General features: G+C 67.8%; 55 protein-coding genes and 1 other annotated feature (1 of these 56 cut by a window edge). Of the genes, 16 read left to right on the forward strand and 39 right to left on the reverse strand.

The genetic code is table 11. The annotated features are described in order from the left end of the window. Positions 1-286, forward strand: the 3' portion of a protein-coding gene (locus GVY41_RS16420; protein ID WP_161348175.1) for an Hsp20 family protein. The gene continues 203 nt to the left of window position 1, outside the view; 286 of the gene's 489 nt are visible here — the last part of the coding sequence; its start codon lies beyond the left edge, outside the window; it ends in the stop codon at positions 284-286. A gap of 58 nt (positions 287-344) precedes the next feature. Here the strand turns inward: GVY41_RS16420 and GVY41_RS16425 are convergent, their stop codons facing one another. Together GVY41_RS16425 and GVY41_RS16430 are read right to left on the reverse strand one after the other, a co-directional pair. Then, positions 345-1823 (reverse strand): NAD-dependent succinate-semialdehyde dehydrogenase, encoded by a 1479-nt coding sequence (locus tag GVY41_RS16425; protein ID WP_161348174.1) that lies wholly within the window; start codon positions 1821-1823, stop codon positions 345-347. A 368-nt stretch (positions 1824-2191) separates the two neighbouring features. Next, a complete protein-coding gene (locus tag GVY41_RS16430; RefSeq protein ID WP_161348173.1) occupies positions 2192-3184 on the reverse strand; it encodes a P1 family peptidase in 993 nt (330 codons plus the stop codon). 383 nt (positions 3185-3567) lie between these two features. Here GVY41_RS16430 and GVY41_RS16435 point away from each other — a divergent pair, with 383 nt between their 5' ends. From GVY41_RS16435 to GVY41_RS16455, 5 genes are all read left to right on the forward strand, one after another. Next, the gene (locus GVY41_RS16435; protein WP_161348172.1) at positions 3568-4515 is read left to right on the forward strand and encodes an ABC transporter permease; all 948 of its coding nucleotides are present in this window, start codon (positions 3568-3570) and stop codon (positions 4513-4515) included. Next, complete coding sequence (locus GVY41_RS16440; protein WP_161348171.1) at positions 4512-5327, forward strand: ABC transporter permease; 816 nt, start codon at positions 4512-4514, stop codon at positions 5325-5327. The genes GVY41_RS16435 and GVY41_RS16440 overlap by 4 nt, the downstream gene beginning before the upstream one ends. Next, positions 5324-6892 carry an ABC transporter ATP-binding protein gene (locus GVY41_RS16445; protein ID WP_161348170.1) on the forward strand — a complete coding sequence of 523 codons (1569 nt, stop codon included), beginning with the start codon at positions 5324-5326 and terminating at the stop codon, positions 6890-6892. The genes GVY41_RS16440 and GVY41_RS16445 overlap by 4 nt, the downstream gene beginning before the upstream one ends. 190 nt (positions 6893-7082) lie before the next feature. Beyond that, the gene (locus GVY41_RS16450) at positions 7083-8288 is read left to right on the forward strand and encodes an aminopeptidase P family protein (RefSeq protein WP_161656919.1); all 1206 of its coding nucleotides are present in this window, start codon (positions 7083-7085) and stop codon (positions 8286-8288) included. A gap of 265 nt (positions 8289-8553) precedes the next feature. Continuing rightward, on the forward strand, positions 8554-9417 hold the full coding sequence (locus GVY41_RS16455; protein WP_308421093.1) for a L,D-transpeptidase: 864 nt from the start codon (positions 8554-8556) through the stop codon (positions 9415-9417). Between the two features lie 71 nt (positions 9418-9488). Here GVY41_RS16455 and GVY41_RS16460 read toward each other — a convergent pair whose 3' ends face one another. The 3 genes from GVY41_RS16460 to GVY41_RS16470 form a co-directional block, all read right to left on the reverse strand. Further along, a complete protein-coding gene (locus tag GVY41_RS16460; protein ID WP_161348168.1) occupies positions 9489-9830 on the reverse strand; it encodes a cupin domain-containing protein in 342 nt (113 codons plus the stop codon). A gap of 116 nt (positions 9831-9946) precedes the next feature. Continuing rightward, positions 9947-11419, reverse strand: coding sequence for an ABC transporter substrate-binding protein (locus GVY41_RS16465; RefSeq protein ID WP_161348167.1), 1473 nt, complete (start codon positions 11417-11419; stop codon positions 9947-9949). A gap of 297 nt (positions 11420-11716) precedes the next feature. Continuing rightward, positions 11717-12997 (reverse strand): acetylornithine deacetylase/succinyl-diaminopimelate desuccinylase family protein, encoded by a 1281-nt coding sequence (locus tag GVY41_RS16470; protein WP_161348166.1) that lies wholly within the window; start codon positions 12995-12997, stop codon positions 11717-11719. A gap of 111 nt (positions 12998-13108) precedes the next feature. Between GVY41_RS16470 and GVY41_RS16475 the strand changes: the two genes are divergently transcribed. Then, on the forward strand, positions 13109-13387 hold the full coding sequence (locus GVY41_RS16475; protein ID WP_161348165.1) for a hypothetical protein: 279 nt from the start codon (positions 13109-13111) through the stop codon (positions 13385-13387). A gap of 11 nt (positions 13388-13398) precedes the next feature. After that, a complete protein-coding gene (locus tag GVY41_RS16480) occupies positions 13399-14061 on the forward strand; it encodes a DUF1523 family protein (protein ID WP_161348164.1) in 663 nt (220 codons plus the stop codon). A gap of 3 nt (positions 14062-14064) precedes the next feature. Here the strand turns inward: GVY41_RS16480 and GVY41_RS16485 are convergent, their stop codons facing one another. From GVY41_RS16485 to arsH, 6 genes are all read right to left on the reverse strand, one after another. Continuing rightward, on the reverse strand, positions 14065-14523 hold the full coding sequence (locus tag GVY41_RS16485) for a hypothetical protein (protein ID WP_161348163.1): 459 nt from the start codon (positions 14521-14523) through the stop codon (positions 14065-14067). A 113-nt stretch (positions 14524-14636) separates the two neighbouring features. Then, positions 14637-14972 carry a hypothetical protein gene (locus GVY41_RS16490; RefSeq protein WP_161348162.1) on the reverse strand — a complete coding sequence of 112 codons (336 nt, stop codon included), beginning with the start codon at positions 14970-14972 and terminating at the stop codon, positions 14637-14639. Between the two features lie 159 nt (positions 14973-15131). Further along, positions 15132-16547 carry a UdgX family uracil-DNA binding protein gene (locus GVY41_RS16495; RefSeq protein WP_161348161.1) on the reverse strand — a complete coding sequence of 472 codons (1416 nt, stop codon included), beginning with the start codon at positions 16545-16547 and terminating at the stop codon, positions 15132-15134. Further along, positions 16547-17782 carry a putative DNA modification/repair radical SAM protein gene (locus GVY41_RS16500; RefSeq protein ID WP_161348160.1) on the reverse strand — a complete coding sequence of 412 codons (1236 nt, stop codon included), beginning with the start codon at positions 17780-17782 and terminating at the stop codon, positions 16547-16549. Before GVY41_RS16500 ends, GVY41_RS16495 begins: the two co-directional genes overlap by 1 nt. A gap of 67 nt (positions 17783-17849) precedes the next feature. After that, on the reverse strand, positions 17850-18665 hold the full coding sequence (locus GVY41_RS16505) for a cyclase family protein (protein ID WP_161348159.1): 816 nt from the start codon (positions 18663-18665) through the stop codon (positions 17850-17852). A gap of 100 nt (positions 18666-18765) precedes the next feature. Continuing rightward, complete coding sequence (gene arsH, locus GVY41_RS16510; RefSeq protein WP_161348158.1) at positions 18766-19479, reverse strand: arsenical resistance protein ArsH; 714 nt, start codon at positions 19477-19479, stop codon at positions 18766-18768. Positions 19480-19885: 406 nt separating this feature from the next. On the opposite strand from arsH, the gene GVY41_RS16515 reads away from it, so the two are divergent. Continuing rightward, positions 19886-20995: a GTPase domain-containing protein gene (locus GVY41_RS16515; RefSeq protein ID WP_229726104.1), complete on the forward strand. Its 1110-nt coding sequence runs from the start codon at positions 19886-19888 to the stop codon at positions 20993-20995. Then, positions 20982-22541 (forward strand): GTPase, encoded by a 1560-nt coding sequence (locus tag GVY41_RS16520; protein WP_161348157.1) that lies wholly within the window; start codon positions 20982-20984, stop codon positions 22539-22541. Before GVY41_RS16515 ends, GVY41_RS16520 begins: the two co-directional genes overlap by 14 nt. 1 nt (position 22542) lies before the next feature. Here GVY41_RS16520 and GVY41_RS16525 read toward each other — a convergent pair whose 3' ends face one another. The 11 genes from GVY41_RS16525 to ehuR form a co-directional block, all read right to left on the reverse strand. Continuing rightward, the gene (locus GVY41_RS16525; RefSeq protein ID WP_161348156.1) at positions 22543-23421 is read right to left on the reverse strand and encodes a DMT family transporter; all 879 of its coding nucleotides are present in this window, start codon (positions 23419-23421) and stop codon (positions 22543-22545) included. Then, positions 23418-24431: a N(2)-acetyl-L-2,4-diaminobutanoate deacetylase DoeB gene (gene doeB / locus GVY41_RS16530; protein WP_161348155.1), complete on the reverse strand. Its 1014-nt coding sequence runs from the start codon at positions 24429-24431 to the stop codon at positions 23418-23420. Before doeB ends, GVY41_RS16525 begins: the two co-directional genes overlap by 4 nt. Before the next feature lie 4 nt (positions 24432-24435). Beyond that, the gene (gene doeA, locus GVY41_RS16535; protein ID WP_161348154.1) at positions 24436-25617 is read right to left on the reverse strand and encodes an ectoine hydrolase DoeA; all 1182 of its coding nucleotides are present in this window, start codon (positions 25615-25617) and stop codon (positions 24436-24438) included. Positions 25618-25647: 30 nt separating this feature from the next. Then, entirely contained in the window at positions 25648-26634 is a 987-nt protein-coding gene (eutC, locus tag GVY41_RS16540; protein ID WP_161348153.1) for an ectoine utilization protein EutC, read from the reverse strand. After that, a complete protein-coding gene (gene eutB, locus GVY41_RS16545; protein ID WP_161656918.1) occupies positions 26631-27638 on the reverse strand; it encodes a hydroxyectoine utilization dehydratase EutB in 1008 nt (335 codons plus the stop codon). The genes eutC and eutB overlap by 4 nt, the downstream gene beginning before the upstream one ends. Further along, entirely contained in the window at positions 27635-28399 is a 765-nt protein-coding gene (eutA, locus tag GVY41_RS16550; protein ID WP_161348152.1) for an ectoine utilization protein EutA, read from the reverse strand. Before eutA ends, eutB begins: the two co-directional genes overlap by 4 nt. Beyond that, positions 28396-29058 (reverse strand): ectoine/hydroxyectoine ABC transporter permease subunit EhuD, encoded by a 663-nt coding sequence (gene ehuD / locus GVY41_RS16555; RefSeq protein ID WP_161348151.1) that lies wholly within the window; start codon positions 29056-29058, stop codon positions 28396-28398. Before ehuD ends, eutA begins: the two co-directional genes overlap by 4 nt. After that, a complete protein-coding gene (gene ehuC / locus GVY41_RS16560) occupies positions 29055-29714 on the reverse strand; it encodes an ectoine/hydroxyectoine ABC transporter permease subunit EhuC (RefSeq protein WP_161348150.1) in 660 nt (219 codons plus the stop codon). Before ehuC ends, ehuD begins: the two co-directional genes overlap by 4 nt. Before the next feature lie 55 nt (positions 29715-29769). Then, entirely contained in the window at positions 29770-30603 is an 834-nt protein-coding gene (gene ehuB, locus GVY41_RS16565) for an ectoine/hydroxyectoine ABC transporter substrate-binding protein EhuB (protein WP_161348149.1), read from the reverse strand. Positions 30604-30671: 68 nt separating this feature from the next. Next, the gene (gene ehuA, locus GVY41_RS16570) at positions 30672-31457 is read right to left on the reverse strand and encodes an ectoine/hydroxyectoine ABC transporter ATP-binding protein EhuA (RefSeq protein ID WP_161348148.1); all 786 of its coding nucleotides are present in this window, start codon (positions 31455-31457) and stop codon (positions 30672-30674) included. Positions 31458-31610: 153 nt separating this feature from the next. Then, positions 31611-32996 (reverse strand): MocR-like ectoine utilization transcription factor EhuR, encoded by a 1386-nt coding sequence (ehuR, locus tag GVY41_RS16575; RefSeq protein WP_161348147.1) that lies wholly within the window; start codon positions 32994-32996, stop codon positions 31611-31613. Between the two features lie 77 nt (positions 32997-33073). Here ehuR and GVY41_RS16580 point away from each other — a divergent pair, with 77 nt between their 5' ends. From GVY41_RS16580 to GVY41_RS16600, 5 genes are all read left to right on the forward strand, one after another. Then, positions 33074-33559, forward strand: a complete 486-nt coding sequence (locus GVY41_RS16580) for an Lrp/AsnC family transcriptional regulator (protein WP_170301221.1) — start codon at positions 33074-33076, stop codon at positions 33557-33559. 122 nt (positions 33560-33681) lie between these two features. Next, positions 33682-35178, forward strand: coding sequence for an NAD-dependent succinate-semialdehyde dehydrogenase (locus tag GVY41_RS16585; RefSeq protein ID WP_161348146.1), 1497 nt, complete (start codon positions 33682-33684; stop codon positions 35176-35178). Positions 35179-35196: 18 nt separating this feature from the next. Beyond that, entirely contained in the window at positions 35197-36570 is a 1374-nt protein-coding gene (locus GVY41_RS16590; RefSeq protein ID WP_161348145.1) for an aspartate aminotransferase family protein, read from the forward strand. Between the two features lie 151 nt (positions 36571-36721). Further along, positions 36722-36777, forward strand: a sequence feature (sul1 is cis-regulatory element that is thought to sense ions involved in sulfur or methionine metabolism; They are found in Alphaproteobacteria). A 63-nt stretch (positions 36778-36840) separates the two neighbouring features. Further along, the gene (locus GVY41_RS16595) at positions 36841-38331 is read left to right on the forward strand and encodes a SulP family inorganic anion transporter (protein WP_161348144.1); all 1491 of its coding nucleotides are present in this window, start codon (positions 36841-36843) and stop codon (positions 38329-38331) included. Positions 38332-38343: 12 nt separating this feature from the next. After that, positions 38344-39198 carry a universal stress protein gene (locus GVY41_RS16600; RefSeq protein ID WP_161348143.1) on the forward strand — a complete coding sequence of 285 codons (855 nt, stop codon included), beginning with the start codon at positions 38344-38346 and terminating at the stop codon, positions 39196-39198. Between the two features lie 68 nt (positions 39199-39266). Here GVY41_RS16600 and GVY41_RS16605 read toward each other — a convergent pair whose 3' ends face one another. Continuing rightward, complete coding sequence (locus GVY41_RS16605) at positions 39267-39494, reverse strand: thioredoxin family protein (protein WP_229726102.1); 228 nt, start codon at positions 39492-39494, stop codon at positions 39267-39269. A gap of 5 nt (positions 39495-39499) precedes the next feature. Then, the gene (locus tag GVY41_RS16610) at positions 39500-40066 is read right to left on the reverse strand and encodes a permease (RefSeq protein ID WP_229726100.1); all 567 of its coding nucleotides are present in this window, start codon (positions 40064-40066) and stop codon (positions 39500-39502) included. 295 nt (positions 40067-40361) lie between these two features. Between GVY41_RS16610 and GVY41_RS16615 the strand changes: the two genes are divergently transcribed. Then, the gene (locus tag GVY41_RS16615) at positions 40362-41342 is read left to right on the forward strand and encodes an aldo/keto reductase (RefSeq protein WP_161348142.1); all 981 of its coding nucleotides are present in this window, start codon (positions 40362-40364) and stop codon (positions 41340-41342) included. Between the two features lie 4 nt (positions 41343-41346). Here GVY41_RS16615 and GVY41_RS16620 read toward each other — a convergent pair whose 3' ends face one another. From GVY41_RS16620 to GVY41_RS16685, 15 genes are all read right to left on the reverse strand, one after another. Then, positions 41347-42213 carry an urea carboxylase-associated family protein gene (locus GVY41_RS16620; RefSeq protein ID WP_161348141.1) on the reverse strand — a complete coding sequence of 289 codons (867 nt, stop codon included), beginning with the start codon at positions 42211-42213 and terminating at the stop codon, positions 41347-41349. A 79-nt stretch (positions 42214-42292) separates the two neighbouring features. After that, entirely contained in the window at positions 42293-42523 is a 231-nt protein-coding gene (locus tag GVY41_RS16625) for a hypothetical protein (protein WP_161348140.1), read from the reverse strand. Between the two features lie 12 nt (positions 42524-42535). Then, the gene (locus tag GVY41_RS20130; protein WP_163535506.1) at positions 42536-42694 is read right to left on the reverse strand and encodes a hypothetical protein; all 159 of its coding nucleotides are present in this window, start codon (positions 42692-42694) and stop codon (positions 42536-42538) included. 135 nt (positions 42695-42829) lie between these two features. Then, on the reverse strand, positions 42830-44959 hold the full coding sequence (locus tag GVY41_RS16630; protein ID WP_229726099.1) for a catalase: 2130 nt from the start codon (positions 44957-44959) through the stop codon (positions 42830-42832). A gap of 175 nt (positions 44960-45134) precedes the next feature. Beyond that, a complete protein-coding gene (gph, locus tag GVY41_RS16635; RefSeq protein WP_161348139.1) occupies positions 45135-45800 on the reverse strand; it encodes a phosphoglycolate phosphatase in 666 nt (221 codons plus the stop codon). Between the two features lie 9 nt (positions 45801-45809). After that, entirely contained in the window at positions 45810-46505 is a 696-nt protein-coding gene (locus GVY41_RS16640) for an HAD-IA family hydrolase (RefSeq protein WP_161348138.1), read from the reverse strand. After that, positions 46502-47191 carry a ribulose-phosphate 3-epimerase gene (rpe, locus tag GVY41_RS16645; protein WP_161348137.1) on the reverse strand — a complete coding sequence of 230 codons (690 nt, stop codon included), beginning with the start codon at positions 47189-47191 and terminating at the stop codon, positions 46502-46504. Before rpe ends, GVY41_RS16640 begins: the two co-directional genes overlap by 4 nt. Further along, positions 47188-48114, reverse strand: coding sequence for a CbbX protein (gene cbbX, locus GVY41_RS16650; protein WP_161348136.1), 927 nt, complete (start codon positions 48112-48114; stop codon positions 47188-47190). Before cbbX ends, rpe begins: the two co-directional genes overlap by 4 nt. A 53-nt stretch (positions 48115-48167) precedes the next feature. Next, positions 48168-48557 carry a ribulose bisphosphate carboxylase small subunit gene (locus GVY41_RS16655; RefSeq protein WP_161348135.1) on the reverse strand — a complete coding sequence of 130 codons (390 nt, stop codon included), beginning with the start codon at positions 48555-48557 and terminating at the stop codon, positions 48168-48170. A gap of 57 nt (positions 48558-48614) precedes the next feature. After that, positions 48615-50072: a form I ribulose bisphosphate carboxylase large subunit gene (locus GVY41_RS16660; RefSeq protein ID WP_161348134.1), complete on the reverse strand. Its 1458-nt coding sequence runs from the start codon at positions 50070-50072 to the stop codon at positions 48615-48617. A gap of 14 nt (positions 50073-50086) precedes the next feature. Further along, positions 50087-51166, reverse strand: coding sequence for a class II fructose-bisphosphate aldolase (gene fba / locus GVY41_RS16665; protein WP_161348133.1), 1080 nt, complete (start codon positions 51164-51166; stop codon positions 50087-50089). Between the two features lie 28 nt (positions 51167-51194). Then, complete coding sequence (gap, locus tag GVY41_RS16670) at positions 51195-52199, reverse strand: type I glyceraldehyde-3-phosphate dehydrogenase (protein WP_161348132.1); 1005 nt, start codon at positions 52197-52199, stop codon at positions 51195-51197. A 9-nt stretch (positions 52200-52208) separates the two neighbouring features. Beyond that, positions 52209-54188 carry a transketolase gene (gene tkt, locus GVY41_RS16675; RefSeq protein WP_161348131.1) on the reverse strand — a complete coding sequence of 660 codons (1980 nt, stop codon included), beginning with the start codon at positions 54186-54188 and terminating at the stop codon, positions 52209-52211. A gap of 23 nt (positions 54189-54211) precedes the next feature. Then, positions 54212-55084, reverse strand: coding sequence for a phosphoribulokinase (locus GVY41_RS16680; RefSeq protein ID WP_161348130.1), 873 nt, complete (start codon positions 55082-55084; stop codon positions 54212-54214). 4 nt (positions 55085-55088) lie between these two features. Continuing rightward, a complete protein-coding gene (locus GVY41_RS16685) occupies positions 55089-56129 on the reverse strand; it encodes a class 1 fructose-bisphosphatase (RefSeq protein ID WP_161348129.1) in 1041 nt (346 codons plus the stop codon). Positions 56130-56204: the final 75 nt, after the last annotated feature.

The following is a 56204-nucleotide window of genomic DNA, read 5'->3' on the forward strand; positions in this document are numbered from 1 at the left end:
GGACGGCGCGCTGATCGTTGCCGCCAAGAGGGCCGCCGAGGAAACCGGGCGCACCTACCTGCACCGCGGCATCGCCACCCGTGCCTTCGAACGCCGCTTCGCGCTGGCCGATCATGTCCGCGTCACCGGTGCCGCGCATGGCGACGGGATGCTGCACATCGACCTGGTGCGCGAGATCCCCGAGGCGCTGAAGCCCCGCCGGATCGAGATCGCCCGCACCAGCCCGGCCCAGACCTCGCTTGAAACGACGGTCGAGGCGAAGGCGCTGGAAACCCCGCAGCACTGACCCGCTGAAACGACAAGGGGCGCGCCACAAGGCGCGCCCCTTTTGCTGTGCGGCCCGGTCAGACCGACAGGCAGATATACTTCATCTCGAGGTAATCCTCGATCCCGTGGCGGCTGCCCTCGCGCCCCAGCCCCGATTGCTTGACCCCGCCGAACGGCGCCACCTCGGTCGAGATGATGCCGGTGTTGACCCCGACGATCCCGTATTCCAGCGCCTCCTGCACGCGGGTGATGCGGCCGATGTCGCGGGCGTAGAAATAGCTGGCGAGGCCAAAGATCGTGGCATTGGCCTTGGCGATCACCTCATCCTCGGTGTCGAAGTGGAACAGCGGTGCCAGTGGCCCGAAGGTTTCCTCGGTCGACACCTTCATGTCATCGGTTACCCCCGTCACCACGGTCGGCTGGAAGAACGTGCCCCCAAGCGCATGCCGCTTGCCGCCCGTCACCACCTGCCCGCCGCCCTTCAGCACATCGGCGATATGCTCCTCGACCTTTGCCACCGCATCCGCGTTGATCAGCGGGCCGGCCTCGGTGCCCACTTCCAGCCCGTCGCCGACCTTCAGCTTTTCCACCGCCGCCGACAGCTTGGCGGCAAAGGCGTCATAGACCCCGGCCTGCACATAGATGCGGTTGGCGCAGACGCAGGTCTGGCCGTTGTTGCGGAACTTCGACGCCATCGCGCCCTGCACCGCGGCATCGAGATCGGCATCGTCGAACACGATGAAGGGCGCGTTGCCCCCCAGCTCCATCGAGCATTTCATCACCTGATCGGCCGCCTGCCGCAGCAAGATGCGCCCGACCTCGGTGCTGCCGGTGAAGGTCAGCTTGCGGACCGCATGGTTCTCGCAGAACTCCTTGCCGATATCGGAGGATTTCTTCGAGGTGATCACCGAGAAGATCCCGGCGGGCAGACCCGCCCGTTCCCCCAGCACCGCCAGCGCCAGCGCCGAGAGCGGGGTTTCCGCCGCGGGCCGTGCGACGAAGCCGCAGCCCGCCGCCAGCGCCGGGCCGCATTTGCGGGTGATCATCGCATTGGGGAAGTTCCAGGGCGTGATCGAGCCCACCACGCCGATGGGCTGCTTGATCACCGTGATCCGCTTGTCGCGCATATGGCCGGGAATGGTCTCGCCATAGATGCGCTTGGCCTCTTCGCCGAACCATTCGATGAAGGCCGCGCCATAGGCGATCTCGCCCTTGGCCTCGGCCAGCGGCTTGCCCATCTCGGCGGTCAGGATGCGGCCGAGGTCGTCCTGATTCGCCATCATCAGGTCGAACCACTTGCGCATCACCTGCGCCCGCTCCTTGCCGGTGCGGGCGGCCCACTCCTTCTGCGCCACCTCGGCGGCGGCAATGGCGCGGGCAGTCTCGGCGCGGCCAAGGTCGGGGACGGAGCAGATCACATCGCCGCGGGCCGGGTTGGTCACGTCGAAGGTGCTGCCATCATCGGCATCGATCCACGCGCCGGCGACATAGGCCTTGGTGGCCAGCAGCGAGGGATCCTTGAGCAGGGCGCGCAGATCGGTAACGGAATCGAGCATGGAAACCTCCAGTCATCTTGGGTTACCCCGATCATGAGCATTTCGGGTGGGGAGTGTCCAGCGGTGGGCCGGGGTAGGTGAGCCCCGGCGGCCAAGACCTGCCCGGACTCCGCTACGAACCTCGCACGGCTCAACTCGGGCGGGGGCGAGGCACTGCCTCGCCCCCGCCCGGTGCGGGACATGTCCCCCGGAGCCGCTGGCCGCACAAGACCGACTGAGGCCAGCGCCCGCCCGGTTGGGCGCTGGCCGGGCCTTTGAGGCCCGTCCGGTGCAAATGGACATGGTACCGCGTGGCGAAGGCGATGGCCTTCGCCAATGAGAGCGGGGAAGGCGGCCTGGCTGCATGAGGTGGAGGTTGCGGCAACGCCCTACCGCCGATGCAAGCTCCCCCAAGCCGGCAGCGTATCCCCCGGCTCCGGCACCGCCAGATACACCGCCCGCGCAATCGCCCGCGCGAGGCAGCAGGCCGCGGCATGGCCCAGCTGGAACGGGTCGGCAATCGGGTCCGTCAGCTCGCGCGCCCCGGTGGCCGCGGCAAAGACCAGATCGCCGTCGAACGGCGTGTGGCTCGGCACGATGGCCCGCGCCATTCCGTCATGGGCCGCCACCGCCAGCCGCTGCGCCTGCGCCTGCGTCAGCGCGGCATCGGTGGCGATGATGGCGATGGTCGTCGCCTCGCCGGGCCGCTTGGCCAACCGGGGCTCCTCCAGCGCCGGGAACTGCGCCGGCAGGCCAAGCCCGCCGAACTCCCCCTCCAGCTCCCACGGCGACGCCCAGAATTGCGGCCCCTCGCCGACCGTGACCGACCCGAGCGCATTCACCGCCACAAGCGCGCCGACGGTCAGGCCGCTCCCCAGCACCACCGAGGCTGACCCGAGGCCGCCCTTCAGCCCGTGGCAGGTCGCGCCCGTGCCCGCCCCCGCCGTGCCAAGCGCGAACTCTTCCGCCGCTGCCGCCAGCGCCGCCCGCCCCAGCGGCTTGTAGGGGTTCTCGGTCCAGCCCTTGTCGCCGCCATTCAGCAGGTCGAACAGGATCGCGCCCGGCACGATCGGCACCCGCTGGTTGCCGACCACGAAGCCGCGCCCCATCGCCCGCAAACCGTCCGCCACGCCGGAGGCGGCATCGAGGCCGAAGGCCGACCCGCCCGACAGCACCAGCGCATCCACCTGCTGCACCAGCTTGTCGGGGGCCAGCAGATCCGTCTCGCGCGTGCCGGGCGCGCCGCCCATCACATGCACCGCGGCCGTGAAGGGCAGGTCGCCCACCAGCACCGTCGCCCCGCTGCGCAGGCGGTCGTCACTGGCATTGCCGACCCGCAGCCCCGCCACATCGGTAATCAGGTTCCGTGGTCCCGCGCGCATCGCATCCCCTCCCGCTGGCTTTGGGGTTATCCTAGCGGGTTCGGGGGGAAGCGCCACCGGGGGTGTGCTGTCCGGCCAACACCTCTCTCTCCCTTGCCCGGAACAAGGCGCTTCAGCGCCGCCGGGCAGCGCCCGTCCGCCCCCTCGGGCGGGCGCTCCGCAACCGTCGTGCCTAGAAATTCGGGGGAGGCAGGTTGCACCATAAAGTGCCTAGAACCGATGTTGCTCGCCCACCCGGCGGACGGGCGCTGCCCTCCGTTGGTGCAAGCCGCCCCCGCATCACAACCACTGGACCCTCCCGCCCGCAGCCACTAGCCTCACCCACATACATATGAAAACCATACGGTTTCCATATGCCGTCCAGACGCGGTCGAAAGGTCCCGATGCTGCGCTTCCTCGCCCGCCGCCTGCTTGCCCTCGTGCTCAGCCTGATCGTGGCCAGCCTCGTGGTCTTTGCGGTGATCGAGGTGATCCCGGGCGATCCGGCCGCCTTCATGCTCGGCCTGAACGCCAGTCCCGAGACCGTGGAGGCCCTGCGCGAAACGCTGGGGCTGACGGGCTCGCTGCCCGCCCGATACCTTTCCTGGCTTGGCGGAATGCTGACCGGAGATTTAGGGATTTCATACACTTACAAGGTGCCCGTCGCCGATCTCGTCGCCGACCGGATGGCGGTATCGCTGCCGCTGGCGCTGCTGGCGCTGGCGCTGTCCACCGCCATCGCGCTGCCCGTCGGCCTCCACGCCGCCGCCCGCCGCGGCCGTGCCAGCGACAGCGCGGTGATGGGGCTCACGCAGCTTGGCATCGCAGTGCCGAACTTCTGGTTCGCCATGCTCCTGGTGCTGATCTTCGCCGTCAACCTCCGCTGGCTTCCCGCCGGCGGCTTCCCCGGCTGGGATGCGGGAATTGTGCCTGCTTTCAAGGCCCTGGCTCTGCCGTCCATCGCCCTCGCCCTGCCGCAGGCGGCCATCCTCGCCCGCGTCCTGCGCTCGGCCCTGATCGAGACGCTGGAGCAGGACTATATCCGCACCGCCCGCGCCAAGGGCCTAACCCGAAGCCGCGCGCTGACCCACCACGCCCTGCGCAACGCGCTGGTGCCGGTGCTGACCATCCTCGGGATGCAGTTCTCGTTCCTGCTGGCCGGGGCAATCATCATCGAGAATGTGTTTTATCTTCCGGGGCTTGGCCGGCTGATCTTTCAGGCAATCACACAGCGCGACCTGATCGTGGTGGAATCGGTGGTGATGATCCTCGTCTTCGCGGTGATCCTTGTGACCTTCGCCACCGATATCGCATACGCGCTGGTCGACCCGCGCCTGAGGCGCCGCGGATGAGGCCGCAATTGCTTCTAGGTGCCGTCCTGACCCTCGCCGCGCTGCTGGCGGCGGGGCTGTCGCTGGTCTGGACACCCTACGACATCGGCGCGCTGGATATCGCGGCCAAGCTGCAAGGCCCCTCGGCCGCGCATTGGCTGGGCACCGACCATTTCGGGCGTGACATCGGGTCCATGCTGATGGCCGGAGCGCGCACCTCCATCGCCGTGGCGTTGGTCGCGGTCGGCATCGGCATCACCATCGGTGTGCCGCTTGGCCTGATCGCCGCCGCCCGCTCTGGCGGCTGGCTCGATGAGGTCATCATGCGCGGCAATGACCTGATCTTCGCCTTCCCCTCGCTGGTCATCGCCATCCTGATCACCGCCGTCTTCGGCCCCTCGGCGCTGAACGCGATCCTTGCCATCGGCATCTTCAACATCCCGGTCTTTGCCCGGGTCGCGCGCGGCGGCGCGCTTGGTCTCTGGACGCTGGACTACATCCGCGCGGCGCGGGTGGCGGGCAAGGGCACGGCCCGGATCTCGGCCGAGCATATCCTGCCCAACATCGCCAACCTCTTGATCGTGCAGGGGACCATCCAGTTCAGCCTTGGCATCCTGGCCGAGGCGGGCCTGTCCTATGTCGGCCTTGGCGCGCAGCCGCCCACCGCCAGCTGGGGCCGGATGCTGGCAGAGGCGCAGACGATGGTGACGCTGGCGCCGCATGTGGCGCTGTTCCCGGGGCTGGCGATCGTCTTCACCGTGCTGGGGCTGAACCTGCTGGGCGACGGGCTGCGCGATGCGCTGGACCCGCGCAGCCGGGGGCGGGGCGCATGACGTTGCTGCGGCTCGACAACCTCTCGGTCCGCATCGGCACCGTGCCGGTGCTGTCGGACGTGTCGCTGGCGCTGGAGCCGGGCGAGACGCTGGGGCTGGTCGGCGAGAGCGGGTCGGGCAAGTCGATGACAGCGCTGGCGTTGATGGGGCTGCTGCCGGCGGGGGCGAGGGCCACGGGGCGGGCGGAGTTCGAGGGGCAAGACCTGCTGGCCCTGCGCGAGCGCGATCTGTGCCGCATTCGCGGCGCGCGGATCGGGATGATCTTTCAGGAACCGATGACGGCGCTGAACCCGATGAAGACCATCGGCGATCAGGTGGCCGAGACACTGACCACCCATGGCGCGGCCACAAGGTCCGAGGCGCTGGCGATTGCCCGCAAGCGGCTGGACCGGGTTGGCCTGCCGGAGGCTCGGTTTGGCCTCGGGCTCTACCCGCATGAGCTGTCGGGCGGGCAGCGCCAGCGGGTCTGCATCGCTTTGGCCATCGCGCTGCGCCCGGCGCTGCTGATCGCGGATGAGCCGACGACGGCGCTGGACGTGACGACGCAGGCGCAGATCCTCGACCTGCTGCAGGATCTGGTGGAAGACGAGCGGATGGCACTGCTGCTGATCACCCATGATCTGGCGGTGGTGGCGGGCCGCACGGCCCGCGTTGCGGTGATGCAGGCGGGGCAGGTGGTGGAGACGGGGCCGACCGGGCAGCTGTTCCGCGCCCCCGCCGCGGACTACACCCGCGCGCTCTTCGCCGCCTCTGCCCATGTGCCGCAGCGGGTACCCTCCGTCAGCACCGAACCGCTGCTGGAGCTGCGCGATGTGCGGCGCGAGTATCTGCTGCCACGGCCCTCGCCCTTTGCCCCGCACAAGGTGCTGCGGGCGGTGGACGGGGTCAGCTTCACCCTGACCCGGGGCGAGAGTCTGGGGCTGGTCGGCGAATCCGGCTGCGGGAAGTCCACGCTGACGCGGGCGATCCTGGGGCTTGATCCAGTGCAGGGCGGCAGCATCACCCTTGCCGGGCAGGCGGTCTCGCCCACCATGCCCCGGGCGATGCGGGCCGGATTGCAAGCCGTATTCCAGGATCCCTATGGCAGCTTCGATCCGCGCTGGCGGGTGGAGCGGCTGGTGGCCGAGCCCTTCCACCTGCTGCCCGCGCGCCCGGCCGATTGGCGGGACCGGGTGGCGGCGGCGCTGGTGGAGGTGGGGCTGCGCCCCGAGGATGCCCGCCGCCATATCCACGAATTCTCCGGCGGCCAGCGTCAGCGCATCGCCATCGCCCGCGCGCTGATCACCCGGCCGGCGCTGATCGTGCTGGATGAGGCGGTGAGCGCGCTGGACGTGCGGGTGCGCGCGCAGGTCCTGGACCTGCTGGCGGCGCTGCAGGAAAGCCACGGGCTGTCTTACCTGTTCGTCAGCCACGACCTTGCCGTGGTGCGGGCGATCACCGACCGGGTGATGGTGATGCAGGCGGGGCGGATTGTCGAGGCGGGGCCGACCGAACAGGTGCTGTCCGCCCCCGCCCATGCCTATACGCGCAGCCTGCTGGCCGCGGCGCCGCGCCTGCCGGGATAGCGCTTTTCCGGCTTGCGCGGCGCGGCCATTGCGCCAATATTGCACCCGAGCCGCGGCGATGGCGTCGCCGCAGGGCTTGGTCCTTTTGGGCCAGCCCGTTGCTTGCGGCAGAGCTGCAACCGTCCTGAACGCCGGGATCTTTCGGGGTCCGGAACTGCTGCGGACCCATCCCAGAGGTCTGACCATGACGCTGAACCGTCCCGACAGCTACCGCTTCCACAATGGCGAGAAAGCCGCGCTGCCCTTCGCGCCCGAGGAATACGAGGCCCGCCTTGCCGGGCTGCATGACATCATGGAGCTGCACGGGCTGGATGCCGTGGTGCTGACCTCGATGCACAACGTCGCCTATTACTCGGGCTTCCTCTATTGCTCGTTCGGGCGGCCCTATGCCTGCGTGGTGACGGCCACCGAGTGCATCACCATCTCTGCCGGCATCGACGCCGGCCAGCCCTGGCGGCGCAGCCACGGCGACAACATCACCTATACTGACTGGCAGCGCGACAACTTCTGGCGGGTGGTCGCCTCGGTGGCCGGCACCGGCAAGGCGGTGGGCTGCGAGGCCGATCACCTGACGATGGTGCAGGCCGAGAAACTGAACCACTTCTTGCAGCCGAAACGCGGTATGGACATCGCCCCCGCGACGATGGCGCAGCGGATGACCAAGTCCGAGGCGGAAATCGCGCTGATCCGGCAGGGCACGGCGGTTGCCGACCACGGCGGCCACGCGATCCGCGCCGCGGTGAAGGTGGGCGCGACCGAGCTGGAGGTGGCGATGGCAGGGCGCGATGCGATGGAGGCCGAGATTGCCCGCCGCTTTCCGGATGCCGAATACCGCGACACCTGGGTCTGGTTCCAGTCGGGGCAGAACACCGACGGCGCCCATAACCCGGTGACGAACCGCAAGCTGCGGCGGGGCGATATCCTCAGCCTCAACTGCTTCCCGATGATCTCGGGCTATTACACCGCGTTGGAGCGCACGATGTTCGTGGGCGAGGTGGATGCGGCCAGCCTGAAGATCTGGGAGGCGAATGTGGCCGCGCATGAATACGGCATGGGCCTGCTGCTGCCCGGCGCCAGCTGCGCCGAGGTGACGGCCAAGATCAACAGCTTCCTGGCCGAGCGCGACCTGCTGCAATACCGCACCTTCGGCTATGGCCATTCCTTCGGCATCCTGTCGCACTACTACGGCCGCGAGGCGGGGCTGGAGCTGCGCGAGGATATCGACACGGTGCTGGAACCGGGGATGGTGATCTCTATGGAGCCGATGCTGACGCTGCCCGAGGGCCAGCCGGGGGCGGGCGGCTACCGCGAACATGACATCCTGGTCATCACCGAAGACGGCAACGAGAACATCACCGGCTATCCTTACGGTCCCGGGTTCAACGTGGTTGGCTGAAGGCGCGTGCTGGGCAGGCGGCGGGGGGCCTTCTGCCCCCCGTGCCCCCCGAGGATATTTGGAAAAGGCAAAAGGGGGGGCGGGCGATCACGGATTGGTGGAGGCCTTCATGCATCGCGCGGAGGCCTTTTTCGGGGGCTGCGCGCCGTAAGGGGTTGACGGGGCGAGGGGGGATGCGCTGATAGGGCGGTTGCCGGGATGGGTTCGGGGGAGCCTGCTGCATGCCGGGAACGCTTGACGATCTGAAAGGAAACCGCGCGTGATCCTGCTGCCCGCTGCCCGCCTTCGTTCCGCCCTTGCCGTAATGTCCCTGCTTGCGCTGGCTGCCTGTGGCGGCGGCTCCGGCCCTGCCGCCATTGCACCGTCGGGTCCGCCGCCCGAAGTGGTGGCGATGTATCAGTCGGTGCAGGATGGCGAATACCTGATCCCTGCCGTTGATCCCGGCTATCTGACCGGGGGCAATGCCCGCCAGACCGTGTCTTACGCGGGCCCGGAACGGCCCGGGACCATCGTCGTCGATCCGCATGCGCGGGTGCTGTACTATGTGGAAGAGGGCGGGCTTGCCACCCGCTATGGTATCGCCGTCGGCCGCGAAGGCCGGGGCTTCACCGGCTCGGCCGTGGTCAGCCGCAAGGCCGACTGGCCGGGATGGACGCCGACCGCGAACATGATCCGCCGCGACCCCGACGTCTATGGCCCCTATGCGGGCGGGCTGCCGGGCGGGCTCGACAACCCCTTGGGGGCGCGGGCGCTGTACCTTTATCGCGGGGGCAAGGATACCTATTACCGGATCCATGGCACCAACAACTCCTCCACCATCGGGCGGGCGACGTCTGCAGGGTGTATCCGCCTGTTCAATCAGGACATTCTGGACCTTTATGAGCGGGTCGAGATGGGATCGCCGGTGAAGGTGCGCACGCTGGCGGAATCCATCGCGCAGGAAGGCGAGATGGTCGAGGGGCCGAGCGGGCTGATGGTCCGCATGGACTCGCTGCCGGTCGAGGTGCAGGACCAGATCCGCGCCGGGATCACCCCGTGGGAGCCCTTCGTGGCGCAATCCGGCATCAGCGGCGAGAACAGCATCGGCAGCACCGATGCGCTGGCCGCACAAGGGATCGTCTCGAACTGAGCGACGCAGCTGACAGATAGAAAGGCCGCCCGGTTGGGCGGCCTTTTTCGTTGCGCGTCAGGGGGTTGCCGTCATTCCAGGATGACGAAATCCTTCAGCGTGGTGTCCACGCATTCCCAGGTGCCCTTGAACCCGGGGCGGATCAGGAAGCTGTCGCCGGCGGTCAGGGTCTGTGCCGCGCCGCCCTCTTCCGTCAGGATCGAGGTGCCGGAGAGGATGTGGACATACTCCCATTCCGAGTAGTCCACCTTCCAGATGCCGGGGGTGGTCTGCCACATGCCGGCATAGAGCGTGCCGCGTTCCTCATGCAGCCAAGTGGTGTGGACGGGGTCGCCGGCGAGGACCAGCGAGGGGTCTGGGCGGTCGACCTCGGGCGGGACGGTGGCACGGTCGAGGCGCAGGAAGTGGGTCATTCGGGGCTCCGGAAGGGCATGTGGAAAGCATATGGAAAGCATGCAGAAACCATATGGTTTGCATGCATACGATTTCGGGGGCGATTTGGGGGCGGGCCGGCAGCCCGCCCGCCCTGTCACTCAGTCCAGCGCACCCTGGTAAGGTCGTTGGCGGGGGTCGGCGAGTTCTCCCAGAGCCCTTCCAGCCGGGCATCGGCGACGCCGGTCTTGGCGAGCTGGAAGAGATAGGCGTTGACGTGATCCTCGGCGATCATCGTCTGTGCCTGCTTCAGCAGGTCCGACCGCGCAGCAGCGTCGGTGGTCAGCGCCAGCTGGTCCATGATCGCCACGAATTCGGGCTTGGCATAGCTGAAGTAGTAGTCCGGCCGGGCGTAGATGTTGATGTCCATCGGCTCGACATGGCTGATGATGGTCAGGTCGAAGTCGCGGCCCTTGAACACCTGTTCCAGCCACTGCGCCCATTCGAGGTTGCTGACCTCGGTCTCGATCCCGACCTCGCGCAGCTGCGCCGCGATGATCTCGCCGCCGCGGCGGGCATAGGTGGGTGGCGGCAGGGCGAGGCGCAGGGTCAGGCCCTCGGCGCCTGCCTCGGCCAGAAGCTGGCGGGCCTTTTCGGGGTCATATTCCGACTGCGCGATCAGGTCGACATAGTCGGGATTGTGCGGCGCGAAATGGGTGCCAATGGGGGTGCCATAGCCGAACATCGCGCCGTCGATCACGTCCTGCCGGTTCACGGCATGGGCGATGGCCTCGCGGACCAAGGGGTTGTCCAGCGGCGCCAGCGCGTTGTTCATCGCCAGGATCGTCTCGCCTTCGGTGCTGCCGACGATCACCTTGAAGCGCGGATCGGCCCCAAGCTGGGCCAGCGTCTCGGGCGCGGGGAAGTTCGGGAAGGCGTCGATATCGCCGGCCATCATCGCGGCGAAGGCGGCGGTCGGGTCCGGGATGAAGCGGAAGGTGGCGCTGGTCAGCGCCGGTTTCTCGCCCCAGTAGCCGTCGTAGGCCTCAAGCCGGACATGGTCGCCCTGCACCCATTCGGCCAGCCTGAACGGGCCGGTGCCGACGGGCGCGGTCGCCGCACTGTCGGCGGTTTCGGGCGCCAGGATCACCGCATCGCCCCAGGCGAGGTTGAAGTCGAAGGCGGCATTGGGGGCCGACAGGGTCACGCGCACCGTGGCCGGGTCCAGCACTTCCACCGTCTCGATGGAGGCGAAGAGCGCCTTCTGCGCATTGGCGCTGTCCTCGGCGCGGGCACGCTCGAGGCTGAAGGCAACGTCTTCGGCATCGAAGGTGGTGCCGTCATGGAAGGTCACCCCCTCCGCCAGATGGAAGGTCCAGACCTTGCCGTCGCCCTCCACATCCCAGCTCGTCGCCAGGCCGGGCAGGATCGTGCCATCGGGGCCGAAGCGGGTGAGGCCCTCGAAGAGGTTGGCATAGACCACCTCGTCAATCGCCGCCGCCGCGCCGGCGGTGGGGTCGAGGTTCGGCGGCTCCAGCACCATGCCGAGGGTAAGGCTGTCCGGGGGCGCAGCAAGCGCCGCACCGGCGCTGAGCGCGAGGGCGAGGAGGGAGGGCAGGGTGCGGGACATGAAGGGCAGTTCCTTTCGTTCGGGCATCGAGGCGGCCCGGGTCGGGCTTGGCGGGGATGTTCTACTGCGGGGCGCTGCGGGTCAAGGGTGTTGGTGGGGGCGTTTGCCCGGGACGTGGTTTGCGCCGTCAGAGGGCAGTGCCCGTCCGCCGGGTGGGCGAGCAACAGTGGTTCCAGGCGCTTTATGGTGCGGTTTACCTCCACCGAATTTCTAGGCACGACGGTTGGGAGCGCCCGCCCGAGGGGGCGGACGGGCGCTGCCCGGCGGCGCTGAAGCGCCTTGTTCCGGGCAAAAGGCTCAGGCTTCCAGCAACTCCGCCAGCACCAGCCCCATCACCGCGGCGCTGTCCATCATGTCCTGCACGCCGATCCACTCGTCGGGCTGGTGGGCGAGGTCGAGCACGCCCGGTCCGTAGGCGATGCAGTTCTTCAGCCTCCCGATGCGGTCGATATGCTTCTGGTCATAGGTGCCGGGCGAGACGACATAGGCGGCCTCGGCCCCCAGAACCGAGGCGATGGCGCGGGCGGTGGCCTGCACCACGGGGGCTTCGCGGTCGGTCATGCTGGGTTGCACCTCGAAGAGGTCGCGGACCTCATACTCGAAGCTCGGGCGGGTGGCCTTCACCCGTTCCAAGAGGGCGGTGACCTCGGCCTTCACCTCGCCCACCTCTTCCTCGATCAGGAAGCGGCGGTCGAGGATGATGCGGCAGCGGTCGGCGACGCAGGGCGCGGGCAGGCCGGTATAGCCGGGCTCCGGCTCCGCCTCGCCGCCGTGGATGGAGTTGATGTTGAGCGTGGATTGCCGCGCGCCTTCGGGGATCACCGGCATGGCGGTGCGCTTGCCGGCGAGGAGGGGGTACAAAGTGCGCTCGATTTCCTCCAGCACGGCGCCCATGTGGCGGATGGCGGAATCGCCCAGGAAGGGCATGGAGCCGTGGGCGATGCGGCCGCGGGTTTCGACCTCGGCCCACCAGACGCCGCGATGGCCAAGGCAGATGCGGTCCTTGTGCAGCGGCTCGGGGATCAGCACGTGCTGGACGTTGTCGAACCAGCCGTTCTGCGCCAGCCAGGCGACGCCGCCGAAGCCGCCCGATTCCTCATCGGCGGTGGCCGAGATTTCGATGCTGCCGGCGAAGTCGGGGCAGAGCGCGAGGAAGGCCTCGGCGGCGATGATGCTGGCGGCGATGCCGCCCTTCATGTCGCAGGCGCCGCGGCCGTAGATGCGGCCATCGTGAAGCTCGCCGCCAAAGGGATCGCGGGTCCAGCCGTGGCCGACCTCAACCACGTCATGGTGGCCGTTGAAATGCACGCAGTCGCCGGGGCGCGTTCCCATCCGGCGGGCAACAAGGTTCCAGCGCGGATAGGTCTCGCTGTCGCCGGGGGCGCCTTCGGCGCGCAGCAGGGTGCAGGTGAAGCCCGACGCCTCCAACCGCGCGGCCAGATAGTCGCAGACCTGCCGGTAGTTGCGGCCCGGCGGGTTCAGCGTCGGGATGCGGATCAGGTCTTGCGTAAGGCGGATCAGATCGCCCTCGCGGCGGGCGATCTCGGCTTTCAGCGGGGCGGTGAGGGGATGGGTCATGGCGCAAGGCTAGTAGTGCGGATCGGCGGCGGCAATGGCAAACGCCAGTGGAAACCGGATGACGGGAAGGGGCGATTGCGGCATAAGGCGGGGGACTTGATGGAGACCCGGATGATCGCCTTCCTGCGCCTTGCCGCGATCGGCTTCGTGGTGCTGACCGTGATCTATTGGCTGATCTCGGTCTATTCCCGATCAGTCCGGCGCGAGGCGCTGGAGAGGCGATGGGAGGAAGAGGTCGCCGAGGGGGCTGCGCCCGAGGGCCGGGATGCCTATATCAGGGACGGGATGCGCGCCTATGAGCGTGGCCTGAGGCGGCGGTTGATCGGGCTGGTCTACGTGGTGCCGGCGCTGGTGGTCATCTTTCTGATCTGGTTGAACAATTATTCGTAGGGCGCGTGGGCATGAAATACGTCAAGTGGACCTTCTACACCCTGATCGTGCTGACGGTCTTTGGCTTCCTGCATTACGTGCTGCCGCAGCATGACATCGTGCGCATCACCGATACCGAGACGCGGCGCATCGACTTTGGCGACAATTCGATCTTCTGGGCCTCGGCCGATGCCGGAACCGGAACGGCGCAACCGACGCGGGATGTGAAGTTCATCGAGACGATCCGCCAGAACGGCCGCCCGATGGTCTATCGGAACGAGGATACCGGCTGGATATGGCCGCCCTATTTCAAGTTCGACAGCTACAACCTGCAGACCGAGGCCTCGGACCTGCGGTCGACCTCGGCCGCGCCGCGCTGGGTGGTTGTCACGCATTACGGCTGGCGCAACGAGTTCTTCACGATCTTCCCGAACGCTGTCGGCGTGCGGCTGGCGGACGGGCCGGATGAGCGGATCATCCCCTGGGCCAATATCGTGATCCTGACGCTGCTGGCCGTGGCCGGGATCATGCTGCGGCGGATGTGGCTGCAGTTCCGCGAGCGGACGCTGGACCCGATGTTCGGCACCGCGGGAGAGGCCTGGACCGATGCGGGGGACCGCGCGGGCGATGCCCGGCGCGGGGCGCGCACCAGTTGGGGCCGGTTCAAGGCCTGGCTGCGCAGCCTTGGCGGCTAAGGCTCAGACCAGTCGGAACCACGGATCGCTGCGCCAATAGGCGATGAAATCGGCCGCGGCGTGATGCGGCAGGCCAAGGCTTTGCATGGCGAAGAGATCGACCCCCAGCAGTGCCGCCACCTTGTAGCCCGCCGCGGCGCTTGCAAGGGCGGGGCTGCCGGGCGCGAACATCGTCTCGATGGCTTCGGCGGCGCTGACAATGGCGAAGATCAGTTCCAGCGCCCGGGCCTCGGGCCAGCGGGCGACCAGATCGCGGCCCAGCGGGCGCCAGCCGTCCGGGCCGTCCAGCAAGGTTTCGATGGCATGGCGGGTCATCGCGTCGATCCGGTCGAGGATCACCGGGGCCTCGAGCGGTGTTTGGCGGGGCGCCGGCAAGGGCGGGGCCGCCTCGGGCGGAGAGTCATCGGTGCCCGCCGCAAACGCACACACCGGCTCTTCGGTGCCTTGACCGCCTGACCCCATCCCTGACCACCCAACGCGCGGCAGAATCGCCGCATCTTCACTCGTTACCGCGCAAGCTTTAAGGCCCGCTTGCGAATGCGGCAATCTTTGTGCTGCGGGGCCGCAAGGCGGGGTCAGGACGGAACGGCGGGCGCGACGGTCAGCGTGGCGGTCTTGCCCTGATAGCGCAGTGCGAAGCGGGTCAGCGGCGGCGGCACCATGCGCCCCAGCGTTTCCTGGCGCACCTCATAGCCCGAGGCGCGCAGGAAGGCGGTCACTTCGGGGCCGGCATCGGGATGCTCGCCAAGCACTCGCACCGTCACATGGTCGATGCTGGCGAGGTGCGAGATCAGGAAACGGGCGTCAGGCTCGGTCAGGAAGCGCAGTTCCGGGGTCGGCTGTGGGGCCGCCTCTGGCACTGGCGCGTTCTCGGCTTCGGGCAGGGTCTTGGGCGTGTCGTCTGTATCCATGCCGCATGTTCCTTGTTGCCGGAGGGCCCCCTGTCGGGGCTTCTATCTCGCGGGCGTAACACCGAGGCGATTGCATCGCAAAACATGGCGGAGCACGGCGCGCCCGATGCGCGGAACCTCGCCGGGTGGCGGTGCAAGGATCGGCGGGACTTGGCCGGGTCAGGCGGCCATCAGGGCGCGGACGGCGGCGAGGTCTTCGCGGAAGCGGGCGGTTTCGTCCTGCGCCTGCGCGGGGTCGGGCAGGCGGAGCAGGTAGCTGGGGTGGACGGTCAGGAAGACGGGGCCGGCGGGCGTGTCCTCGATGCGGCTGCGGCGGGCGAGGATGCCGGTGCCATTGCCGGTGAGCATCCGGGCCGCCGTGGCCCCCATGGCGAGGATCAGCGCGGGCTGCACGATGCGGATTTCAGAGTCGATCCACCAGCGGGTGTGCTCGATATCGCTGCGCTCGGGCGCCTGGTGGATGCGGCGCTTGCCACGCTCGGTGAAGCCGAAACGCTTGACGGCGTTGGTGACATAGGCGGTGGCGCGGTCGAGGCCCGCCTCTTGGGCGATGCGGTCGAAGAGCTGCCCGGCGGGGCCGACGAAGGGGCGGCCCTGCTGGTCCTCAATGTCGCCGGGCTGTTCGCCGACGATCATCAGGCGGGCATTGGCGGGGCCCTCGCCAAGCACGATGCGGCCGCGGTTCGGGAGCGGGGTGCGGTTCTCGGCCTCCGCCCGCGCGCGCAGATCGTCCAGCGTTTGCGCCAGCGCAGGCGCGTGCAACTGCTGCAAGATCTTCGCCGCCCGCGCCGGGGGCAGGCTTGGCCCCTTGTCCTGCATCTCGCGCACGCGGGCCTCGGCCCCGGCCAGAAGGCCGGGAATATGCTTCGCCTCGGGCAGGTTCTTCCAGTATTTGCGCGGCATTTCCGAGGTCATGGCGGAAATCTTCACCCGCGCCGGGTTGAAGATGTTGCAGAAATAGGTGCCCCACAGCTCTTCCGTCGCATCCTCCGGCAGGTCGGGGCGGGGGAGGCCGGAAGCGAAGCTCAGCGTGCCATTCTCGAAGCGCGCGGTGATGTCGGGGGTGGCGATCATCCAGTCCATATCGGCGAAGCGGCGGGCGAAGAAGGGGGCGGTGGGTTCCACCGTGTGATGCGTCGGCTCGAACCAGGCGGCGAAGCGGCGGCGGGGCGCATCGGGCGGGCCGATGTCGCGGAAGCGGACGAAGGCCTTCATCTTGTGCTTGCAGCGCTGCACGTTCTTTTCCAGCGCCCTGAGCCGCGCAAGGGCGGGATCGCCGCGGTCGGTCATCAGGCCGGGGGTGTGCGGCAGCCGCCACAGCAGGGCGTAGAGCCGGGCAAAGCGCTCGGGGTCGCTGTGCCAGACGACGGTATCCGCCAGGGCGACGAAGCTGGCGGGCACCTTGATCGGGGGCGCATCGGCGGGGGCAAGCGGGGCCGCGTCGAACAGCTGCGGCGCGGCCTCGCCGAAGTGCCACAGCACGTCCTCGGGCGGGGTGCGGGCGGCCAGCAGCGCCCGCGCAGCGTTGCGCCAGGCGGTGTCGGTGCCGATGGGGGGCAGGGTCACCGCCTGCATCAGAACAGCGACAGCTGCTCGGGCGGCGGCGCAAAGCGGGCGCGCAGGCCCGCCGAGTCTGTCAGCGCGCCGGGGCTCCAGTCCTTAAGGGTGATGAAGGCGCGGGCCTTCTTCATCGCAGCGCCCATTCGGGCCAGATCGTCATGGCGCAGGGTCCGGTGGCTGCGCGTGGCGAGGATGCGCCCCACGGTCTTGGTGCCGAAGCCCGGCACCCGCAACAGCATCTCCTTCGGTGCCCGGTTCACGTCGAGCGGGAAGTGATGCCGGTTCGCCAGCGCCCAGGCCAGCTTGGGGTCGATCTCGAGGTCCAGATTGCCATCGGCCCGCGCGCCGGTGATCTCGGCGAGGTTGAAGCCGTAGAAGCGCAGCAGCCAGTCGGCCTGATACAGCCGGTGTTCGCGCTGCAAAGGGGGGCGGATCAGCGGTAGCGCGGCGGCGGCATCGGGGATCGGCGAGAAGGCGGAGTAATAGACCCGCTTCAGCCGGTAATCGCCATAAAGCCGTGTCGCGGTGCCAAGGATCGTGGCGTCGGTGGACAGGTCCGCCCCCACGATCATCTGCGTCGATTGCCCGGCCGGGGCAAAGCGCGGCGGGCGCTTGCCGGTGTGGCTGCGGTCGGTGCTGGCTTCCTTGCGGCTGCGGAACTCGCCCATCGCGCGGCGGATGGTGGCGGGGTTCTTTTCCGGCGCATAGGCCGCAACGCTGGCATCGGTCGGCAGTTCCACATTCATCGACAGCCGGTCGGCATAGAGCCCCGCCTGCTCGATCAGCTCTGGCGCGGCATCGGGGATGGTTTTCAGGTGGATGTAGCCGCGGAACTGGTGTTGCTCGCGCAGGGTACGGGCGATGCGGACCATGTCTTCCATTGTGGCATCGGGCGAGCGGATGATGCCCGAGGAGAGGAACAGCCCTTCGATGTAGTTGCGCCGGTAGAACTCGATGGTCAGGCTGACGACCTCCTCGACGCTGAAGCGGGCTCGGGGCGTGTTGGAGGAGACCCGGTTCACGCAATAGGCGCAGTCGTAGATGCAGAAATTGGTCATCAGGATCTTGAGCAGGCTGATGCAGCGGCCATCCGGCGCATAGGCGTGGCAGATGCCCGAGCCCTCGGTGGAGCCAAGCCCCTTGCCATCCTTGGAATCGCGCCGCGTGGTGCCGCTCGACGCGCAGGAGGCGTCATAGCGGGCGGCGTCGGAGAGGATGGCGAGTTTGCTGTCGAGGGAGAGCTTGGACATATGTTCTTTTTACGTTCTTGCCCCTTGCAGGGCAAGAACCGTCGCTCGGGCCGCCGTCACGACTGCGTCAGAGCATCGCCATCACCCGCGCCGGGCCACCGGTACCGCCGCGATGCTTGGGCGCGCCGATGAAGACCGTGGCCCCCGTGGCGGGCAGCTGGTCGAGGTTCGCCAGCCCCTCGATCCCGAAGCGACCGGAGGGCAGCCACGAATAATGCACTGCGAAATCGGCGGAATTGCCGGGGTCGAGCGACATGGTATCCACCCCGATCGACGCCGCCCCGGTTTCCATCAGCAGGTCGGTCGCGGATTTGCCGAAGCCCGGGAAGGCCAGCGCGCCATCTGCAGTGCCCCGGAAGGTCGTGTCCCCTACCTTCGCGGCCCAGCCCGAATGCATGGCGACGCAGGCCCCCGCCGGGATCTCGCCATTGGCGCTGATCCAGGCCTCGATATCCTCGGCCTCTACAGTGGCATTCGCGTCGTCCGCGGCTTTCGCGGTGATGTCGATGATGCATAGCGGGCAGACAAGGTTTTCCACCGGCAGCGCATCGACCGAGGTGCCGCCATCCGAGAAATGCAGCGGCGTGTCGATATGGGTGCCGGTGTGTTCGAAGATCGTCAGCTTGAACAGGTTGTAGCCATCGGCGGCGAAGGTCTTGTCCACGTCGAACAAGATGCCGGGCTTGCCGTCGAAGGTCGGGAAGTCGCTGTCATAGGTGTGCGTCAGGTCCACCACCTTGCCCGTCGCCTGCGCCAGCGCCGGGCGGGCGGAGATGAGGCCAGAGGCGACGCTGGCCGCCGTGACCGCCGCCGCGCCGGTGAACAGCGCGCGGCGCGAGAGCATGGAGGATTTGACGTTTTCAATCAGACAGGCATTGCACATTTCGCGGCTCCCCTCGGGTGATGATGTTCCCCCGAGTTGACGCCCGCGCTGCCGCGCCGGTCAAGAATTTTTCCTGCGCGTCACCCCTGCCGTGCGGGTCCTACAGCGCCTTGCCAAGGTTCAGCCGCGCCGCCAGCGCCTCTGCCGCTTCCTTGCGCTCGGAGTAGCGGTTCACCAGCTCGCCGGCGCGGTCGCGGGTCAAGAGGGTGAACTTCACCAGCTCTTCCATCACATCCACGATCCTATCGTAATAGGGCGAGGGGCGCATGCGGTCATCCTCCCCGAACTCCTGATAGGCCTTGGCGACAGAGGACTGGTTGGGAATGGTGATCAGCCGCATCCAGCGCCCCAGCAGCCGCATCTGGTTGACCGCATTGAAGCTTTGCGAGCCGCCCGAGACCTGCATCACCGCCAGCGTCTTGCCTTGCGTCGGGCGCACGGCGCCAAGTGACAGCGGAATCCAGTCGATCTGGGTCTTCATCACGCCGGTCATCGCGCCGTGGCGTTCGGGTGAGGACCAGACCATCCCCTCGCACCACATCACCGCCTCGCGCAGTTCCTCGACCTTGGTGAGGTCGGCGCCGGGGTCATCGACCAGCGGCAGGCCGGCAGGGTTGAAGAAGCGCACCTCGGCGCCGAGGCGGGTGAGGATGCGGCCGGCCTCCTCGGCCGTCAGACGACTGAAGCTGCGGGGGCGGAGCGAGCCGTAGAGCAGCAGGATGCGCGGGGGGTGGGTGGAGAGTTTGGGGGTCAGCAGCGCCTCGCGGTCGATGCCGGGGAGGAGATGGGCGTCGAGCTGGGGGGTGTCGGTCATGGGGTGTCCTTCGTTGCGGGAAGGATAGGGCGGGGGGATTGGGGGCTGCAAGGGGGCGGGGTCATGGAAGGGGCGGGTCAGGGCGTCTGCTCTGAACCTCGTTCGGTGCTACGGCGGTAAAGGGCGCTGCCCAGAATTTCGGCCGTCGACGAAATTCTGATGTGACCGCCCTCCGGGGGCGGGCACATGTGCCCACCCGGGCGGTCCCCTCAGAATTTGGCACCCTTCGGTCCAGGTCGCACCCCCCTTGCCCTGCGGCTTGCGCCTTCGGGCAACCGACGCGGGTGACTTGCCACCGGCAAGTCACCTGATCGCGCCGGGAACAGTCCCTCCCGATCCCGCTTGCGGCTGGAACGACGGGGCGCATACTGGCGTTGGGCCCTGTTGCCCGCCCCGGAGGTGCCTGTTGAGATATCGGTTCGAACGCCTGTGGCGACAGCTCTCGGCCCCCTCTGCCCCGACAGAGCTGCCGCCCGAGCTGACCACCGAGATGACCGGGCGGCCGCTGCCGGTGATCTGGCTGCTGGGCAAGACCGGCGCGGGCAAGTCCACGCTGGTGCGGGCGCTGACCGGCCTGCCCGAGGTGGTGGTCGGCAACGGCTTTGCCCCCTGCACCCGCGCCTCGATGCAGTTCGATTTTCCGCAGGCCCATCCGCTGATGCGCTTCCTGGATACGCGCGGTCTGGGTGAGGCGGGCTATGACCCGGCCGATGATCTGGCGCTGTGCCAAAGGGCCTCGCATCTGATTCTTGTGGTCGCCCGGCTCGATGACCCGGTGCAGGGCGAGGTGGCCGATATGCTGGCCACGCTGCGCCGGCGGCAGGGCAAGCTCAGCGCATTGGTGGTGCATACCGGCGCCGACCTGCTGGGGGATGCGCAGGAACGATTTCGCGCCCGCGCCCGCACGCAGGCGCTGTTCGACAAGGCAGCGGGGGCGCCGCTGCGGCAGGTGGAGTTGTCGCTGCCGAACGTGGACCCGATCCCGGCCGAGGCGGTGCAGCCCCTCACCGCCTTGCTGGACGAGATGATGCCCGAGGTGGCGCTGGCCCTCGCGCGCGAGGAGTACCGGGCCGGGGAGCCGGCGCGCTGGGCCACCAACCGGGCCGAGGTGCTGTGGTATGCTGGTGCCGCTGGCACCGCAGACGTGGCGCCGGTGGTGGGCGCCGTCGCGGTGCCCGGGGTGCAGGCGGCGATGCTGCGGGCGCTGGCGGCGCGCTATGGCGTGGAATGGACGCGGGCGCGGTTCTACGAGTTCGCCGCCGCACTTGGGACCGGCGCGGCGCTGCGCTATGGCGCCAGCTATGGGCTGCGGCAGCTGGCCAAGCTGATCCCGGTCTTTGGCCAGACGGCGGGGGCGGCCGCCGCCGGCACGATCAGCTTTGCCGCCACCTATGCGCTTGGCCGCGCGGCGGCTGCCTATCTGCACGGAATCAGCGAGGGGCAGGCGGTGACGCCGGGGACCATCCGCACGCTTTACAAGGGCGCGCTGGCTCAGGGCCGCCATGACGCTTCCTGACCGGATCCGCCGCGCGCTGCTGCGATGGGACCGGCTGCTGGTGATCGCCACGTTGGCGCTGCCGATTGCCGTGACCAGCCTGCTGGGGTTCTTGTGGCTGGGCCAGCAAGGATACCTGCTGCATTTCGTCGGCGTGGCGGGCGTGTTCGGCGGCACCGTCACGCTGCTGCGGTGGATTGCACGGCGCCGCCGCCGCGCTCCGGTGACGGTGGGTGATCTGGCCGCCGACATGGCGGTCAGCGCCAATCCCGACTGGCTGCCACAAGAGGCCGCCGCCTTCGACCGCGCCCGGCGCAAGATCGAGGCCACCACCGCCACCGCCCAGCCATGGGAGGCGCTGCCGGACCTTGCGCTTGGCATCGTCGATGAGGTGGCGAAGGGCTTTGGCAGCCGCACCGCGCTCGACTTCACCCTGCCCGAGGCGCTGCTGCTGATCGAGCGCAGCGTGACCCGCTACCGCGCCCGGCTGCGCGCGCATGTGCCCTTTGCCGACACCGTGTCCTTGCAGACGCTGCACTGGCTGTGGCGCAACCGGGGCAACCTGTCTTCGGTGTCCAAAGCCGGTTGGTATGGCTACCGGGCGCTGCGGGTGATGCTGAACCCGGCGGTGGGCATCGCGCGTGAGGTGGAGCTGATCGTGTCGGGCGGCAATTCCGACTGGCTGAGCGATCAGATGATGGGGGTGCTGCAGGCGATCTTGCTGGAGGAGGTCGCCTATTCCGCGGTGGAGCTGTATTCCGGACGGCTGCGGTTCTCGGACGCGGAACTTCTGGCGATTGAACTGGAGCAGACCGAGGCCGACCAGGGCCGCATGGCCGAGGCGGATACCCCGCTGCGGGTGGTGTTCGTCGGCCAGATCAGCGCCGGGAAATCGACGCTGATCAATGCGCTGCTGGGGGATGACCGGGCCGAGACCGACATGGCCCCCACGACGCCGGGGCTGGTGACCTACGAGGCCGCGATCGGCGGCGTGCCCTGCCACTGGATCGACAGCCAAGGTATCGACGGATCGGCGGGCAGTCTGGAGGCGCTGCTGGCAGAGCTGCGCGAGGCGGACCTGATCGTCTGGGTGCTGCGCGCCAACCGCCCCGGGCGCGCTGCCGATCTGGAGCTGCTGCAGCGGTTCGAGGCGAGCTTTGCCGCCGAACCCGCGCGGCGGCGGCCCGAGATCATCGCGGTGGCCAGCTGCATCGACCAGCTGGCACCCGGCTGGCCCTACCCGGAAAACCGCCTGCCGGCCGAGTTGCAGCAGGTCTTTGCCGGGGCGGTGGCCGCCATCGCGGGGGACATGGGGGGCCTGAAGCCGCTGCCCGTCTGCGCGGTCAGCCCCGAGTGGAATATCGAGCCGCTGCGGACCGAGATGGAGGCGGGCCTTGGCCATGCCTTGCTGGTCCAGCGCAACCGGCGGCGGATGGCGGCGGGGCGAGGCAGCCGGTCGGTCAAGGAGGCGGCACGCAGCACCCGCGGGGTGCTGCAAGGCGCGGGCCGGCTTGGCAGCCGGCTGGCGCGGCGGGCATTCACCAGCAGCAAGACGCCGCCGGAGTAGGTTACGCCGCCACCCTCTGCGGCTCCTTCCCTTCGATCAGCATGAGCCCCACGCCAGACAGCACCAGCGCGCCGCCGATCAGTTGTGGGGGCGACAGCACCTCGCCCAGAAACAGCACCCCGCCAAGCACCGAGAACACCGGCAGCAACAGCAGGAACGGCGCCACCCGCCCGACCTCGTGCCGCACCAGCAGCGAGTTCCACAGGTAATAGCCAAGCGCGGTCATGATCAGCCCCAGATAGGCGACCGCCGCCCAGACATCGGGCCCGGCCCCGGCGATGGCGGCGGCCTGCCCGTCCTCGAACAGCAGCGAGGCCAGGAACAGTTGCGGCGTCGCCAGCACCGCGACCCAGGCGGTGATGACCCGCCCGCTGATGCCGCGCAGCTTGCGGATCATCACCTGCCCAAGCGCCCAGGAAAAGGCGCCGCCCATCATCATCGCCAGCGCCGCCCAGGCCCCGTCAAAGCGGATATTGCCGGCGATGAAGGCCACCCCGGCAAAGGCCAGCGCGATGCCGACCCAGTGGCGCGGCTTCGGCCTCTCGCCCAGCAGCAGCGCACCCAGCAGCACCAGGAACGGCACCTCCAGCTGGATCACCAGCGCGGCGATGCCCGCCGACAGCCGATGCACGCCGCTGAAGGTGAGGGAATACTGGATCGTGGCGCCGATCAGCGACACCGCCAGCAACCAGGGCAGGTTGCCCCGCCCCGGGCTGCGCAGGAAGACCGCCATGACCGCCGCCGTCACCGCAAAGCGGAAGGCCTGCAGCAGGATCGGCGGAAAATGCTCGGTCGCGCCCTTGGCGACGACAAATCCCATGCCCCAGATCAGCGCCACCAGCACCGCGCGGGCAATGTCGGCGGGCGGAAGGCGGGTCATGCCCCCTCGATCTCCACCGCGACCACGGCGACGCAATCGCCGGGCTTGACCAGCCCCGGGAAATGCCGGGCGGTGAAGAGGCCCGCCCGGCTTGTGCAAAGCTCTCGTGGCGGCAGGCCGGTGCGCCCGGTCGGCCAGATCCGGGCAATGGGCTGGCCCGCCTCCACCCGGTCGCCCAGATCGGCAAGAAACTGGATCAGCCCGGCATCCTCGGCGAAGGTGAAGCAATCGGCATCGGGCATATCCAGCCATTGCGTCGGCTGCGGCGCCACCTCGCCCTGCATCACGCCCGCGGCGATCAGCAGGTTGCGCGCGCCGCGGATGGCGATGGTGGCGGTGCGCCCGCAGGCGGTGCCGCCGCCGCCAAGTTCCGTGGTCACGAACAACTTGCCCATCTCCTCGGCGGCGGTGTCGTACATGCCCACCGCGTCGATCTCCAGCATCTTCACACTGTAGGGCGCGCCGAAGGCCCGCACCAGATCGAAGGCGCGGTCCTGCTGCATCTTGTCGGCCAGCACATGCGCGGCGCAGAAGGGCAGGAAATCCAGTGTCTTGCCGCCTGAATGGAAATCCAGCACCACATCGGCCATCGGCAGCAACACGCGCTGGAAGTAGTCGGCGATCTTTTCCGTAACCGTGCCATCCGGGCGGCCCGGAAAGCTGCGGTTCAGGTTGCCCCGGTCGATGGGCGAGGTGCGGGTGCCCGCGCCGAAGGCTGGCTGGTTCATCGCCGGGATGATGATGACGCGGCCCGTCACCTCCTCGGGGCGCAGGCTGTGCGCGAGGTCGAAGAGCGCGATCGGCCCCTCATATTCATCGCCATGATTGCCCCCGGTCAGCAGGGCGGTCGGCCCGATGCCATTGCGCACCACCGTCACCGGGATCATCACCGAGCCCCAGGCCGCATCGTCGCGGCTGTAGGGCAGGCGGAGGAAGCCATGGCTCACCCCCTCCGCATCGAAATCCACCGTCGCCGAAATCGGCGACGGGCGCACCATCTGCTGCAGCATCGGGTCAGTCCTTCACGAACAGCTTGCGCGGCACATCGGCAAAGCACTCGACCCCGGTTTCGGTGATCAGGATGCTTTCGGTGATCTCCAGCCCCATGTCTTCCAGCCACAGGCCGGTCATGAAGTGGAAGGTCATCCCCGGCTCCAGCACCGTCTTGTCGCCCGGCCGCAGGCTCATGGTGCGTTCGCCCCAGTCGGGCGGATAGCTGAGCCCGATGCCATAGCCGGTGCGGTTGTCCTTGAGGATCCCGTATTTCGCCAGCACGGCAAAGAAGGCATTGGCGATATCCTCGCAGGTATTCCCCGGTTTCGCGGCGGCAAGGCCGGCCTCCATCCCCTCCAGCGTCGCCTGTTCGGCATCGAGGAAGGCCTGCGTCGGCTTGCCCAGGAACACGGTGCGCGACAGCGGCACATGGTAGCGGTTGTAGCAGCCGGCGATTTCAAAGAACGTGCCCATGCCGCTTTGCATCGGCTTGTCATCCCAGGTCAGATGCGGGGCCGAGGCATCGCGGCCCGAAGGCAGCAGCGGCACGATGGCGGGGTAGTCGCCGCCGATGCCGTCGACGCCGCGGGTGCCCGCGTCATAGATCTCGGCTACCAGATCGCATTTGCGCATGCCGACCTCGACCTTGTCGAAGATGCGCTGGTGCATGCCTTCGACAATGCGGGCGGCGTTGCGCATATAGGCGATTTCCTGCGGCGACTTCACCGCGCGCTGCCAGTTCACCAGCGCCGTACAGTCGCTGAATCTGGCGTTCGGCAGGCCCTTCATGAGCGCGGCGAAGGCGGCGGCGGTGAACCAGTAATTGTCCATCTCCACCCCGATGCGCAGCTTGCCCCAGCCACGATCCGTCAGGATCTGGCTGAGCAGGTCCATCGGGTGCCGCTCGGTGCTCTGCACGTAATGGTCGGGGTAGCCGACGATGTTGTCGTGCTTGAGGTAAGCCGTCAGCTTCGCGCCATTGGCATCCTGCCCGCGGCCATACCACACCGGCTCGCCGGTCGGCGGCACCACCACGCATTGATGCACGTAGAAGGACCAGCCGTCATAGCCGGTCAGCCAGTTCATGTTGGACGGGTCGGTGATGATCAGCAGATCTACCCCCTTTGCCGCCATAGCCGCGCGGGTCTTGTCCAGCCGCGCGGCATATTCCGCCCGGTCGAACTTCAACGCAACCTCACCCATCTTTGTCTCCTTTGGGGCACGTGGCCCGGTTCACACCTTGAAACTTTGTCCTGCGCCAACAGCGCGGGCGCGGGTCAGCGCCAGTGCGGCGATGGCGGTATCCTGAATGCCGGTGCCGGTGAGGTCGGCGAGGGTGATCTGGGCCTGATCGCTGCGCCCCGGCACCAGCCCCGCCACCACCTGTCCCAGTTCGGGGTATCCCGCCCCCGCCTGCGCGAGGCCCGTGGCGATGGCATGGTGCAACTCCCCCAGCCGTTCCGTCTGCGACAGCCGGTCCGCGACATAGCGGGCGCGGGCGATCAGCGCCGGGTCCAGCTCATTCTTGTGCTCGGCATCCGAGCCCATCGCGGTGATGTGCTGGCCGGCAGTCACGGCGCCCGAGGGCAGGATCGGGGCGGTCGCCGGCGTCGTGGTCACGATCACATCCGCGCCCGTCACCGCCTCGGCCACCGATGCGGCCACCGTCACCGGGAACCCAAGCTGCAGCCGCGCCGCGAGTGCCGCCGCCTTGGCGCTGTCCCGCGCCCAGATCCGCGCGCCGGTCAGCGGCCGCACCAGCGCCAGCGCCCGCAGCTGCATCTCCGCCTGCATCCCGGCGCCGAGGATGGCGGCGGTGCGCGCATCCGCCCGCGCCAGATGCTTCGCCGCGACCGCCCCCGCCGCGGCGGTGCGCACGTCGGTCAGATAGCCATTGTCCAGCAGCAGCGCCTGCACGAGGCCGGTGCGGGCCGACAGCACCACCATCATGCCATTGGTGGAGGGCAGGCCAAGCGCGGGGTTGCCGAAGAAACCGGGGCTGATCTTGATGGCGAAACTGTCGATGCCCGACACATAGGCGGTCTTCACATCGACCTCGCCGCGGTGCTCGGGGATATCCAGCCGCAGGATCGGCGGCATCGCCACCGCCTGCGTCGCCAGCGCGGCGAAGGCGGATTCAATGCAGTCCACCGCAGCCATGTCCAGCGGCACCAGAGTGCGCAGGTCGGCCTCGGTCAGCAGCAGGATCGGATCCCTCATCCCTGAGCCCCCAACCCATCGGCCCCGTTCATCACCCGCAGATGCAGGTCCATATCCACATTGCCGCCCGACAGGATCACCGCCACCGGACCCTGCGCCGAGACCTTCCCGGCGAGGATCGCGCCGATGCCCACCGCCGCCCCGCCCTCGATCACCTGCCGAGCATGGCGGTAGGCGTGGCGCATCCCGGCGGCGATTTCCGCCTCGGTCAGCAGCACCACATCGTCCAGCAGCGCCTGGCACATGGCAAAGGTCAGCCGGTTCTGCAGCCCGATGCCGCCGCCGAGCGAATCCGCAAGGCTTGCCTCCTCGGCCACTTCCACCGGTCGGCCGCCGGCAAGGCTGGCCGCCATCGCCGCGCCCCGCTCCATCGTGATCCCGATCACCCGCACCTCGGGGCGCAGGCCCTTCACGGCCGCCGCGACCCCGGCTGCAAGCCCGCCGCCCGACAGTGGCACCAGCACCGTCGCCACATCCGGCAGGTCCTGCGCAATCTCCAGCCCCAGCGTGCCTTGCCCGGCGATCACGGCGGCATCGTCGAAGGGCGGCACCTCGGCCAGCCCGTCCATCGCCACGGCGCGGGCCACTTCGATCATCGCCTGATCCTGACTGATCCCGACAATCCGCACCTCGGCCCCCAGATCGCGGATCGCGGCGATCTTGTTGGCCGGCACCAGCCGCGACAGGCAGACCACCGCCCGCACCCCCTGCGCCCGCGCCGCATGGGCCAGCGCGCGGCCATGATTGCCGGTGGAGGCGGTGATGACCCCGCGCGCCAGCGCCTCGGGCGGCAGCGACAGCAGCGCATTGGTCGCGCCGCGCAGCTTGAAGGCGCCGGTCGCCTGCTGGTGTTCCATCTTCAGCCAGACCGGCACCCCAAGCAGCGCCGAGAGATGCGCATCCTGCTCCATCGGCGTGCGGCGCAGATGCGGGGCGATGCGCGCCGCGGCGGCGCGGATCTGGTCCAGCGTTACCGCCGCCGGGAGCCGGGGCAGGGCGGTCACGGCGCGCCCAACGGCAGGGTCATCAGATGCCCCGGCCCACCGCCCGCAATCTCGCAGATCCGCAGCACATTCCAGGCCGAGGCGTGGTTGGAGCTGAGCACCGGCACCCCCGTCGCCGCCTCCAGCCGGTCGATGATGCCGGCGGCGCGCACGGCGGTGCAGGACACGAACAGTGCCTCGGACCCCGGGGCCACGGCGGCGCGGGCGAACTCCACCAGATCGTCCAGCGCGATGCGGGCCATCTCGCGGTCATCCTCAAGTTCCAGGCAGGTGAAGCGGTCGAGCGCAAAGCCCTGCGATTCAAAATGCCGGGCCATCGGGGTGGAGGTTTCCATGTTGTAGGGCGTCAGCACCGAAATCCGCCGCGCCGACATCGCCCGCAGCCCGGCAATCGCCGCGGCAATCGGCGTGACCACGGGCACGCCCGGTTTCGCCGCCTGCACTGCCCGTTGCACATTGGCATCGCCGATCACGACCGAGGCAGAGGTGCAGCCGAAGACCAGCGCATCCAGCGCCTCGCCGGGCAGAATCAGTTCGGCCGCAGCCGTCAGCCCCGGCTCCATCGCCGCCAGCGTGACGGGCGTCACCGGGTTGGCATAGGGGATGCGGTTCACATGCACGGCGACCCCCGCGGGCCTCAGCACGCGGGCGAAATCCGGCTCGATGCTGTGGTCGGTCGCCAGCGCGATCAGCCCGATGCGATGCGGCATGGGGCGCGGGTCAAGCCGCGGCGCGCGCCCGGCGGTCAGGATTTCGATCATCGGCTTGCCTTTCGTCCATAACGCGCTTCCAGCAGGCTGATCAGCGCCACAGAGATCAGGCTTATCACCAGGAAGAACACGCCAACCATCGTCATCGGCTCCACATAACGGTAGCTGCTGTTGGCCACCGATTTCGCCTGATTCATCAACTCCAGCACGGTGATTGCCGACAGCAGCGGCGTTTCCTTGAACATGGCGATCAGGTAGTTCGCCAGCGCCGGGATCATCGGCGGCACCGCCTGCGGCAGCACCACATGGGCCCAAGTCTGCCGCATCGTCAGGTTCGTCGCCCGCGCCGCCTCCCATTGCCCGCGCGGCACCGCCTCGATCCCGCCGCGGTAAACTTCGGCGGCGTAGGTGGCGTAGTGCAGGCCGATGCCGATCACACCCGCCACCAGCGCCGGCAGGCGGATGCCGATATCGGGCAGCACGTAGAAGATCACGTAAAGCTGCACCAGCAGCGGCGTGCCGCGGATGAACTGCACCAGGACCGAGGTGCCCTGCGCCAGCGGTTTGATGCTGGACCGCCGAAGCACCGCAAAGACCAGCCCCAGCACCGCGGCGACGATGGCGCCCAGAACCGTGACCAGCAGCGTGATCTTCAGCCCCTGCAGCAGGGTCGGCATGATCTGCCAGACGAAGGCCCAGTCCCAGCTCATGTCCGCACCCCGTCCAGCCCGCGGGTGACGCGGCGTTCCAGCCAGCGCATCCCGGCGCCGATCAGCAGCGACATGGCGAAGTACAGCACGAGGATGGTGGCGAAGGGGATCAGCGTCGATCCGGTCTGCGCCCGCACCACCTGCGCCTGAAAGGTCATGTCCGAGAGCGAGATCAGCGACACGACAGCGGTGCCCTTCAAGAGCTCGATCGCATTGTTGCCGAAGGTCGGCAGCATCAGCGGCAGCGCCTGGGGCAAGATCACGTGGCGCATCCGCTGGAACCGGCTCAGGTTGACGGCAATGCACGCCTCAAACTGGTCGCGCGGCACCGACAGCACCGCGCCGCGCACCACCTCGGCCCCGTAGGCGCCGACGTTCAGGCCAAGCGCCAGCACCCCGGCCTGCAACGGGCTGAGGCTGACGCCGGCGAAAGGCAGCACGAAATACACCCAGAACAGCTGCACGAAGATCGAGGTGCCGCGGAAGAACTCCACATAGGCCCGCGCCAGCCAGCGCAGCGGGGCGAAGGGCGCCAGCCGCGCCAGCCCGGCGGTGAAGGCCATCACCAGCGCCAGCGCCGTACCCATGACCGTCAGCTGCGCCGTCACCAGCGCACCTTGCAAGATCAGCCCGATATATCCCGACCAGTCGCCCATGCACCCATCCCGTCAAAGGCCCCGCGCGCGCCATTCGCCCGCGCGGGGAAGCTGCTCACTCGCCGCAAAGCTCGGCGCGCGAGGTCGACATCGCGGCGGCTGCCGAGAATCCATAGGGCTCGATGATCGCCGCGAACTCGCCCGATTCCTTCATCGCCGCCAGTTCCACGTCGAAGGCGTCGCGCAGTGCCTCGTCACCCTTGCGGAAGGCGGCGCCGTCGCAATAGACCGGCGCGCCCACGACCGGGGCGAACATCTCGACGCTGTCATCGCCCGACTTGGCGATGAGGTCGGAGATCGACAGGACGGGGAGCGAATAGACGTCAAGCCGCCCGTCCTGCAGCATCTTCAGCCCCGATTGGCCGTCCGGCACCACGATCACCCGGTCGCGCGGCACGCCGGCTTCCAGCGCCAGCTTCTCCTCGGTGCCGCCACCCGGCGCGCCGATGGTCGCCTCGGGATCGGCGGCGATGTCTTCGTAGGAGGCAAAGCCCTTGGGGTTGCCGGCGGGCAGCAGGAAGGCTTCGGCATCGCACAGCACCGGCTCGGAATAGGCCACCGCGGCGCAGCGCTCGGGCTTCATGAACAGGCCAGCGGTGATCGCGTCATGGCGGCGGGCCTGCAGGCCCGGGATCATCGCGCCATATTCGCTGATCGAGGCGACAACCTCGGGCACGCCAAGGCGTTTGAACACCTCGCGCGCCACATCGGGGGCCGCGCCGGACACCGAACCATCGGCGGCCACGGCGGTGAAAGGCGGCTCGTTGGCGATGGCGATGCGGGCGAAGCCCTGTTCCTTCAGGTCGTCCAGCGTGTCGGCTTGCACGGGCGCGGCGATCAAAAGGCCGAGGGCCGAGGCGCTCATCAGGGCGGTAAAGCGGAATGTCATGAGATGTCCTCGCTGTTGATAGGGGTGGGCCATCTTGATGCGGCCCGTCTTTGAAAGGCAGGCCGGGGTCAGACCCGGTGGCCTGCCGCGATGATCTTGCGCAGGAAGGTCTGGGTGCGCTCGTGGCTGGGATTGGTGAAGATGCGGTCCGGCGGGCCCTGCTCGATGATGTGGCCGCGGTCGAAGAACAGCACCCGGTCGGCAAATTCATGAGCAAAGCCCATCTCATGCGTGACCAGCAGCATGGTCATGTCAGTCTCGTTGGCCAGCCGCTTCATCACCGCCAGCACCTCCTCGACCAGTTCGGGGTCGAGGGCCGAGGTGACCTCGTCGAACAGCATGATCCGCGGTTGCAGCGCCAGCGCCCGGGCAATCGCCACCCGCTGCTTTTGCCCGCCCGACAGTTGCGAGGGCATGGCGCGGGCCTTGTCGGCCAGCCCGACCATGTCCAGCAGGTCCATGCCGCGCTTTTCGGCCTCGGCCCGTGGCTCGCCCTTGGTCAGGATCGGGGCGAGGGTGATGTTGTCCAGCACACATTTATGCGGGAACAGGTTGAAGTGCTGGAACACCATGCCGATGTGGCGGCGCATCTTGTGCAGATGCGCCTCATCCGCCGGTACTTCGCGGCCCGCCTTCTGCATGTGGTAAAGCTGCTCGCCGCAGACCTCGATATGCCCGCCCGAGATATTCTCCAGCGTCATCAGGATGCGCAGGATCGTGGTCTTGCCCGACCCCGATGGCCCGATCAGCGCCAGCTTTTCGCCGGGCATCACGTCGAAGGACAGCCCATCCAGCACGGTCAGCGTGCCAAAGCTCTTGCGGATATTGTCGAAGCGGATGATCGGTTCGGCCACGCTGGTCCCTCGATGTCTCTGGCACACCTGCGGGCGCCTTCGGATCGGGGCACGATTGACTCGGCTTCAAATCATGTCAATTTATAAAATAGTATCATGACAATTTGGGTGGCGCCGCAGTTCGCGTGCTGCCCGGATCGGCGGCGCCGGTGCCTAGATGCCGGGCAGCGGAGCCTCGGCGCCCTCCTCCAGCATCGAGCCCACGATCGACAGCCCCTGCCGCAGCTCCTCCAGATCGGTCGATCCAAGCGCGATCCGCACCGAATCGCGCTTGCCGCGGTCGGTGGCGCGGAAGGCACTGCCCGCCGCCACCGCGACGCCGCGCAGCCGCGCCTCGGCCACGAACTCCTCCTCGGCCCGGCCTTCAGGCAGCCGCAGCCACAGGTGCAGCGCCTGCGGATGCGCGCCGGGCACCCGCCCCGGCAACACCCGCTGCGCCAGTTCGTGCCGTTCCGCCAGCCGCAGCCGCTGCCAGGCGATCAGCTCTGCCGCGGTGCCATCCTGCAGCCAATGGCTGAGGATCTCGACAATCGGCGGCGTCGCCATCCAGCTGGAGACAAGATGCCGGTTCGCCACTGCCGTGGCATAGCGGTCGGGCGCGGCCAGATAGGCCACGCGCAGCGCCGGGACGGTGATCTTGGTGAAACCGTGGATGTAGAGAACCCGTTCCGGCGCCAGTGCGGCGAGGGTGGGCGGCGCATCCTCGACCATGCGCGCCAGGATGTCATTCTCGATGATGGCAAGGTCATGCCGCCGCGCTACCGCCACCAGTTCCGCCCGCCGATCCGCTGGCATCTGCACGCCCAAAGGGTTTATAACGTTGGGTTGCAGGAACACCGCCCGCAGCCCGGTGCGCCGCGCCGCCTCGTCCAAGGCGGCGGGCAACATGCCGTGTTGGTCCATCGCCACACCTTCCAGATGCAGCCCCAGATACCCGCACAGCGGCATCAGCGTGTGATGCGTCAGTGCCTCGGCCGCGATGGTTGACCCGACGGGGGCCACCCCCATCAGCGCCGCCGTGATCGCCGAACTCGCGCCATTGGTGATGGTGATGTTGTGCGCGGGAACCTCGATCCCCACTTCGGCCAGCCAGTCGGCCCCGATCATCCGGTGCCGCGGCATCACCATGTTCGGCCGGAACGACAGCGCCGAAGATGCCGGCAGCGACTCCCCCAGCCAGGTGAACGCGGCGCGGATCTTGTCCAGATGCAGCGTGTCGCAGACCGGCTTCAGGATCGACAGGTCGATCAGCTCGCCGCTGCGCTCGGGCAGATAGGGCTGGCGCGCCTCGCCGCCCTTCTGGCGCACGAAGGTGCCCCGGCCGATTTCCCCGGCGATCAGGTCGCGGCGGATCAGGTCTTCATAGGCGCGGCTGACCGTCTGCACCGAAAGGCCCAGATCATCGGCCAGCCGCCGATGCGGCGGCAGGCGCGCCCCGGCCGCCAGCGTTCCCGCCTCGATGGCGCGGGCGATATGCTCGGCCAGCGACAGATAGGCGGGGCGGGTCAGCAGGGCGGGATCAGGCAGCCAATTTGTCATGATTGCATAGCTGATCAATCTCATGTCATTTTGCAACGGAAACCTGCGGCGCCCGCCGCACCCGGCAACGGACCGCCATGACCCCGATCAAGCTCGACGCCATCGACCTGCGCATCCTCGACGCCGTGCAGCGCGAGGGGCGGATCACCAAGCTGGCGCTGGCCGAGCGGGTGGGTCTGTCGCCGACCCCCTGTTGGCTTCGGCTGCGCAAGCTGGAGAAGGCGGGCATCATTACCGGCTATCACGCCCACATCGCGCCGCGGAAGATCGCGCCCGTCACATCCGTCATCATGGAGGTGACGCTGGCCGCGCATCGCCAGACCGACTTCGACCGTTTCGAACGCGCCATGGCCGCGATGCCGGAAGTGGTGGCCTGCTGGTCGGTCGGCGGCGGCGTCGACTACTTCCTGAAGGTGATGACCCGCGACATCGACGCCTATCAGCGGCTGGTGGACCGGATGCTGGCCGAGGAGATCGGCATCGACCGCTACTTCACCTATATCGTCACCCGCCCGGTGAAGGAAGAAACCGTGCTGCCGGTGACCCTGCTGGCGGGCGGGTAGAGAGACTCTCTACACATTGCCCCACCTCTGGACCGGATTGCCCGTCGCGGGCGCGCAGTTTGGTCCCTCTCACCACGCCTTCCCGGCCATCCTCAGGCGACCCCAGCCAAAGGACGCCGCCGATGACCGCCCTCCGCGCCCGCCCCTCCGACCACCCGGCCCCGCCCCGCCTGACCGACCGCGCCCTGCTGCGCGAGCTTGCCTATGTCGGCGGGCGCTGGACAGCCGCCGCGGGGGCCGAGGCCTTCGCCGTGACCGACCCCGCCACTGGCGACACGCTCGCCCATGTCGCGGCGCTCGGGGCCCCTGAGACCGAGGCCGCGATCACCGCCGCCTGCGCTGCCTTCGCCCCCTGGCGGGACCGCCTGCCGCAGGACCGTGCCGCGATCCTGCGCCGCTGGGGCGAGCTGATGCTGGCCGCGCGCGAGGATCTGGCGCTGCTGATGACGCTGGAGCAGGGCAAGCCGCTGGCGGAAAGCCGCGGCGAGATCGACTATGCCGCCTCGTTCCTGGACTGGTTCGCCGGAGAGGCGCAGCGGGTGAACACCGAAGGCGTCACCAGCCATCTGCAAGGCGCCGAAATGGTGGTGCGGCGCGAGGCGCTTGGCCCGGTGGCGCTGGTCACGCCGTGGAACTTCCCCGCCGCGATGATCACCCGCAAGGCCGCAGCAGCGCTGGCAGCGGGCTGTTCTTGCGTGGTGCATCCGTCCTCGGAAACGCCGCTCTCTGCCCTTGCGCTGGCCGAACTGGCCGAACGCGCCGGGGTCCCGGCGGGGGTGTTCAACGTCATCACCGGCGACGCCGCCACCATCGTCGGCACGCTCTGCGCCGATCCGCGCATCCGGGGCCTGTCCTTCACCGGCTCCACCGGCATCGGCAAGATGATCGCCGCCCAGTGCTCCCCCACGATGAAACGGCTGGTGATGGAGCTTGGCGGCCATGCCCCGCTGATCGTGTTCGACGATGCAGATCTGGACCGCGCGGTGGACATCGCGATGGACGCGAAATTCGCCACCTCGGGGCAGGATTGCCTCGCCGCCAACCGCATCTTCGTGCAGCGCGCCATCTACCCCGCCTTCCTCGACCGCTTCGCCGCCCGCATCACCGCGCTGCGCGTCGGCCCCGGCACCGATCCGGCGACCGAAATCGGCCCGCTGATGCATGCCCGCGCCGTTGCCAAGGTTGCGGCGCAGGTCACGGACGCGCTGGCCAAGGGCGCGCGACTGATCACCGGCGGCACGGTCCACCAAGCCGGCCCGCTGTTCTTCGCGCCGACGCTGCTCGCCGACATCCCCGAAGGCGCCGAGATCCTGACCGAGGAAACCTTCGGCCCCGTCGCCGCCGTGCTGCCCTTCGACACCGAGGCCGAGGTGATCGCCCGCGCCAACGCCACCGAGTACGGCCTCGTCGCCTATGTCCTCACCGAAAGCGGCGCCCGCCAGCAGCGCATGGCCCGCGCGCTGGACTTCGGGATGGTCGCCATCAACCGCGTGAAGATCACCGGCGGCCCGGTGCCCTTCGGCGGCTGGAAGCAATCGGGCCTTGGCCGCGAGGGCAGCCGCCACGGGCTCGAGGCCTTCACTGAACTCAAATACCTCTGCATCGACACCGCCGCCTGAGGGCGCGAAAGGACTACCATGCTTGACCGTGACAATGACCTGACTGCCTGGGACCGCGACCATTTCTTCCATCCCTCCACCCATATGGGCGCCCATGCCCGCGGCGACACGCCGACACGGGTGATGGCCGGGGGTGAGGGCGTGTTCATCACCGACCGCGACGGCAAGCGCAGCCTCGATGCCTTTGCCGGGCTCTACTGCGTCAATGTCGGCTATGGCCGGACCGAGATTGCCGAGGCGATCTCCAAGCAGGCGCATGAGCTGGCCTATTACCACGCCTATGTCGGCCACGGCACCGAAGCCAGCATCACGCTGGCGCAGATGATCATCGAACGCGCGCCTGCGCATATGAGCCGGGTGTATTTCGGGCTGTCAGGCTCGGACGCGAACGAGACCAACATCAAGCTGATCTGGTACTACAACAACATCCTCGGCCGCCCCGAGAAGAAGAAGATCATCAGCCGCTGGCGCGGCTATCACGGCTCGGGCGTGATGACCGGCAGCCTGACCGGGCTTGCCCTGTTCCACGCGCATTTCGACCTGCCCCGCGCGCCGATCCTGCATACCGAGGCACCCTATTACTTCCGGCGTGAGGATCGCAACCAGACCGAGGAACAGTTCAGCGCCCATTGCGCCGCCAAGCTGGAAGAGATGATCCTGGCCGAAGGCCCCGATACCATCGCCGCCTTCATCGGCGAGCCGATCCTGGGCACTGGCGGTATCGTGCCGCCGCCTGCGGGGTATTGGGCAGCGATCCAGGCGGTGCTGACCAAGTATGACATCCTGCTGGTCGCGGATGAGGTCGTCACCGGCTTTGGCCGTCTGGGCACCATGTTCGGGTCGGACCATTACGGCATGACGCCCGACCTCATCACCATCGCCAAGGGCCTCACCTCGGCCTATGCGCCGCTGTCCGGCTCCATCGTGTCGGACAGGATGTGGCAGGTGCTGGTGCAGGGATCCGACGAGTTCGGCCCCATTGGGCACGGCTGGACCTATTCGGCCCACCCGATCTGCGCGGCGGCGGGCGTCGCCAATCTGAAGCTGATCGACGAGCTGGGGCTGGTGGACAATGCCCGCGTGACCGGCGCGATGTTCCGCGCCGGGCTGGCCGATGCGTTGGCCGGGCACAAGAACGTCGGCGAGGTGCGCGGCGACGGGCTGATGGCGGCGGTGGAGTTTGTCGAGGACAAGGATGACCGCCGCTTCTTCGACCCCGCCCGCAAGATCGGCCCCGCCGTGTCGGCCGCGCTGCTGGACCGCGGGGTGATCGGCCGCGCCATGCCGCAGGGCGACATCCTCGGCTTCGCGCCGCCGCTCTGCCTGACCGAGGCCGAGGCGGAAACCGTGATCGCCGCCGCCGCCAGTGCGGTGAAGGCCGTCCTCGGCTAAGTCCGTTCCCACCATGCCGCATTTGCATCACGCTCGCCCTCTGGCGGGCGTTTTGCGTTGCACATCGAGGCGGCAGGGCCGCTTTGCCCCGCAAAACTGCCCTTGATGGGTTGCCACCGGCCCCCGGCTTTGGGTAATCACGCTGCAAGTGCAAGGACCCGGTGCAATCCCGGGTGGCTCTTCCGGCCGCCGATCCGCCGGACAATCCGTCCCAGCCCCCCGTGCTGGACAGCCAGGCAGCCCGCGCGGCGCCGGCATATTGGATCCCACATGATTTCTCTCTCCTCCTATCGCCAGGACTGGCTTGGCAATATCAAGGGCGACCTGCTGGCCGGCCTCGTCGTGGCGCTGGCGCTGATCCCCGAGGCGATTGCCTTCTCGCTGATCGCCGGGGTGGACCCCAAGGTCGGGCTCTACGCCAGCTTCTCCATCGCCGTCATCACCGCCATTGCGGGCGGGCGCCCCGGCATGATCTCGGCCGCGACCGCCGCGACGGCGGTGCTGATGGTCACGCTGGTGCGCGATCACGGGCTGCAATACCTGCTGGCCGCCACAGTTCTGGCCGGCCTACTGCAGATCGGCATGGGCCTGCTGAAACTGGGTTTCGTCATGCGCTATGTGTCGAAATCGGTGATGACCGGCTTCGTCAACGCGCTGGCGATCCTGATCTTCATGGCGCAGTTGCCAGAGCTTGACCCCTCGCGTGTGACCATGCTGACCTATGTGCTGGTCGCGGCTGGCCTAGCGATCATCTATCTCTTCCCTCGCCTCACCACGGCGATCCCCTCGCCGCTGGTCACCATCATCGTGCTGACCGCGCTGACCTTTGCCTTCGGGTGGGACGTGCGCACCGTCGGCGACCTCGGCGCGCTGCCCGACAGCCTGCCGGTGTTCCTGATCCCGCAGATCCCGCTGAACCTTGAGACGCTGGCGATCATCCTGCCCTACTCCATCGCCGTCGCCATCGTCGGCCTGCTGGAAAGCCTGATGACGCAGACCATCGTCGATGACCTGACCGACACGAAATCGAGCCGCAATCAGGAATGCATCGGCCAGGGCCTTGCCAATACCGCCACCGGCTTCATCGGCGGCATGGCGGGCTGCGCGATGATCGGCCAGTCGATCATCAACGTGAAATCGGGCGGGCGCGGGCGGCTGTCGTGCTTCGTGGCCGGGGTGGTGCTGCTGTTCATGGTCGTGGTGCTTGGCGATCTGGTCGGGCGCATCCCGATGCCGGCACTGGTGGCGATCATGATCATGGTCAGCATCGGCACCTTCAGCTGGTCCTCGATCACGGCGCTGAAGACCCACCCCCGCTCCTCCTCCATCGTCATGCTCGCGACCGTCGCCACCGTCGTTTACACCCACAACCTCGCCATCGGCGTGCTGGTCGGTGTGCTGCTGTCGGGCATCTTCTTCGCCGGCAAGATCGCGCAGCTGTTCCGCGTGACCTCCACCCTCTCGGCAGACGGGCGCGAGCGCATCTATACCGTCGAGGGCCAGCTCTTCTACGGCTCGGTCGAAGACTTCATGGCCGCCTTCGACTTCCGCGAATCGCTGGAACGCGTGACAATCGACGTCTCTGGGGCGCATATCTGGGACATCAGCTCCGTTCAGGCGCTGGACATGGCCGTGCTGAAATTCCGGCGCGAGGGGGCGGAGGTCAGCATCACCGGCATGAATGCCGCATCGGAAACCATCGTCGACAAGCTTGCCATCCATGACAAGCCGGGCGCGATGGACAAGTTGATGGCGCATTGAGGGAGGACGATGATGACCAACAAGATACTCGCCCTGGTGGACGGATCTGCCTATTCGCACAGCGTCTGCCACTACACCGCCTGGATCGCGGGCCGGCTGTCGGCCTCGGTGGACCTTCTGCACGTCCTTGGCCGCCGCGAAGGCTCCGCCGGCGGCGATCTGTCGGGCGCGCTGAAGCTCGGCGCCCGGTCTGCCCTGCTGGAGCAGCTGGCCGCGCAGGATGCGCAAAACGCCAAGCTGGCCCAGGCCAAGGGCCGTGCGATCCTTGAAGATGCCGCGATGATCATCGAGGCCGATGGCGCCGGACCCGTTACCCAGCGGCTTCGGCAAGGCGACCTGCTGCAGACCGTGTCAGAGCTCGAGCCAGAAATCCGCGCCATCGTGATCGGCAAGCGCGGAGAGGCATCCGGTTTCGCCTCGGACCATCTCGGCTCCAACCTCGAACGCATCGTGCGCAGCTCCAAGGTGCCGGTCTTCGTCGCCTCGCGGGTGTTCAAGCCGGTGACCAGGGTGCTGGTCGCCTTCGACGCCAGCGCCAGCACGCAAAGGGCCATCGCCCGCATGGTGGACAGCGTCGTCTTCCGAGACACGTCGGTAATGCTGGTCCATGCGGGCGAGGAAACCACCGCGATGCGGACCCGCATGGAAGAGGCGGAACTGGCGCTGCGCGCGGTCGGCCTGAAGACCGCCGCCGAGTTCGCACCCGGTGAGCCGGAAGCGGCGCTGAACGCCAAGATCGCCGAGCAGGGCTTCGACCTTCTGGTGATGGGCGCCTATGGCCACAGCCGCATCCGCAGCCTGATCATCGGCTCGACCACCACCGCGATGATCCAGGCGGTGAAAATCCCGCTGGTGCTGTACCGCTGAGCCAAAGCCGGGGGCGCTGCCCCCGGACCCCCGGGATATTTGGACCAAAACGAATTGGGAAGGGGCGCTTACAGCAGCTGCCCGATCTCCTTCGCCGTCAGCACGATGCCGGAGGAGACCAGCCGCCCGTCGATCATCAGCGCGGGGGTGGCCATGACGCCGTGCCCGGCAATATCTGTGATCTTGATGATCTCTGCCTCCTGTCCTGCGCTCCGCGGCGGTTTTGGCATTGGACGTCTATCGGTTTCACCCTCAATGAGATCACGCATTGGTTCATTTGACAGGAAATTGGCCATGATCATCAAGTTCCTCGGCTCTGGCTGCAAGAAATGCACAACACTGGACCTTGCGTACGATCTCCAGCACCTGATCGCGGCCACAGCGTGCCACCGACTACGGCCACCAGCAGCCCCACACCGACATAGGCCAGCGCAATCGGCCAGTTGAAGATCGAGGCGAGCAGGATCACCGAGGCCAGATCGACCAGCGGCGATGAGATCAGGAACGAGAAGGTCACCCCCAGCGGCAGCCCGGCGGCGGTGAAGCCGATGAACAGCGGGATCGACGAGCACGAACAGAACGGCGTGATCGTTCCCAGCAGCGCGCCAAGGATGTTCGCGCCGATCCCCGACCGCCCACCAAGGATGCGCCTTGTGCGCTCCGGCGGGAAATAGCTTTGGGCATAGGAAATGGCGAAGATCAGCACCGACAGCAGGAGGAAGATCTTGATGACGTCATAGACGAAGAACTGTGCCGATCTGCCAAGGCGCGAGGCCGGGCCCAGCCCACCGCAGCGACCCCTGCGGCCATCAGATCCGACAGCCAGTCCATCCGCAGCAACTGATCGTTCATCCAGCCGAACATACACACCCTCGCGCTTCTTGCGCGCAGTTGCGCAGAGGCGGCGGCGCCTGTCCGTGATCCAGATCAGCCGCGAGGCGTCATCCGGCCTCTTGCCGCGCCGACGGCGACCGCTGGCGACGAGCACATACACGAGCTTTGGCGGTCCCGCTGGTCTCACCGGATGGCGGCTCCCGGTGCATGTGTCCCGCCCCCACCTGCCGGAGCAGATGCTTCGAACCGAGACGCTCCCGCCTCACCATCTTCCCTTGACCCTCCCGATTCGCTCCTGTCTGATGGCTCGCCCCTGAATGGAGATCCCTATGCAGAAACGCGAACTTGGTGCCGGTGGCCCGATGGTCTCGGCCATCGGCCTTGGCTGCATGTCCTTTGCCGGCGCCTTTGGCCCCACGACCGAAGCGGAGAGCCACGCCTGCCTAGATGCGGCGCTGGCGGCGGGGATGGATTTCCTCGACACCGCCAATGTCTACGGGATGGGCGTGTCGGAAACCGTGATCGGCCGCTGGCTGGCCAGCCGCCGACCCGAGGTGGTGATCGCCACCAAGGCGGCCATCGTGAACGGCACCCCGCGCAGCTTCGACAATTCCGAGGCGCATTTGCGCAGCGAACTGGAAGGCTCACTGCGGAGGCTGGGGCGCGAGCAGGTGGAGCTGTTCTACATCCACCGCCGCGATATCCGGGTGCCGCTGGAGGATGTGGTCGGCACGCTGGCAAGGCTGATCGAGGAGGGCAAGATCGGCGGCTATGGCCTGTCGGAGGTGGCGCCCTCGACCCTGCGCCGCGCCCATGCCGTGCATCCCTGCCGGGCGGTGCAGAATGAATACTCACTGTGGTCGCGGCAGCCGGAGCTGGGGGTGATCCGCGCCTGCAAGGAGTTGGGCGTGGCCTTTGTGCCGTTCTCGCCGGTCGCGCGGGGCATGATGGGGGATACCGCTTTGCGGCTGGATCAGGTGCAGGACGGCTTCCGGGCCCGCAACCCGCGCTTCATGGAGCCGAATTTCAGCGCCAATACCGCGATCATCGATGGCCTGCGCGCCTATGCAAGGGCACGGGGCGTGCCCACAGCGCAGCTGGCGCTGGCCTGGGTGCTGGCGCAGGGGCCGCATCTGATCCCGATCCCCGGTACCCGCAGCGCCGCGCATCTGCGCGATCTGGCGGGCGCGGGGGAGCTGGAGCTGACGCCCGAGGACTTCGCCGAAATCGACCGGCTGCTGCCGGCCGGCTTTGCCCATGGCGACCGCTATTCCGACGATCAGATCCGCGGGGTCGAGCGGTATTGCTGAGCGCCTATACCCCGTGGCTGCGGTCATACCGGCTGGCAGCCGCGGGGGACCAGCCGTCCAGCGCGCCGTCGGCGGGGCGCAGAACCTCCACACGCAGCGGGTAGCAGGCGGCGGTGTCGCTGGAGTGTTCCGCCGAACAATCACCGCCGGGGCAGGCGGAGAGGGCGCCCAGAAGGTCGATTTCTGCAATGAACTCAAGGTAGTCTCCGGGGCGCACCGGGCTGGCCTTCATGAAATACTGCCCGGTGTCGCGGGTGAAACCGGTGCACATGAAGACGTTCAGCACGTCATGCACATGCCGCTCGGCCTCGGCCAGCGGCAGGCCGGTTTCCGCGGCCAAAGCGCGGGTCAGGTTGGAGTGGCAGCAGTGGTGATACTGCCCGCCACCTGACAGCAGGGCATGGGTATAGGGGTCGCAGCGGGTGCCGATCACGTCATGCACGGCGCCACCGAAGGCGTCGAAGCCATACCAGTCGAGCGTGTCATGGGTGATCGTCGCCAGCGGGCGCATCGCCGGGAAGCTGGACCACAGCCGGTCGCCGGTGGACAGATGCGTGCCATGCAGGGCGCGGGTCTTGCCGGAATAGAACCGCTCCGTCAGGTCGGCGGCGTTCCACAGGTTCAGGTCGCCGACTTGGGGGCCCTGGGTCGAGTGGATGCGGAAGAAATGCCCGGCGGGGACGTGGAAGCAGGCGGCATCGCGGGGCGGGACGATGACCTCGGCCACCGGCTGCAGCGCGCTACGCGCGGCGCGGTAGAGCGCCATCGGCGGCTGGGGGAGCGTGTCCACCGGGTAGCAGATCACCGGCGCCAGCGCGTGGCGGGCGTCGGCATCGGCGGGGGCGGCGGTGTCTGGAGGGTTGGTCTTCATGGCGCCTCGCTGCGGTTTTCGCTGCGCAGCATGGCGCGGCGAGGGGTGCAGCGGAAGCCTTGGGTTCGTTCGGGTGCGGCTATTCTTGCGGCGGTGGCGCAGCTTGCGGATTTCGCAGGCAGTGGCGCGGTTCTTGCCCCAGTGGCAGCGCCTGTTCGGCGCCGCAGGTGAGGCAGTGGTGAAAGCTCTCCCCCGGTGCGGCGCGGCGGCGGTCTTCACGCCAGACGCACATCCGCGTCAGGGTGCGGCTGCGGCGCCACCACCAGGCCAGCACGAAGAAGGCGGTGAAGCCGAGGATCAGCAGGGGCATGGGAAGGCCGGATCAGGCCGCTTCGTAATAGCCATACATCTGCTCGAGCGCCGACAGTTCGCGCAGCTTCACGGTGCCGGCGGGTTCGGGTGCGAAATAGGCCGGGGTGGCCTTGGCGGCTTCGGCCAGGGTGATAGGTTGAGCGGGGGTCTGCGGGGTAGCGGGGGTCATGGCGGGGGTTCCTGACATTGCGGTTGCAGTGCAGATAAGCCCTTTGCAGGCAGGGAGTAGGCCCAATGCTGCAACCTCGCCATGACTATGCTGCAACGCAGCAAGTGCGGGCGGCCGTGAAGCCGCCCGCCGTTGTCACAACGCCACACGCTCCCAGAAGCGCAGATCGGCGCAGGCGGTGACGAAGGCCTTGGCATCCGCGGGCTTGGCCAGTTCCATCATGCCGCCGTCGCGGGCGGTGACCCCGGCCGCGTCGAACAGCGCCCCGGCCGCGCCGCCAAGCCCGATGAACTTGGCATGGGCGAAGGCATCGGCGGCAAAGCAGCGCGCCGGATGCAGGGCGGCCAGCTCTGCCGCGCCCTCCTCCGACGCCAGCACCACCACGGCGTCATAGACGACGGAGGGGGCGCCGTTGATCTTCTGCTGCGCCGGGATTTCGGTCCCGTCCGCCGCGACCACGCCGCCAACCTTGGGCGCGATCAGCTCGACCACGCCGCCCGCTGCCAGCACCGCATCTTGCACCGCTTTCAGCAGGCCCGCGTCGATGCCATCGGTCATCACGATGCCCATCTTGCGACCCTTGAACGAGCCGGGGGCCTTCTTCAGGATCGACAGCGCGTCGGAGGGCATCGTCTCGATCGGGGCCTTGGCGGGAGTATGCGCCTTCGGCACCGCCTTCATCCCAAGGCCATCCGCCACCTTCTGCGCCAACCCCGTGTCGATGTTGGGCAGATGCGCCACCGCCCGCTCGCGGATCTCGGGCGCCTGCACCTTCGACAGCTCGAAGATCAGCGCGTCGGCGATATGGGTCTGCTCCAGCGGGGTCTGGCTGATGTAGAACTGCCGCGCCTGGCTGTAATGGTCGGCGAAGCTTTCGGGGCGCACCTTGCGCTTTTCGCCCGACAGCTCTTCGGGGAAGCTGACATGGCCGCGCTTGGGGTCGGCGCGCGGGCCGCCCTGCGCCCAGCTGTTCGGCTCATAATTGGCGCGGCCCTTCGGGGCCTGCATCGCCATATGGCCGTCCTGCTGGAAGTGGTGGAACGGGCAGCGCGGGGCATTGATCGGGATATGGGTGAAGTTCGGCCCGCCAAGGCGTTTGATCTGGGTATCCAGATAGCTGAAGTTCCGGCCCTGCAGCAGCGGGTCGTTGGTGAAGTCGATCCCGGGCACGATGTTCTGCGTCATGAACGCCACCTGCTCGGTCTCGGCAAAGAAGTTGTCCACCATCCGGTCCAGCACCAGGCGGCCAACGATGCGCAGCGGCACATCCTCTTCGGGGATGATCTTGGTGGGGTCGAGCACGTCGAAGGGGAAGGCATCGGCAAAGGCATCGTCAAAGATCTGCAGCCCCAGCTCCCATTCCGGGAAATCTCCGGACTGGATGGCATCCCACAGGTCACGGCGATGGAAATCGGGGTCGGCGCCGTTGATCTTCAGGGCCTCGTCCCACAGCACCGACTGCATCCCCAGCTTGGGGCGCCAGTGAAACTTGACGAAGGTGCCCTCGCCCTTGGCATTGATCATGCGGAAGGTGTGAACGCCGAACCCCTCCATGAACCGGAACGAGCGCGGGATGGTGCGGTCGGACATGATCCACATCACCATGTGCATCGATTCCGGCATCAGCGAGATGAAGTCCCAGAAGTTGTCATGCGCCGTCTGCGCCTGCGGAAAGCCGCGGTCGGGCTCGTCCTTGGCGGCATGGATCAGGTCGGGGAACTTGATCGCGTCCTGGATGAAGAAGACGGGGATATTGTTGCCGACGATGTCCCAGTTGCCTTCCTGCGTATACAACTTCACCGCAAAGCCGCGCACGTCGCGCGCGAGGTCAGGCGAACCCTTGTTGCCCGCCACGGTCGAGAAGCGCACGAAGGCGGGGGTGATCTGGCCAGCCTCCTGGAAGAGGTTGGCAGAGGTCAGCTCGGGGATCGCCTCCAGCGTTTCGAAATAGCCATGCGCGCCATAGCCGCGGGCGTGGACAACGCGTTCCGGGATCCGCTCATGGTCGAAGTGGAAGATCTTCTCGCGAAAGTGGAAATCCTCCAGCAGCGCCGGGCCACGGGTGCCGCCGCGCAGGGTGTTCTGGTTGTCGGCGACGGGCGCGCCTTGCGAGGTGGTCAGGGTGGGGCCGCCCGCATCGGGCTGCTGATGGGTCTCGCCGCCCTCGCCGGGGCTCAGCGGACGCTCGACCACATCGTGGCTCGTCTGGCTTTCCGAGGTGGCGGGGTAAAGCGGTTTGGGGTCGGTCGGCATATCGGCGGGCATGTCAGGCTCCTGGCTGGGCGCGGCAAGCGCATGCGGGGACGGGACAGGCACCGGCTGGCCGTGACGCGGGGGCGCATCACGGGCTGGGGGATATGGCATGGTGGTCTGTCCGTGGGCAGGAGCACAATCGCGCAGGGCGCAGAATGTTCCCTTGCCGCGGACGGGGGCGCAGGCTTCAGCCGGCGGCGGGCGCCAGCATCCGGGCGACGAGGGCGGGCAGCTCCGCAAAGTCGCGAAAGGCCGCGGCATGGGGCAAAGTTTCCACCGGCGCCTTGCGGTAGCCTTCGGTGAACAGCAGGAAGGTCAGCCCGGCGCGATGGGCGCATTCGGCATCGACCTCGCTGTCGCCGATATACAGATCCGGGTTGCCGCCAAGCGCGTCCCGCGTCGCCAGCAATGGCGCGGGGTCGGGCTTTTTCAGCGGATGGCTGTCGCCGCCCGTCACCACGGTGAAGAACCGCGCAAGGTCCAGATGCCGCAGCACCGCCTGCGCCGGGACCAGCGGCTTGTTGGTGCAGATGCCAAGACCGTGGCCCTCGGCGGCCAGAGCCTCCAGCGCGGCCACCACGCCCGGGTAGGGCACGGTCAGGCCCACCGCATCCTCATAGATATCGGTGAACCGCGCCACCAGCCGTGCATGGCGCGGGCCAGCGGGATCCTGCCCTGCCGCCGTCAGCAGGCAGGCCACCAGATGCGGCACCCCGCGGCCGATGAAGCTGCGCACCTCGGGCAGGGCCATCGGGGGCAACCCCTCCTCCACCAGCACGGTGTTCGAGGCGGCGTGGATATCGGGCGCCGAGTCGATCAGCGTGCCGTCGAGGTCGAAAATCAGCGTCGCCATGCTTTGGTCCTACTGCGCCGGCGCCAGCAGCGCGGCAAGACCCGCGATACCGCCCAGTTCGGAAAAACAGTCGAGAACCGCCAGCGCGCCCGGGAAGTCCTCGTGCAGCGTATAGACACCGGGCGAGACGACGCAGGCAAGCCCCGCCGCGCGGGCGGCGCTGAGGCCGTTGGCACTGTCCTCGAAGGCGACGGCCTGTTCGGGGCCGAGGTTCAGCTCGGCAAGGGCATGGCGGTAGATGTCGGGCGCGGGCTTCTTCGCGGCGACGATATCGCCAGCCGCGATTGCGTCGAACACCTCCGTCGCCGGTTTGCCAAAGCAGGCGCGGCACAGCGCCTCGACATTCGGGGCGCTGGTGGTGGTGGCGCAGGCGAGCCGCAGCCCGACGCGCCGCGCCTCGGCCAGCAGCGCGGCGATGCCGGGGCGCAGGGTCAGTTCGCCGCCCGCGACCAGCGCGCCGTAGCGGTCTGTCTTGGCGGCGTGCAGGGCCGCGACGGGGAAGCCGGCGGGGTCGAGGCCGAGGCCCAGCAGATAGCGGGTGATCCGCTCCTTGCCGCCGGTGGTGGTGAGCAGGCTGGTGTACTCGGCGCGGGACCAGTGCCAGCCGAGGCCCGCAGCACGGAAGCTGTCATTGAAGGCGCGGCGGTGCAGCTCCTCGGTTTCCGCAAGGGTGCCGTCGACGTCGAAGATCAACGCCCGGATCATGTGGCCGCCTCCGCCGCCGCCCGGATCGCCCGGATATTGGCGCCGTAAGGGGAGGGGTCGCTGACCGACCCGCCCTTGAACACCGCAGACCCCGCCACTAGCACATCGGCGCCCGCCGCCGCCACCAGCGGTGCGGTGATGGGGGTGACACCGCCGTCGATCTCGATATGGATCGGGCGATCCCCAATCAGCGCGCGCAACCGGCGCACCTTGTCCACCTGCGAGGCGATGAAGGACTGCCCGCCGAAGCCCGGGTTGACGGTCATCACGCAGACGAGGTCGAGCATGTCGAGCAGGTTTTCCACCCCGTCCAGCCCGGTGCCGGGGTTGATGGCCAGACCGGCCTTTTTTCCCGTGTTTCGAATGGCTTGCAAGGTACGGTGAATGTGCGGGCCGGCTTCGATATGCGCGGTGATCACGTCAGCACCCGCGGCGGCAAACGCCTCGATGTAGGGATCGACCGGCGCGATCATCAGATGCACATCCATCACGCCCTTGATATGCGGCCGGATCGCGGCGCAGGTGGCGGGGCCAAAGGTGATGTTGGGCACGAAATGGCCGTCCATCACGTCCACATGCACCCAGTCGGCACCTTCGGCTTCAATCGCGCGGCACTCTGCGCCGAAATTGGCGAAATCGGCAGAGAGGATCGACGGGGCGATCTTGATGCGGCGGTCGAATGTCATGCGGCGTCCTCCTTGCGGCCCGAATCCAGCCCACCCGAGAAGACGCGGCTGGCGCGGATGTCCTCTTCTTCGATCGTCGACAGCGCGGTGGCATCCAAAGGCCCCGCCGCCGAGGAGAACAGCCGGTTCGCCTGCCGCAGCCGGGCCCTGTCCAGCGCGTTGCGGATCGAGCGGGCATTGGCGAAATGCGGCTGGCCGCGGCGCAGGGCGATGTAGTCGTCCATCGCCGCCCTCGCGCCCTCGGTCAGGACATAGTTTTGCTCGGTCAGCATATGGGCGGCGATGCGGTGCAGCTCTTCGTTCTGATAATCCGGGAAGTCGATGTGATGGGCGATCCGGCTGCGGAAACCGGGGTTGGATTCGAAGAACTTGTCCATCCGGTCGGCATATCCCGCAAGGATCACCACCAGATCGTCGCGGTTGTTCTCCATGATCTGCAGCAGGATCTCGATGGCTTCCTGGCCATAGTCGCGCTCGTTGTCGGGGCGGTAGAGGTAATAGGCCTCGTCGATGAACAGCACGCCCCCCATGGCCTTCTTCAGCACCTCCCGGGTCTTGGGCGCGGTGTGGCCGATATACTGGCCCACCAGATCGTCGCGGGTCACCGATACCAGATGGCCCTTGCGGACATAGCCGAGGCGCTTGAGCAGCCCCGCCATCTTCAGCGCGACGGTGGTCTTGCCGGTGCCGGGATTGCCGGTGAAGGACATGTGCAGCGTCGGCGTGTGATGGGTCAGCCCCAGCGACTTGCGGGCGCGTTCGACCAGCAGCAGCGCGGCGGTTTCGCGCAGGCGCTGCTTGACCGGCTTCAGCCCGATCATCTCGTGATCGAGATCGTCGAGCAGCTCCTTGACGCCCGAGCTTTCATATTCGGCCCGCAGGTCAACCGTGGTGGGCAGGGGGGCAGGGATGTCGCCGTCCATCGTAATCTCCCGGTAGGTTCAGGTGCGGCCCCGCCGGGGGGCCGCGCCGGTGTTCAGCGGACCGTCTCGAAGCTGTAGCGCTGCGAGCGGCCATCGACTTCCTGGCGGATCATGCGGATCTTCGGCTCCACCTTCGGGCGGTTGACGATGAAGGACATCGTCACCGTCTCGAACCCGCGGGTGCTGTCGAAGGCATTGAAGCGGATGTAGTGATCGCCGAACTGCTTGCGGCAGGCCTCCAGCTCCATCATCACGCCCTTGGGATCGACGAGGTCGAACATCGGGTTACCCCACATCTCCCAGTAGGTGTTCCGCGGATGCGGGTCGTCGGTATACTCGATGCCGATGGCCCAGTTTTTCGACAGGCAATAGTCCACCTGGCTTGAGATCTGCTCGTCGGTCAGGTCGGGCAGGAATGAAAAGCAGCCCTGGGTGATGCGCATGGAATGTCTCCCTTGGTTGGATGGGTGGGCCCCCCGGCGGTCCGGGGGGCAGGGCGCCTAGCTGGAGGCAGAGGGGGTCGGGGCGTAGTCCGAGGTGTCGGTCGAGGTGTAGTTGAACGAGATGTCCCCCCACACATCGAGCGCGGCCTCGAGCGGCTTGCACCACTTGGCGGCGGCGCGCAGGATCTCGGGGCCCTCGGTCTTGATGTCGCGGCCTTCGTTGCGCGCGAACACCATCGCCTCGAGCGCCACGCGGTTGGCGGTGGCCCCCGCCTGGATGCCCATCGGGTGGCCGATGGTGCCGCCGCCGAACTGCAGCACCACATCGTCGCCAAAGAGGTCCAGCAGCTGGTGCATCTGCCCGGCATGGATGCCGCCCGAGGCGACCGGCATCACCTTCTTGATGTCGCCCCAGTCCTGATCGAAGTAGATCCCGCGCTCCAGATCGACCGGATTGAAGGTCTCGCGGCAGACGTTGTAATAGCCCTGCACGGTCATCGGATCGCCCTCCAGCTTGCCGACGGCTGTGCCTGCGTGGATATGGTCCACCCCGGCCAGACGCATCCATTTGGCAATGACCCGGAAGCTGACGCCGTGGTTCTTCTGCCGGGTGTAGGTGCCGTGGCCGGCGCGGTGCAGGTGCAGGATCATGTCGTTCGCCCGGCACCATTCGGCCATCGACTGGATGGCGGTATAGCCGATCACCAGATCGATCATCACGATGACCGAGCCGAGCGATTTGGCGAAATCGGCGCGGCGGTACATCTCTTCCATCGTGCCGGCGGTGACGTTCAGGTAGCTGCCCTTCACCTCGCCGGTTTCCGCGCTGGCCTTGTTCACCGCCTCCATCACGTAGAGGAAGCGGTCGCGCCAGTGCATGAAGGGTTGCGAATTGATGTTCTCGTCATCCTTCATGAAGTCGAGCCCGCCCTTGAGCCCCTCATAGACCACGCGGCCATAGTTCTTGCCCGACAGGCCCAGCTTGGGCTTGGTTGTGGCCCCCAGCAGCGGGCGGCCGAACTTGTCGAGCCGTTCGCGCTCCACCACCAGACCCGTCGGCGGGCCCTTGAAGGTTTTGACGTAAGCCACCGGCAGGCGCATATCCTCCAGCCGCGCGGCCTTCAGCGGCTTGAAGCTGAACACGTTGCCGATGATGCTGGCGGTCAGGTTGGCGATCGATCCTTCCTCGAACAGGATCAGGTCATAGGCGACGTAGCAGAACCACTCGCCCGGACGGCCCGGCACCGGTTCCACCTTGTAGGCCTTGGCGCGGTACTGGTCGGCGGCGGTCAGCCGGTCGGTCCAGACCACCGTCCAGGTCGCGGTGGAGCTTTCGCCGGCGACCGCGGCCGCGGCCTCGATCGCATCGACGCCCTCTTGCGGGGTGATGCGGAACAGCGCCAGCAGGTCGGTGTCCTTGGGCTGGTAGTCGCCATCCCAATAGCCCATCTGCGCGTATTTCAGCACGCCCGCCTTGTAGCGGTCCTTGCCCTTGATCTCTGTCTGCTTGTTCATCGAAGCCTCCCCTGTCAGGCCGCTTTCGCGGTGGAAACCGCCGGGTCAAGCGCGCCCGACGCATAGCGTTTCGCCATGTCATCCATCGGGATGACGGTGATCTTCGAGGCGTGGCCGGCAGTGCCGAAACGCTCGAAACGGTCCTTGACCAGCACTTCCAGCTCGGCCATCGCCGGGATCAGGAACTTGCGCGGGTCGAATTCGCGGGGGGTCTTGGTGGCGATGCGGCGGAACTGGCCGGTCATCGCCATCCGGCAATCGGTGTCGATATTGACCTTGCGTACGCCCATGCGGATGCCGCGCTCGATCTCGTCCACCGGCACGCCCCAGGTCTGGGGCATCTCGCCGCCATTGTCGTTGATCAGGTCCTGCAGGTATTGCGGCACGCTGGACGATCCGTGCATCACCAGATGCGTTCCCGGCAGGCGGGCATGGATCGCCTCGATTACATGCATCGCCAGGATCTCGCCATCGGGGGCGCGGGTGAACTTGTAGGCGCCGTGGCTGGTGCCGCAGGCGATGGCCAGCGCATCGACCTTGGTGCGCAGCACGAAATCCACCGCCTGATCCGGGTCTGTCAGCAGCTGGCTGTGGTCGAGCTTGCCCTCGGCGCCAGAACCATCCTCGGCCGCGGCCTCGCCCGATTCAAGGCTGCCCAGAACCCCCAGCTCGCCCTCGACACTGGCGCCGACCCAATGCGCGGCATCGGACACGCGGGCGGTGATGTCGACGTTGTAGTCATAGGGGGCGGGGGTCTTCATGTCGGCCAGCAGGGATCCGTCCATCATCACGCTGGTAAAGCCGTGGCGGATGGCGGACAGGCAGGTCGCCTCGTTGTTGCCGTGGTCCTGGTGCAGGCAGATCGGGATGGTCGGGTGCATCTTCGCCAGCGCCTCGACCATGGCGCGCAGCATGATGTCACCGGCATAGGACCGCGCACCGCGGCTGGCCTGCAAGATCACCGGCGCATCCACCGCGGCGGCGGCCTTCAGGATCGCCAGCCCCTGTTCCATGTTGTTGATGTTGAAGGCGGGCACGCCATAGCCGTGCTCTGCCGCGTGGTCGAGAAGTTGTCTCAGCGTTATCAGTGTCATGGCTGCCTCCGATCAGATCAGTTTGCCCTCAGATCAGCTTTCCCATCGCCACGGCCGTGTCGGCCATGCGGTTGGAAAAGCCCCATTCGTTGTCGTACCAGCTGAGGATCCGGCAGAAGCGGCCCTCCATCACCCGTGTCTGGTCGAGGTGGAACACGCTCGAACGCGGATCGTGGTTGAAGTCGATCGAGACGTTCGGCTGGTCGGTGCAGCCAAGGATGCCGGCCAGCGGGCCGCTGGCGGCCGCGGTGCGGATGGCCGCGTTGATTTCCTCGGCGCTGGTGTCGCGGGCGGCCTCGAAGGTCAGGTCCACGACGGAAACGTTCGGCGTCGGCACCCGGATCGCCACGCCGTCGAGCCGGCCTTTCAGCCCCGGCAGCACCAGGCCCACCGCCTTGGCGGCGCCGGTCGAGGTGGGGATCATCGACAGCGCCGCGGCGCGGCCGCGGTAGAGGTCCTTGTGCATGGTGTCCAGCGTCGGCTGGTCGCCGGTGTAGCTGTGGATCGTGGTCATGAAGCCGCGGGTGATGCCGATGGCGCCGTGCAGCACTTGCGCCACCGGCGACAGGCAGTTGGTGGTGCAGCTGGCATTCGACACCACGGTATCGGCTGCGGTCAGGCTGGCATGGTTGACGCCGAAGACGATGGTCTTGTCGGCGCCCTCGGCCGGGGCCGAGACCAGAACCCGGCTGGACCCGTTCTGCAGATGCAGCGCCGCCTTGTCGCGGGCGGTGAAGATGCCGGTGCATTCCAGCGCCACATCGACATCGGCCCAGGGCAGCGCGGCGGGATCGCGCAGCGCCGTCACCCGCACCCTGCCGCGGCCGGCGTCGATCCAGTCCTCGCCGGTCGTCACCTCGCCCGGAAACCGGCCATGCACGCTGTCGAAGCGCAGCAGATGCGCGTTCGTCTCCACCGGGCCGAGATCGTTGATCGCCACCACCTCGATATCGGTGCGGCCGCTCTCGATGATGGCGCGAAGCACGTTCCGGCCGATGCGGCCGAAGCCGTTTATTGCAACTTTCACAGTCATGTCAGTGCCTTAGTTTGCTTTTATCAGGGTCTTGGCGAGGCTCGCCACGGAGTCGGGGGTGATGCCGAAATGGCGGTAGAGTTCGGGGGCGGGCGCCGAGGCGCCAAAGCCGGACATTCCCACAAAGCCGTCCTCGGGGCGCAGGAACAGATCCCAGCCCTGGCGGATCGCCGCCTCGATCCCGATGCGGGGGGCGGAGCCCAGAAGCGCGGCGCGGGCTGCGGCGGGCTGCGCGGCGAAGGCCTCGAAGCTGGGGGCAGAGATGACGGCGGCGTCGATCCCCTCATCCGCCAGCGCCTCTGCCGCCGTCATCGCAATCTCGACCTCCGACCCGGTGGCGATCAGCGTCACGTCACGCGCGCCGGGATCGCGCAGCAGATAGGCGCCGCGGGCGGTGAGGTTTTCTGCAGCCTCGCTGCGCAGCAAGGGCAGGTTCTGCCGCGACAGCACCAGCAGCACCGGGCCATCGGTGGCGGCCATCGCCATCTCCCAGGCCTCGGCGGTCTCCACCGCGTCGCAGGGACGGATCACCGTCAGGTTCGGGATGGCGCGCAGGCTCGCCAGATGCTCCACCGGCTGGTGGGTCGGGCCGTCCTCACCCAGGCCGATGGAGTCATGCGTCATCACGAAGACGGTCGGCACCCCCATCAGCGCCGCCAGCCGGATCGCGGGGCGGCAATAATCGGCAAAGGCCAGGAAGGTGCCGCCATAGGGCCGGAACAGCCCGTGCAGCACGATGCCGTTCATCGCCGCCGCCATGCCATGCTCGCGGATGCCGTAGTGCAGGTAGCTGCCGGAGTAATCGTCGCGGGTCACGGGCCGCATCCCCTTGCTGCGGGTCAGGTTCGATCCGGTCAGGTCAGCCGAGCCGCCGATGGTGAAGGGCAGCGCGGCGTTGACGACGCCAAGCGCCATCTCGCTGGCCTTGCGGGTGGCGACCTTGGGGCGGTCGGCCAGCAACTGCGCCTTGTAGGCGGCCATCGCCGGGGCCAGCGGCGCCGGGTCGCGGGCCAGCGCTGCAGCGAACTCCTCAAGGTTCGGCGAGGTGGCCAGCCGCGCCTCCCAATCCATCCGGGCCTTCGCGCCGCGGGCGGCGATGCGGGCCCAGGCGGCATAGACGCCGGCGGGGATCTCGAAGGGCGGCGCATCCCAGCCCAGATGCGCGCGGGTGGCGGCAATCTCCTCCGCCCCCAGCGGCGCGCCATGCACGTCATGCCCGCCCTGCTTGTTGGGCGCGCCGCAGCCGATCAGCGTGCGGCAGGCGATCAGGCTGGGGCGTGGGTCGGCCCGGGCCGCGGTGATCGCGTCCCCGATCTGCGCAGCATCATGCCCGTCGCAGGACAGAACATGCCAGCCCGAGGCGGCGAAGCGGGCCATCTGATCGGTGGAGGTGGACAGATCGGTGCCGCCGTCGATGGTGATGCGGTTGTCGTCCCACAGCACCACCAGCCGTCCCAGCCCAAGATGCCCGGCCATGTCGATGGCTTCATGGCTGATCCCCTCCATCAGGCAGCCATCCCCGGCGATGACCCATGTCCAATGATCCACGAGGCCCGGGAACCGCGCCGCGCCCATCCGTTCCGCCAGCGCCATGCCGACGGCGGTGGCGATGCCCTGCCCCAGCGGGCCGGTCGTGACCTCCACCCCCTGCGCATGGCCATATTCCGGGTGCCCGGCGGTGCGGCTGCCCATCTGGCGGAAGGCGCGGACCTGGTCCATGCCCATGTCGGGATAGCCCAGCAGATGGTTCACCGCATAGAGCAGCATCGAGCCATGCCCGGCCGACAGCACGAAACGGTCGCGGTCCGGCCATTGGTGGGCTGCGGGGTCGATCGTGACAAAACGGTTGAACAGCACCGCCGTCACGTCGGCCATGCCCATCGGCATCCCGGGATGCCCGGAATTGGCGGCCTGCACCGCATCCATCGCCAGGGCGCGCAGCGCGTTCGCCATCAGCCGTTCATCGGCAATCTGGATCTCGGCGTTCATCGGCGTCTCCTTTCAGTCCTTGGTCAGGCGCGTTTCGCATCCGCCACCAGCCGCTCGATCAGCGGGGTGAGGATCAGTTGCATGGCAAGGTCGAGCTTGTTGCCCGGGATCACGATGGAATTGGCGCGGCTCATCCAGGACCCGTGGATCATCGCGGTCAGGTAGGGAAAATCGATCCCACGCGGGGATTTGAAGCGGATCACCACCAGGCTTTCATCGGCTGTGGGGATCCAGCGCGCGATGAACGGGTTCGAGGTATCGACCACCGGCACCCGCTGGAAGTTGATGTCGGTTTCGGTGAATTGCGGGCAGATGCAATGCACATAGGCATGCATCCGGCGCAGGATGGTGTCGGTCACCGCCTCGGTCGTGTAGCCGCGGCTGGCGCGGTCGCGGTGGATCTTCTGCGTCCATTCCAGGTTGATGACCGGCACCACCCCGATCTTCAGGTCGGCATGGCGCGGCAGGTTCACCGTGTCATTGACCACGCAGCCATGCAGGCCTTCGTAGAACAGCAGGTCCGAGCCATCCTCGAACGGGGCCCAGTCGGTGAAGGTGCCGGGGGGCACGCCATAGAGCGCCGCCTCGCGGTCATCATGCACGTAATGCCGGGTGCGGCCGGTGCCGGTGGCGCCATAATCGCGGAACACCCGCTCCAACTCTTCCAGTTCATTCGCCTCATAGGAGAAGTGCGAGAACGAGGGTTGGCCATCTGCGCTGCGCCGGTCGAGCTCGGCCTTCATCTCGGCGCGGTTGAAGCGGTGGAAGGCGTCGCCCTCGATGCTGACGGCGGTGATGCCTTCGCGGCGGAAGATCTGGTCGAAGGTGTTCTTCACCGTGGTCGTGCCCGCGCCGGACGATCCGGTGACCGAGATGATGGGATGTTTCTTGCTCATGCTCTCAGCTCCGGAACAGGCCGCGCTTGCCGAAGAGCGCAGAGCTCTCCCGCTCGGGCAGGTCATGGTAGGCGGTGATGCGGGCGACCTTCTCGGAGGACCCGAAGACAAAGGGCGTGCGGTCATGCAGATGCGCGGGCACCCGGGCAAGGATCGGCTGCTCGCCATCGGTGGCGCTGCCGCCGCCTTGGGTGATGACAAAGGCGATGGGCGCGCATTCATAGACCAGCCGCAGCCGGCCCTGGGCATAGCCCTTGCGGTCATCGCGCGGATAGAGGAACACCCCGCCGCGGGTCAGGATGCGGTGCGTCTCGGCCACCAGCGAGGCGACCCACCGCATGTTGAAATTCTGCCCGCGCGGCCCGTCGGCGCCTGCCACGCAATCATCGACATAGGCGCGCACCGGCGCCGGCCAATGCCGGTAGTTCGAAGCGTTGATCGCAAACTCGCTGGAGCTGGGGGCGACGGTCAGGCCGCGGGCGACCAGCACCCAGGCGGCGGTTTCGGGGTCCAGCACCCATTTCAGCACGCCCGCGCCAAAGCTGGCGACGAGGCAGCACTGGGGCCCGTAAATCGCGTAGCCCGCGGCGATGAGGTCGCTGCCGGGGCGCAGGAAGCTGGATTCGGGCGTGTCTTCGGCGGGGTAGATGCCGAAGATGGTGCCGATCGAAACATTGGCGTCGATGTTCGAGGAACCGTCCAGCGGGTCGATGGCCAGCGCCAGATCGCCCTCGGGGTTCAGCGTCACCGCCACCTCCTGCTCTTCGGAGGCATAGAAGCGCACCGCGGTGCCGGCGAGGGCCGCGCAGAAGGCGTCATCCGCGATCACGTCCAGCGCCTTCTGCCCGTCGCCATCGGCATTGGTGCCAACGCCGCCGCCAAGCTGCTCGTCGATGCCGCCGCGGGCGATGCGCCGGGCGATCCCCGCCGTCACGATGGCGAGGCGGTCCATCACCTCTGCCAGTTGCTGCGGCACACCCTCGAGCACGGGGGTGCCAGCGGCCGCAAGGGCCGCGCCTTGGCTGTCCACGATGTCTCCTCCCATGCGTAGTGCCTTGGGGAGACCCTTGCGGGAATTGGCGTTTCGTGGAATTTAATAGTCATGAAGATACATTCAGGA

The organism is Frigidibacter albus, from assembly GCF_009908165.1.
Taxonomy (GTDB): domain Bacteria; phylum Pseudomonadota; class Alphaproteobacteria; order Rhodobacterales; family Rhodobacteraceae; genus Frigidibacter; species Frigidibacter albus.

Coding starts and splice junctions, on each gene's coding strand:
- GVY41_RS16520 (WP_161348157.1), top strand. CDS start 20,982: ATGACGCTTCCTGACCGGATCCGCCGCGCGCTGCTGCGATGGGACCGG.
- GVY41_RS16440 (WP_161348171.1), top strand. CDS start 4,512: ATGAGGCCGCAATTGCTTCTAGGTGCCGTCCTGACCCTCGCCGCGCTG.
- gap (WP_161348132.1), bottom strand. CDS start 52,199: ATGACTGTGAAAGTTGCAATAAACGGCTTCGGCCGCATCGGCCGGAAC.
- GVY41_RS16680 (WP_161348130.1), bottom strand. CDS start 55,084: ATGAGCAAGAAACATCCCATCATCTCGGTCACCGGATCGTCCGGCGCG.
- GVY41_RS16590 (WP_161348145.1), top strand. CDS start 35,197: ATGCTTGACCGTGACAATGACCTGACTGCCTGGGACCGCGACCATTTC.
- GVY41_RS16470 (WP_161348166.1), bottom strand. CDS start 12,997: ATGACCCATCCCCTCACCGCCCCGCTGAAAGCCGAGATCGCCCGCCGC.
- rpe (WP_161348137.1), bottom strand. CDS start 47,191: ATGACATTCGACCGCCGCATCAAGATCGCCCCGTCGATCCTCTCTGCC.
- cbbX (WP_161348136.1), bottom strand. CDS start 48,114: ATGGACGGCGACATCCCTGCCCCCCTGCCCACCACGGTTGACCTGCGG.
- arsH (WP_161348158.1), bottom strand. CDS start 19,479: ATGACCGACACCCCCCAGCTCGACGCCCATCTCCTCCCCGGCATCGAC.
- GVY41_RS16580 (WP_170301221.1), top strand. CDS start 33,074: ATGACCCCGATCAAGCTCGACGCCATCGACCTGCGCATCCTCGACGCC.
- GVY41_RS16600 (WP_161348143.1), top strand. CDS start 38,344: ATGACCAACAAGATACTCGCCCTGGTGGACGGATCTGCCTATTCGCAC.
- GVY41_RS16460 (WP_161348168.1), bottom strand. CDS start 9,830: ATGACCCACTTCCTGCGCCTCGACCGTGCCACCGTCCCGCCCGAGGTC.
- GVY41_RS16525 (WP_161348156.1), bottom strand. CDS start 23,421: ATGACCCGCCTTCCGCCCGCCGACATTGCCCGCGCGGTGCTGGTGGCG.
- ehuD (WP_161348151.1), bottom strand. CDS start 29,058: ATGAGCTGGGACTGGGCCTTCGTCTGGCAGATCATGCCGACCCTGCTG.
- GVY41_RS16475 (WP_161348165.1), top strand. CDS start 13,109: ATGATCGCCTTCCTGCGCCTTGCCGCGATCGGCTTCGTGGTGCTGACC.
- GVY41_RS16620 (WP_161348141.1), bottom strand. CDS start 42,213: ATGAAGACCAACCCTCCAGACACCGCCGCCCCCGCCGATGCCGACGCC.
- GVY41_RS16640 (WP_161348138.1), bottom strand. CDS start 46,505: ATGATCCGGGCGTTGATCTTCGACGTCGACGGCACCCTTGCGGAAACC.
- eutC (WP_161348153.1), bottom strand. CDS start 26,634: ATGAGGGATCCGATCCTGCTGCTGACCGAGGCCGACCTGCGCACTCTG.
- GVY41_RS16505 (WP_161348159.1), bottom strand. CDS start 18,665: ATGTGCAATGCCTGTCTGATTGAAAACGTCAAATCCTCCATGCTCTCG.
- eutA (WP_161348152.1), bottom strand. CDS start 28,399: ATGATCGAAATCCTGACCGCCGGGCGCGCGCCGCGGCTTGACCCGCGC.
- GVY41_RS16585 (WP_161348146.1), top strand. CDS start 33,682: ATGACCGCCCTCCGCGCCCGCCCCTCCGACCACCCGGCCCCGCCCCGC.
- GVY41_RS16490 (WP_161348162.1), bottom strand. CDS start 14,972: ATGGATACAGACGACACGCCCAAGACCCTGCCCGAAGCCGAGAACGCG.
- GVY41_RS16495 (WP_161348161.1), bottom strand. CDS start 16,547: ATGCAGGCGGTGACCCTGCCCCCCATCGGCACCGACACCGCCTGGCGC.
- GVY41_RS16630 (WP_229726099.1), bottom strand. CDS start 44,959: ATGCCCGCCGATATGCCGACCGACCCCAAACCGCTTTACCCCGCCACC.
- doeA (WP_161348154.1), bottom strand. CDS start 25,617: ATGGGTGAGGTTGCGTTGAAGTTCGACCGGGCGGAATATGCCGCGCGG.
- GVY41_RS16615 (WP_161348142.1), top strand. CDS start 40,362: ATGCAGAAACGCGAACTTGGTGCCGGTGGCCCGATGGTCTCGGCCATC.
- GVY41_RS16445 (WP_161348170.1), top strand. CDS start 5,324: ATGACGTTGCTGCGGCTCGACAACCTCTCGGTCCGCATCGGCACCGTG.
- GVY41_RS16430 (WP_161348173.1), bottom strand. CDS start 3,184: ATGCGCGCGGGACCACGGAACCTGATTACCGATGTGGCGGGGCTGCGG.
- ehuB (WP_161348149.1), bottom strand. CDS start 30,603: ATGACATTCCGCTTTACCGCCCTGATGAGCGCCTCGGCCCTCGGCCTT.
- GVY41_RS20130 (WP_163535506.1), bottom strand. CDS start 42,694: ATGACCCCCGCTACCCCGCAGACCCCCGCTCAACCTATCACCCTGGCC.
- GVY41_RS16685 (WP_161348129.1), bottom strand. CDS start 56,129: ATGGGAGGAGACATCGTGGACAGCCAAGGCGCGGCCCTTGCGGCCGCT.
- GVY41_RS16595 (WP_161348144.1), top strand. CDS start 36,841: ATGATTTCTCTCTCCTCCTATCGCCAGGACTGGCTTGGCAATATCAAG.
- GVY41_RS16485 (WP_161348163.1), bottom strand. CDS start 14,523: ATGGGGTCAGGCGGTCAAGGCACCGAAGAGCCGGTGTGTGCGTTTGCG.
- ehuC (WP_161348150.1), bottom strand. CDS start 29,714: ATGGGCGACTGGTCGGGATATATCGGGCTGATCTTGCAAGGTGCGCTG.
- doeB (WP_161348155.1), bottom strand. CDS start 24,431: ATGCTGCAGCAGATGGTGCGCCCGTCGCCGATTTCGGCGACGGTGGAT.
- fba (WP_161348133.1), bottom strand. CDS start 51,166: ATGACACTGATAACGCTGAGACAACTTCTCGACCACGCGGCAGAGCAC.
- gph (WP_161348139.1), bottom strand. CDS start 45,800: ATGGCGACGCTGATTTTCGACCTCGACGGCACGCTGATCGACTCGGCG.
- tkt (WP_161348131.1), bottom strand. CDS start 54,188: ATGAACGCCGAGATCCAGATTGCCGATGAACGGCTGATGGCGAACGCG.
- GVY41_RS16605 (WP_229726102.1), bottom strand. CDS start 39,494: ATGGCCAATTTCCTGTCAAATGAACCAATGCGTGATCTCATTGAGGGT.
- GVY41_RS16435 (WP_161348172.1), top strand. CDS start 3,568: ATGCTGCGCTTCCTCGCCCGCCGCCTGCTTGCCCTCGTGCTCAGCCTG.
- GVY41_RS16625 (WP_161348140.1), bottom strand. CDS start 42,523: ATGCCCCTGCTGATCCTCGGCTTCACCGCCTTCTTCGTGCTGGCCTGG.
- GVY41_RS16425 (WP_161348174.1), bottom strand. CDS start 1,823: ATGCTCGATTCCGTTACCGATCTGCGCGCCCTGCTCAAGGATCCCTCG.
- GVY41_RS16500 (WP_161348160.1), bottom strand. CDS start 17,782: ATGTCCAAGCTCTCCCTCGACAGCAAACTCGCCATCCTCTCCGACGCC.
- GVY41_RS16480 (WP_161348164.1), top strand. CDS start 13,399: ATGAAATACGTCAAGTGGACCTTCTACACCCTGATCGTGCTGACGGTC.
- GVY41_RS16660 (WP_161348134.1), bottom strand. CDS start 50,072: ATGAACAAGCAGACAGAGATCAAGGGCAAGGACCGCTACAAGGCGGGC.
- GVY41_RS16655 (WP_161348135.1), bottom strand. CDS start 48,557: ATGCGCATCACCCAGGGCTGCTTTTCATTCCTGCCCGACCTGACCGAC.
- ehuR (WP_161348147.1), bottom strand. CDS start 32,996: ATGACAAATTGGCTGCCTGATCCCGCCCTGCTGACCCGCCCCGCCTAT.
- GVY41_RS16465 (WP_161348167.1), bottom strand. CDS start 11,419: ATGTCCCGCACCCTGCCCTCCCTCCTCGCCCTCGCGCTCAGCGCCGGT.